Below are 56,320 nucleotides of genomic sequence, written 5' to 3'. Positions count from 1 at the left end.
TCGGCCGGGTCGGTCCGGTGGTGTTTCTCGCCCCAGTGGTCGAACCAGCCGTCCCAGAACTCGGTGCACCACAACGGACCGTGCGGCTGGATCTTCCGCAGCTTGGTGAAGTTGGCGTCCGGATCCTCGCCGCCGTCGAAGTTCACCGTGTTGAAGGTGCCCGGCAGGCTTCCTCCGCGCAGCATGTAATCGGAAGAACCGTTGCAGCAGAACAGCAAACTGTCGATGCCGCCGTGTTCGAGCATCGAGCGGATGTGGGCGAGGTGGGTCTGGTCGTCGCCGTAGCTGCCGTACTCGTTCTCCACCTGCACGGCGATGATCGGACCGCCCCGCGTGGCCTGCAGCCCGGCGATCCTGGGCAGCAGGGCGTCGAAGAATTCCTTGACATGGCGTTCGTAGACCGGATCCGCGCAGCGCAGTTCGATCTCCGGTTCGGCGAGCAGCCACGGTGGCAGCCCGCCGAAGTCCCATTCGGCGCAGATGTACGGGCCGGGGCGCAACACCACCTTCAGGCCGAGCCGGCCCGCGGTCTCGATGAACCGGGCGAGATCGGCCTGGCCGCTGAAGTCGAACTTCCCCTTGCGTGGTTCGTGCATGTTCCACGCGACATAGGTCTCGACCGTGTTGAGCCCCATCAGCCGCAGCCGGTTGAGCCGGTCCTCCCACTGCTCGGGGCGGATCCGGAAATAGTGGATCGCCCCGGAGATCACCTGGAACGGCTTGCCGTCCAGCAGGAAGCGGTCTCCCTCGATGGTCAGCCCCGCGGCGGAGCGCGCCGAGGCGAGCACCGTCCGCGGAGCGGCATCCGTTGCCATGCTCGCGGCAGCGGTACCGCCGGTGCCCGCCACCGCTCCGACCGCTGCGGCCCAGCCGAGGAACCCGCGACGCCCGATCGCACCCATTGCTCGCTCCTTTGCGAAGTCACGCAGGATCAATCAACTTCGCACAAGTTAGAACATGGCAGGCGTGCTGACAAGCCCCCGGCCGGACCGGAATCAGCCGAGGTCAGGCGTATCGCGCAGGTCGATCGTGGTGCCTGCCTCGTGCAGTTCGAGCACGATCAGCTCGTTACGTCCCGAACGCCACAGCGGAGCGGGCGCGTACAGCGTCTGCTGCGGACCAACGTTCCAGTACCGGCCGAGCAGGAACCCGTTCAGCCACACCAGCCCCTTCGTCCATCCCGGCAACCCGATGAACCCGTCCGCGGGCGAACCCACCCTGGCATGCGCGCGATGGAACGTGGGGCCGATCCCGCTCGCGGCACCGCGCCGGAACCGCACCCTGGACAGGTCGTCCAGAGCGAGCGGCCAGGCCTGCCAGTCCATCAGGATCTGATCGCCGAAGAGCACATCCCCAAAGATTCCCTTGGGATCGAGCAGTTTGTGCGTGAAGTTGAGCCGCCCGTTCGCGTCCACGAGAATGTCCAGGGTGCTGGACGGTGATCCGACCGCGGTCTCCAGCGTCTGCCCGGGCTTGTTCCGGTCCAGGACACCGAGCGGTTTCCCGTCGCAGAACACCAGCGCGCGGTCGCCGAACCCCTCGATCGCGATCGGGGTTTTCCGTTGTGGTCCCTGGATTTTCGTGCGGTAGTGCACGAGCCCGTTGGTCTGGCCGAGCCGTTCCATGGCCAGCGGGGTGGGCAGCTTGCGCATCTCGGCGAGCGAATCGAGCTGGTCGAACAGGTTCGCCGATTCGGCAACGCGCACGGCCTGCGGGGCCATCCGTTTCGGCGTCGGCGGCAGCGGCTCGTTCGGCACCGGTGCGTGTTTGGCGATCGCCGCGCGGAAGGCGTGGAACTTCGCGGTGATCTCCCCGGACTCGCTGACCGGCGCCGCGTAGTCGTAGCTGGTGACCACCGCCCGGTAGGCCTTCTCCGGATTGTCCGCATCGGCACCGGCGCCCCAGCCGAAATTGGTCGAGCCCGCGGCCATGTACAGGTTGACCGACGCGCCCTCGGCCAGGATCCGGTCGATATTGTCCGCGAACTTCCGCGGGTCCCCCTGCTCGCGCGGTTGCCCCCAGGAGTCGAACCAGCCGTCCCAGAATTCGCTGCACCACAACGGTCCGTGCGGCTGGATCTCGCGCAGTTTGGCGAACTTCGCCGCCACATCGGCGGTGCCGTCGAAGTTCACCGTGTTGAAGGTGCCCGGCAGATGACCCCCGCGCAGCATGTAGTCCTCGCTGGCGCTGTTGCAGCAGAACAGCAGGCAGTCGATGCCCGCGGCCTCGTACCGTTCCCGCAGATGTGCGAGGTATCCGGTGTCGTTGCCGTAGCTGCCGTACTCGTTCTCGATCTGCATCGCGAGCACCGGGCCGCCCCTGCTGGACTGCAGCTCGGCCAGCCGCGGCAGCAGCACCGCGAAGTATTCGTCGACATGGCGCAGAAAGCGCGGATCGGAGCAGCGCACCCGCGCTTCCGGCTCGGCGAGCAGCCAGGAGGGCAAGCCGCCGAAATCCCACTCCGAGCCGATGTAGGGACCGGGCCGCAGCACCACGTTGAGCCCGAGTTCACCCGCCGTGCGCACGAACCTGGCCACATCGGTGAACCCGGAGAACTCGAACCGCCCCTTCTCCGGTTCGTGCAGATTCCAGGGCACATAGGTCTCGACGGTGTTCAACCCCATCAGCCGCATCCGGTTCAGCCGGTCCCGCCACTGCTCCGGGTGGATCCGGAAATAGTGGATCGCGCCGGAGATCACCTGGAACGGCTTGCCGTCGAGCAGGAACCGGTCCCCGTCGACGGTCAGTCCGGAACCGCGCCGCGCCCCCGTGAGCACGGTGCGCGGGCCGAGTTCCCCGGCCGAGGCACTGCCCGCCGTTCCGGCGATCGCTCCCGTCGCCGCGGCCAAGCCGAAGAACCCTCGCCGCCCGATGGCATTCATTGCCAACTCCTTCACAAGTTCACGCAAAATCGATCAACAGCGAACAAGTTAGGGTGCGCAACGGTCCTTCGGCAAGTACCGGTTCGAGGGGCGCGTGCGCACGACCGGTGAGCGGGCGCTCGCGCGAGCGTGACCGTATTCCCGCTTGTCCAGGCAGCAGTACCGGAGCGTCGGCAACTATTCGGGAACCGGTAACCCGGCAAGTGGTCCTGCTCCACCTGGCCGCCGCATCGTGTTGAGGTATCCCACACGGAGGAGGAACCGGACATGGGCAAGCTTGCTCGGCAGGCATTCGCCTCGTTCGCCTGCCTCGCGGCCGTCTTCGGACTGGCGGCCTGCGGCTCGAGCGCGGCACAGGACAGCGGTTCCGGGCGCGACCCGGGCGAACTGGTGTTCGCCTCGATTCCCAGCGAGAACGCGACGAGCCTGCAGCAGGAGATGCACCCGCTCGTGGCGATGCTCGAACGCGAGACCGGCAAGAAGATCAAGGTGCAGAACGCGACCAACTACGCGGCCGTGATCGAGGGCCAGCGCGCGGGCAAGATCGATATCGCGGCCTACGGCCCACTGTCCTATGTGGTCGCCAAGGCGAACGGGGTGCGCATCACCCCGATCGGCGCGCAGGTACAGCGCAAGGGAGATCCGCCGCAGTACCGCTCCTATGGGCTCGTCAAGGCCGGTTCCCCGATCAAGGACCTCGCCGGGTTCAACGGGAAGAAGGTCTGCTTCGTGGACCCCAACTCCACATCCGGTTACCTGTACCCGAAAGCCGGGCTGACCGAGGCCGGGGTCGATCCGGACAAGGGCATCAGCCCGGTCATGTCCGGCGGGCACGACGCCTCGGCACTCGCGGTCGCGAATGGACAGTGCGATGCCGGGTTCGCCTACGATTCCATGGTCGACAAGCTGCTGCCGCAGCGCGGCCAACTCCCCAAGAACGCACTGCGGGTGGTGTGGAAATCGGCGATGATCCCGGGCTCGCCCATCGCGATCTCGGACAATCTGCCCGGGCAGACCAAACACCAGCTCACCCAAGCGTTCGCGGGCAAGGCGAACGCGGATTACCTGCGCACCAAGGGATTCTGTTCCGGGAACTGCGATATCCAGGGCTACTGGGGTTATGCCCCGGTCACCGACAAGGACTTCGACTCCGTCCGCAAGGTCTGCGCGATCACCAAGGATGTCCAATGTCGACAAGCGAGCTGATTCCCCTGGCGCGCAAGGCGAGCGCGGAACCGGTGATCCACCTGGACGGGCTCGGCAAGCGGTTCGGCAGCGGAACCGGTCAGGTGCGGGCGCTCCGTTCGGTCTCGGTCACGATCCGGGAGGGCGAGCGGGTCGCGCTGCTCGGTCTCTCCGGTTCCGGGAAATCCACGCTGCTTCGCCAGATCAACGGTCTGCACCTGCCGAGCGAGGGCGAGGCGACCGTGCTCGGCACCCGGTTGCACACGGGTGACCGGCGGCGGTTGCGCGAACTGCGGCGCCGCATCGGGTTCGTGTTCCAGCAGTTCGACCTCGTCGGCAGCCGGACCGCACTGGAGAACGTGTGCACCGGAGCACTCGGCGAACTGCGCGGCCCCCGGCTCGGCCTGCTCAGCTATCCGCGCCGGATCCGGGAACGCGCACTCGCCGGGCTGGCGGCCGTCGGGCTCGCCGAACACGCCTTCCAGCGCGCCGACACGCTTTCCGGCGGACAGCAGCAACGGGTCGCGGTCGCGCGGGCCCTGCTCCCCGGACCGCGCATCCTGCTCGCCGACGAACCGGTGGCCTCCCTTGATCCCGAGTCGAGCGCGCAGATCATGCGGTTGCTCGCCGAGGCGGGCAAGGGCAGGACCGTGCTGTGCAGCCTGCATCAGGTCGAGCTCGCGCTCGCGTTCGCGGACCGGATCATCGGCTTGCGCGATGGCACGGTGGTGCTCGACCGGCCGACCGCGGAGCTGGACGGTTCCTCGGTGACGGAGATCTACGCGCAGGTCGGGCCGGACCTGGCCGGGGCGCGCCGATGACCCTCGCGCTTCCCGCCGGTATCGAGCGACCACGACCCGCACGGCTCACCGCCGGGCTGGTGCTGCTCGCCCTGCTCGCCGCCGCGGTATGGGCACTGGTCGATCTCAAGATCAACTTTGCCACACTCGCGGACAGCGCGGGCAATGCGATCGCCTTCGGGAAACGCATGTTCCCGCTGGATTTCCCCGCGATTCCGGAACTGCTCGCGCTCTGCGGGCAGACGCTGGCCATCATGGTCTGCGCGACCGTGCTCTCGGTGCTGCTCAGCATTCCACTCGCCCTGCTCGCCGCACTGAACACCACACCGAACCGGGCCACCCGCGGGGCGGCGCGCGCCGTGATCGTGCTCGCCCGCGCGGCACCCGATGTGGTGCTGGCGATCGTGGCTTTCCGGGTGTTCGGGCTCGGCGGGCTCACCGGGGTGCTCGCCATGGGGCTGCATTCGGTCGGCATGGTCGGCAAGCTCTACGCGGACGCGATCGAGCACATCGACCCCGGTCCGCGGGCGGCGATCCGCGCGACCGGGGCCGGGAAATGGCAGGAGCTCACCGCCGGCGTGCTCGCCCAGGTGCTGCCCTCCTTCGTGGCCACCGCGCTGCACCGGCTGGACATCAATCTGCGGGTCTCGGTGGTACTCGGCTTCGTCGGAGTGGACGGGATCGGTTACGCGATCGCCAATGCCTTCGAACGCCTGGACTATCACCGGGGGATGGCACTGGCCCTCGTGGTGCTGTGCCTGTGCGTACTGATCGAGCTGATCTCCGGGACGATCCGGCGTGCGTTACTGGGCACCGCGCGCCGCACCGGCACACCGCGGGCGATTCCCGGCCTGGCACGGCAACCGTGGACCTTCGCGCGGGTGCGCCGCGCCGGGTACGCGGTGCTCACCCTCGCGGTCATCCTGATCTCGGTTCCCGGCGCGGGAATCTCGCTCGCCCAGCTGGGCAACGGATTCGGGAAACTGTTCGGGGTGCTCGGCGAATTCCTCCCACCGGCCACGGCGGGCATGGCGGGACAACTGCTCGGCGCGCTGCTGGTCACCGTGCAGATCGCGCTCGCGGGCACCCTGCTCGGGCTGGTGCTCGCCATCCCGATCGGCGCACTGGCCGCGCGCACCGTGGCGCCGACACCGCGCACCGCCCGGGTGTTCCGCGCGATCCTGGTGCTCGTGCGCGGCATTCCCGAACTCGTGCTCGCCATCGTGTTCGTGGTGGTGACCGGGCTCGGACCGGTGGCGGGCACCCTCGCGCTCGGCATCGGATCCGTGGGGCTGCTCGGGAAACTCGTCGCCGATTCCCTCGAGGAGCTCGACGAGGGCCCGGCACGCGCGGTGCGGGCGACCGGGGCCTCACGGTGGCAGGTGTTCTGGGCCGCGACCGTGCCATGCGCGATTCCCGCGCTGATCGCACACGTGCTCTATCAGCTCGACGTGAACATCCGCTCCGCCACCCTGCTCGGCATCGTCGGGGCGGGCGGCATCGGGTTCTATCTGCTCTCCGCAGCGCAGGTGCTGCAGTTCGGCGTGGTGACCACGATCGTGCTGGTGATGCTCGCCGTGGTGCTCGCGGTCGAGGCACTCGCCGTGTGGCTGCGCCGGGTGCTGTCCTGAACCGCGCGACAACTGTTCGGGGAATTAACCTGCCCGGCGGCGGACGGCCAAATGCGTGAGGTTGTCCGGACAAGAGCGGCGCGCACGCTGATCGTGTGGTCAGAAGCAGATACGGGCAGATCGCCGACACGCTCGCCGCGGAGCTCGGTGAACTGGAACCGGGAACCAAAGTGGCGAGCGAACATTCCATCGCCACCCGGTTCGGAGTGAGCAGGGCCGCCGCCCGGGCCGCCGTCCAGGAGCTCGAGGGAAGGCTGCTCGTGCGCCGGGTCCGCGGCGCGGGAACGTTCGTGAACCGGCGGATCGACTATGTGATCTCGCAACGGAAGGCACCCTCCTGGCACCGCACCGTGCGGGAGGCGGGTGCCCGGCCACGCTCGGTGGTGCGTGAGGTCAGCCCATGTGAGCTGCCCGCCGAACAAGCCTCCTTGTTGGAAAGAAGCGAGTTTGCCCGGGCACACCGGCTCGTCCGGCAGTACTACGTGGACGGCCTGCTCACCTCGGTGTCCAAGGAATGGATCCCCGCCGATGTGGTCGCCGACATCGATCTCGCGGTGCACGCCGAGGAATCGGTCGACACGATCCTGCGGCAGATGGGCCGGGTGTGCCCGGTGCGTGCCTGGTGCCGGGTCAGCTATTCGATACCGGATGCCGAGACCGTGCGGGCCCTGGAGACCGAACCGCACCGGCCGGTGTGGCTGGTGGAAAGCATGAGCAGGGACACCGCTTCCGGGCGGCCGGTCATGTGCAGCACGACCTGGTCGCTTCCGGAGAGCTCGCGGATCGTCGTGGAACTCGAGACGAGCCCGGAAAACCTTGAGGAAAGGGAAGAAACCCATGAATCGTGAACGGCGCTGCGCGCTGCTCGCCGCCGCGCATCCGGAGGAACTGGCCGAGGCGGCGGAGGACTGCCTCGCCGGGCACCCCGAACCGAACGTGCTCCGTTCCCCGGAGGTCGGCTGTGTCTCCGTGCAGGTGCGCGAACCCGTTGTGCGGGAACGGTTCCTGCTCGGGGACGTACTCGCCTGCCGGGCCGAGGTGGAATTCGGCGGGCACCGCGGCTGGGCACTGCGGCTCGGCGAGGACCGGGCGGCGACCCTGGCCGCGGCGATCCTGGACGCGGCTTCCCAAGGCAGCCAGGAAAACCGGGTGCGCGTGCTGTGCGACCAAATCGCGGAGCGCGTCGCCGCCGAGGAGGCAGCGGAATGGGACGTGCTCGCCCCGACCGTCGTCGAATTCGAGGAGCTGACATGACCGCGATCAGTGCCCGGCTGCACCCGGACCAGGCGCAGCTGATCTTCCGCGCCGTGCTCGACGCGCTCAGCGAGCCGGGTACGGTGCGGCAGCTGCCCGCCGTATCACCGCTGTCGCCCGCGCTGCTTCCGGTGCTCGCGCTCGCCGATCTGAGCACCCCGTTCCACTGCTGCGGGGAGCCGGAATGGACGGACACGGTGCACACCCTCACCTCGGCACCCGAGAGCGGACTCGGGGCCGCCCGGCTCGTCGCGGCACCACATGCGCTGAGCGCCACCGAGCTCGGCGAGCTCGCCGTCGGCACCCCGCTGGCCCCGGAACGCGGCGCGCTCGCCGTGCTTTCGGTGCCCGCGCTGGAAGGCGGTGCCCCGCTGCGACTCTCCGGTCCCGGCGTACCGGGATCCAGGCGGATCGCCCCGGGCGGACTGCCGGAGAACTTCCCCGCCGCACGGCGCCCGCTGACCGCGAACTTCCCCGCGGGAGCGGATCTGCTGCTGGTCACCCCGTCCGGCGCGATGGCCGGGCTCGCCCGAACGACCCGAATCGAGGAGTGCTGATGGGATATTCCGGTGTGCGCGGCGGAATGGAGGCCATCCTCGCCGCCGAGAACCTGGTCCGCACCGCGCGCGATCACGCACCAGCCGAGTGGGCCGCCACCGGTCAGATCATCGCCCGGTTCCGGCTCGCCGTGGACCGCATCATGGGTGAGGCGGGACTCTACGACGAGGCGATCGCCGCCGATGCCTTCCGGCAGGCCGAGGGCGATGTGCTGGAGGCCGCGCATCTGGTGCGGGCGCACCGTTCCCGGCTCCCCCAGCTCGCGGTCAGCGAGCCCGTGGATCCGGACGAGATGTTGTTGCTGCGCCGGGTCGTTCCGGCCAACCGCACCCCGGACGGACCGCAGCTGCTCGGCCGGACGACCGACTACACCGGACGGTTGCTCGACCGCCCGGACGGACCACCCGATGCCGAACCCGATCCGGTGCCCGCCGCGCGCACCGAACCGCAGCGGCGGCCGACCCGGTTCTACGAACTGCTGCGCAAACTCGATCTGGTGGTGGATCACCGGGGCGAGCAGGCCGAGGACCCGGAACCCTTCGACATCACCCGCGCCGCGGCCCGGCCACCCGCGCCGCGCTCCGCAGCGCTGTCCAGCATGGCCCGCGCGGAGACCGGAGCGCTCGTCGGGCTGTGGTACCGCTCGATCCTCGGCCCGGACGGCGATATCCACGAGGTCACCCTCGGCGAGGTACGGCACGGCCGGATCACCGTCGAGGTACGGCATCCGCACACTGGGAACCCGGTCGCGGTCGGCGAGGTCCGGGCCAGCGAGGCGGAGGCGATCGAGGACCTGGACGGCGCCGACGAGGACCGCACGAAATTCGACGTGGGCTACGGGCTCTGCTTCGGACACAACGAACGCAAGGCGATCGCCATGGCCAATCTGGACATCGCGTTCCGCCGCTCCGATGTGGACAGTCCACTGGAACAGCTGCTGCTGCTCACCATCGACGGACTGGACTCCGGCGGCTTCCTCGAACACCTGAAACTGCCGCACTACGTGACCTTCCGCTCGATGGTCGACCGCAAGCTCGCCGGGCGCGAGGTACGTGAATCCAGCGGCGACAACCCGAGAATCCCCGAACCGTTCGGAAAGGAATGCCGATGAGCATCGCGGAACTGCTCGAGGAACCCGAAACCGTGCCCGGGCTGCTCGACGAGACCGCCAAGCGCGAGGTGCGCAGGGCGATCCTGGCCGCGGTCTGCGTGCCCGGGTACCAGGTGCCGTTCGGCTCCCGCGAGATGCCGGTGGCCAGGGGCTGGGGTTCGGGCGGACTGCAGGTCACCCTCGGAGTGCTCGGCGCATCAGATGTGGTCAAGGTGATCGACCAGGGCGACGACGGCGGGGTGAACGCGACGAATCTGCGCCGGATGATCGCGGCGACGACCGGCTGCGCGGACACCACCGACACCCGCGAAGCGACCGTGGTGCAGACCCGGCACCGCATTCCCGAGGAGGGCCTGGAGAACGGGGATGTGCTGGTGTTCCAGGTCCCGGTACCGGAACCGTTGCGGGGAGTGCAGAAATCGGTCGCCGAATGCGCGCGGATGCACGCCGACGGGGACTACGCGGCGATGTGGGTCAGCCTTTACGAAGACGTAGTGCGCAACGGCGTCATCACCCGCTCGACGGGCTACCCGGTGCTCGTCGAAGGGCGCTACGTGCTCGCCACCAGTCCGGTACCGCGCTGGGACGTGCCGCGGCTGCACCAGTGCGCGCACCTGAACCTGTACGGGGCCGGGCGGGAGAAACGGGTCTACGCGATCCCGCCGCACACCGAGGTGGTTCCGCTGACCTTCACCGACATCCCCTTCGAGGTGGAGCACGTCGCGGGGGCGCGCTGCACCTACTGCGGCAGCTCCGAGGTGTTCCTCGTGGACGGCCGGGACGGCAGCTTCGTGTGCAGCGATTCCGACTGGTGCACCCGGGTTCTCTCCGGGGACGCCGATCTGGCCGCGCACCGCGCGCGGTCCCCGCTGCACCTGCTCCCCGATCCGGGCAACCGCGCCCGTACCACGGTCGCCGAGCCGGAAACCGAACCGCGCGAACGGCCGCCGCGCGCTTCGAGTACGGAGTGGACACTGCGGGTGGCGGACATCGGGAAGCTGTACGGGCCCGGTGACGCCGCGGCCGTCGCGGGAACCGGTCCCGAGCACGGCACCGCGATCAGTCCGGAAACCGGGGCGATCGTGGCGGCCTGGGACGTCGGTTTCGATGTGGCACCCGGCGAGGCACTGGGACTGATCGGCGAATCCGGATCCGGCAAATCGACGGTACTGCGCTGTGTCGTCGGGGACGAGGCCGCGAACAGCGGAACCGTCCATCTCTGCGATGTGGACGGTGATGTGCTCGCCATGGATCCCGCGCGGCGCAGGAAGCTGCGGGTGGACACGATGGCGGTGGTCTACCAGGATCCGGCCGCCGGACTGGATCTGCGGGTGAGCGCGGGCGGCAACATCGCCGAACGGCTCACCGCCGCGGGCTGGCGCGGCTACCACGCGATCCGCCGCCGCGCCGCCGAACTGTTGGACCGGGTCGAGGTGCCACTGTCCCGAATGGACGATCCGGTGGCCACCTTCTCCGGCGGGATGCGCCAGCGGGTGCAGATCGCCAAGGCACTGGCCACCGAGCCCCCGGTGCTGCTGCTCGACGAACCGACCACCGGCCTGGACGCCTCGGTCGCCGCCGGAGTCCTCGATCTGCTGCGCGGACTGTTCGCCGAACGGGACATCGCCGCGGTCGTGGTCAGCCACGACTTCTCGGTGATCGAGGCGCTCACCGAACGCTGCCTGGTGATGCAGCTGGGCAGGGTGGTCGAGCGCGGTCTCACCGATCAGCTCTTCCGCGATCCGCACCATCCCTACACGCAGCGGCTCGTCGCGGCCGCCCGGAGGTGAGAACATGACCGTGCTCAGCGTGCGCGGACTGCACAAGACGTTCACCCTGCACACCATCGACGGGCGCACGGTGACCTCGCTGCGCGGGGTCGATCTCGACGTCGCCGCGGGCGAACACGTGGCCATGGCCGGGCCGAGCGGGGCGGGCAAATCCAGCCTGCTGCGCTGTGTGCACCGCAGTTATCTCGCCGATTCCGGGAAGATCGTGCTGTACACCGGGGACGGCGACGTGGAACTCACCGCGCTGCCCGATCGGGCCATGGCCCGGCTGCGCGGCCGCGAACTCGGCTATGTGTCCCAGTTTCTCGCCGCGCCACCGCGGACCGGGCCACACGCGATCGTGGCCGCGGCCGCCCGGCGGCGGGGACTCGGCCGGGATGCGGCCGCCGAGGCCGCCGGGGAATCCCTGCGCGCCTTCAATCTCGACGAGGCGCTCTGGGATGTGGACGCCGCGGTGCTCTCCGGCGGGGAACGGCAACGGGTCAACCTGGCGGCGGGAACCGTGCGGCCGCCGCGACTGCTGCTGCTCGACGAGCCGGTCTCCGCGCTCGATCCGGAGAACCGGGAGATCGCGCTCGGCCGGATCGCCGCCCTCGGCGAACAGGGCGTCGCCGTGCTCGCGGTGTTCCACGACGCCGAGGCGATCCAGCGGCTCGCGACCCGGGTGGTGCGGCTCGCGGACGGGCGGATCGCGGCGAGCGGAACCGCCGCGGAGGTGCTGTCATGAACTGGCCACTGGACACCGCACCGCGCGACTACGTACTCGGGCACGCCCGCGCCGTGCTCCCCGACCGGATCCTCGAGGACGCCAGGATAGTGGTGCGCGAGGGAATCATCGCCGAGGTGCGCGCGCATCCGCCCGCGGCACCGTCCGATGTGGACGCCCGAGGTCTGCTGTGCCTTCCCGGTCTCGTGGATGTGCACAGCGATGCGCTCGAACGTGAGCGGTTGCCCCGGCCGGGTGCGGAACTGCCCTGGGATTTCGCCTTGCTCTCCCTGGAAGGGAAACTCCGGGCGGCCGCGGTGACCACGGTCTTCCACGGGGCCGGGTTCCAGCACAAGACGAGCAGGGGAACCGAACGGAACCCGGTGACCGCGGTGCGACTGTGCGAGACGGTACGGACGCGCGGGCCAGCACCCGTCGACCACCGCGTGCTCTACCGGCTGGACGTGCGCTCGGCCGAAGGGGCGGCGGTGCTCGCCGGGCAGCTGCGGGGTCCACGGCCGCTCGTTTCGCACGAGGACCACACACCGGGGCTCGGGCAGTACGCCGACCGCACCCAGATGGAGCGTTATCTGATCGGGGCGGACGGATTGTCGGCCGAGCAGGCGCGCACCCACGTGGACGAGATGATCAGCGAACGCGGCCGTCTCGGCGGAGTCCTGGAACAGAACCTCGGCTGGCTCGGCGAACTGGCGAACGCGGACCGGATCCGGTTACTCGGCCACGATCCGGCCTCGGCCACGGAGGTGCGCGCGCTGCACGGGCGCGGCGGCTCGGTCGCGGAGTTCCCCACCACGCTCGAAGCCGCGCGCACCGCGCGGGAACTCGGGCTCCCGATCGTGATGGGCGCGCCGAACGTACTGCGCGGTCATTCCCACTCGGGCAATGTCTCCGCGGGTGAACTACTGGAGCACGGCCTGGTCACCGCGCTCGCCTCGGACTATCTGCCCTCCGGGCTGCTCGCCGCGGTGGGCAAGGTGGCGTACTCCCGACAAGGCTCCTTGTCCGAAGCAGTCCGCCTTGTCACGAGCGGCCCGGCGCAGATCGCCGGGCTCACCGACCGTGGCCGGATCACCGAGGGCCAGCGCGCGGACCTGGTGCTCGCGCACCTCGGCGCGCGCTGGCCCGAGGTCCGCTCGGTGCTGAGCTCGGCGGTCCAGCACAGCCAGGACGACCGGGAAGGAGCCATGGCATGCCCGGCCTGATCGAGTGGCCGGTGCCGGAGCCGGCGATCCCCGAAGACACCCATCCCCTGCTCGCCGGGGCCGCACGGGCCGCGGCGGCCGCGTTCGGTTCCGCGCGCGCAGAGCTGGACCGTGCCGCACTCGCCGAGAAGGTCCTCGACGGGGCCGACGGAACCCCGACCACCCGGCTGGATCTGCGGGTGGACACCGCGCTCGGTGAATTCGCCGAACGCGAGCGGATCAACCTGATCAGCGAGGAACTCGGACACATCGACAACGGTTCGGCGACCACCCTGGTGACCGATCCGGTCGACGGCACCGCTAACGCCGTCGCCGGTGTCCCGCTCGCCGCGTTCGCCGGGGTGCTCGCGGTGGACGGCACCGCACGTGAGGCACTCACCTGCTGGCTGGACACCGGCCGTTGCTGGACCGCGCACGCGGGCGCCCCGGCGCGGTACCGCACGAGCGGGCGAACCGGCCTGGACGGGGCCGCGGTGAGTCTGCTGCGCCCGCATCCGGGCAAGTCCGCGGGCTGGTTCCGGGTCGCCGAACGCGCGGGCCGGATCCGGATCCTGTCCAGCACCTGCCTCGAAGCCGTGCTCGTGGCCGAGGGAGCAACCGATGCCTTCGCCGACGCGGGTTCGGACACCCACCGGATCGTGGACCTCGCCGCCGCCATGGTCACCGTGCCCGCGGCCGGTGGAACGGTGCTCGATCTGCACGGACGCCCGCTCGAGCTCGACCCCGATCTGCGCAGGCGCTGGTCCGGGATCATCGCGGCGAGCAGACCACTGGCCGAGGAACTCGCCGCGACGATCCTCGGCTGATGCTCGAGCGGTCAGTACCCCGGAAACCACCGGCCCGCACCCCGGGCCGGTGGTGACGGCGCACCGTCAGCGGCAGCTACCGCAGCAGCCGCAACCCTTTCCGGTGCAGTTCGAACAGCAACCACAGCCAGGGGGCACCGGAGTCTGTTCGTTCATGACACGCCTCCTCAGGTCGCGTGATGCGCATACGACCATAAAGTGCGCCCTATGAGCCAGAAACCGCCATTCGTGTGCCGGTGTTCTCAGTGCGTGCGACTTCCGCTGCTGCGAGGTGGAACTCCCCGGTACGCACACCTTCGCGAAACGCCACCCATTCCCGGGCCGTGTAGCGCAGTTCCGCGCCGTTCCCGCGCAGCACCGCGCCCCCGTCCACGGTGTGCTCGATCCCGACCACCCCGTTGTCCGCAGTGCCGTGCAGCACATCGGCGAGCAGCCGCGCCCAGTGCCGCTCGGGCACGGTGATGACCGCCGAATCCGCGCCGAACTTGCTGTCCCGCACCGAGACCTGCCCTCTCGCCGCGAAGGTGACCTCGACGCAGGCGTTCGCGTTCGAGGAGTGCGAGGACTTGAACCAGCCGGTGAGACGGGATGTTTCGGCGGAAACCTGGACAGTCATGCCGGTCATGATAACGCCCGGATCCGTTCCATCACGAGGTCAAAGGACTCCCGCGTGCTCAGGGTGCGGGCCACGGCCTCGGCGTAGGTCAGGCTCAGATCCCGCACCTGGGCCTCGTCGTCGATGATCCCGACCGCGGTGACGGTCTCCTGCCAGGCCAGGGTCGGCAGCCGTGCGCTGGCGAAATCGAGCAGGTGGAAGGTGGAGGCGCCGAACGCCCCGCAACCGGTCGCGGTGAACGGGATGATCCGCAGCTCGAGCACGTCCGGGTGCGTCTCGATCATCCGAGCCAGATGGGTCAGCTGCTCGCGCAGTACCCGCTTTCCCCCGGTCTGCTGCATCAGCGCCGCCTCGCTCACCACCGCGGTCAGCGAGACCGGATCGGAGCCGGTCACCCGCAGCTGGCGCTGCCTGCGCGCGGCGATCCGCTGGTCCACCTCCACCTGGCGGATCGTCGGGATCTCCGGGCTCATCAGCGCCCGCGCGTATTCCGGGGTCTGCAGCAGTCCGGGGATCAGCAGGCTCTCGTAGGTGCGAATGCCGCAGGCCCCGTATTCCAGGCCGTACAGGCGCAGCACCTGCTCGCTGAACACCCCGGAGTAGTCCGCCCACCAGCCGCGCTGCTTGGCAACCTCGCGCAGTGCGAACAGCTCCGCGCGCTCGGTCTCGTCGAGCTCGAACAGTTCGGCCAGCATGCCGAGCTTGTCCTCGGCGAGGATCTTGCGCTCGTTCTCCACCGCCGACCAGTAGTTTCTGCTGAACCCGAGCTTCGCGGTGAGACTCGGGACGCCCACGCCCAGTTCCTCGCGGCGCCTGCGCAGCCGCAGCGCGAGCTCCCAACCGGCCACCGTTGGCGAGCTCGGTGAGCTTGCCGAGGTCGTGGTCATGACAGCCCCCTCCGCTCGTTTCCGGCGGAAAGCCTACCCGAATCTTGACAAGTTACCTCCATCGGTTACGGTAACTTACAGCATGCAGGCCCCTCAGGAGGTTCCGATGAGTTCCGGTTCGCCGCTGCGCTTCGCGGCGGGGGCACTGCTGGTCATCCTGCTGCTCGCAGCGGGAAGCCTGCTCGTGACAATGGCTTCCTGAAACCGGGCGGACCGAATTCCGAGCGTGACCAGAACCGTTCGTGCATACCGGTAATAGCAACCGGCACGGTTCCGCGGCAACGCGCGAGTTGGTAGACAGAAAACACCGAAATGTGAACGGGAACACAATGGAAACCGTTCCTTACCTTCCGGTGAACAACCTACCAAATGCGCGGCCGAAGAGCAGCACGAGAGGCAACCATGACTCGGTCAACGGGGCCAGGCAGGACAGCGGAGACCAGCAGAGAATCCTTGTTCAGCAAGGACAACAGGGGCATTCAGGTTCGAATCTTCCTCGTCACCTGGATCGCGTACGCCGCCTATTACTTCACCCGCCAGGCATTCTCGGCGGCTAAGGTCGGAATTCTCGCCGACCCTTCGGTAAACAATATCCTCGACCAGCACATGCTCGGAAATCTGGACGCCCTCTATCTGTTCGGTTACGCGGCGGGGCAGTTCACCTGGGGGCATTTCGCCGACCGTTACGGGCCACGTGTCGTCGTGCTCGGCGGAATGCTGCTCTCCGTGGTGGCCACCGTGTTCCTCGGCCTGACCACGGCGGTGTTCTTCTTCATCCCGCTCATGCTGGTGCAGGGCCTCGCCCAGGCGACCGGATGGGCGCCACTGTGCAAGAACGTGAGCGCCTTCTTTCCCGCGCGGGTGCGTGGCCGGCTGCTCGGCGTCTGGAGCACCAACTACGCCTTCGGCGGGCTCGCCGCGGCACCGCTGGCCGGGTGGATCGCCTACAGCATCGCGCACAGCTGGCGGGCCGCGTTCTTCGCCGGAGCCGCGGTGCTCGCGCTCGCCACGGTGCTGGTTTTCCTGTTCCAGCGCGACTCCCCCGCCGATGCCGAACGGGAGCACGCGCCGAAACCGGAGCGGGTGGGGATCGCCGCGATTTTCCGGGCCGCGTTCGCCGACCGGATGGTGCTCACCATCGGATTCTGCTACTTCTTCGTCAAACCGGCGCGGTACGCGATCCTGTTGTGGGGACCGGTTCTGGTCGCCGAGAGCGTACCCGGGGTGAGTGCGGTCACCGCGGTCTTCGTGCCGGTCGCGTTCGGGATCGCCGGGGTGCTCGCGCCCATCCTGATCGGTTATGCCTCGGACAAACTCTTCGGCGCGCGCCGGGTTCCGCCGTGTGTGTTCGCGCTCGGCGGCCTCGTCGTGATCCTCGCGCTCACCAGCGGAATCACCGCGACCGGCTCGATTCCGCTCATCACAGGGGCGCTGGCGCTCATCGGGCTCACCGCCTACGGGGCGGACGCGATGCTCTCCTCGGTGGCGGCGGTGGACTTCGGCACCAGCGAGCACGCCGCGGGTGCCACCGGTTTCGTGAACGGTTGCGGCTCGGTCGGCGCGATCCTCGGCGGCCTGCTTCCCGGTTACCTGTCCACGAACGGGCTCTTCTACGTCTTCGCCGCCGCGGCACTGCTCGCCGCGCTGTTGCTTGCTCCCCAGTGGAACCGCCGGCCGGCGGCCGCGTGAACGAAAGGTGGAATACCCATGCACAGCAACGATGTCGATGTGCTCATCGTCGGCGGCGGGGTCGCCGGGCTGGCCCACGCACTCGCCGCGGCCAAGGCGGGTAACCGGGTCGCCGTGCTCGAACGCGATCAGCGCGCGGTCGGCGCCTCGGTGCGCAACTTCGGCCTGATCTGGCCGATCGGTCTGGCCACGGGCACCGAGACCTTCTTCTACGAGCGGGCCCTGCGCAGCGCCGAACTGTGGCGGGAAGTCGTGCGGGACACCGGAATGTGGCACTCGGACCGGGGCAGCCTGCACCTGGCCCGCCGTCCCGAGGAGCTCGCCGTGCTCGAGGAATTCCGTGACCGCACCCCGGCCGCGGTCGCGAACGGGGTGCGGCTGATCGGCGCGCGGGAGACCTTGCGGCGCAGCGATTGGGTGCGCGGGGACGGCTTGCTCGGCGCCTTGGAGAGCCCGACCGAGCTGAACATCGATCCACGGGTGGCCATCCCCGCGCTCACCGAGCTGCTGCGCGAACGCTACGCCGTGCGGATCGAGTTCGGCGCACTGGTGACCGGGATCGACCATCCCGTCGTGCACACCAGCGCCGGAGACTGGCGCGCCGAACGGATCTTCGTGTGCAGTGGCAACGAATTCCAGACGCTCTATCCGGAGATCTTCGCCGATTCCGGGCTGCGGCACTGCAAGCTGCAGATGATGCGCACCCTCGCCCAGCCGGACGGTTTCGAACTCGGCCCCGCACTGTGTGCCGGACTGACCCTGTTGCACTACCCGTGTTTCGCCGACTGCCCGAGCCTGCCCGCGCTGCGTGCCCTGCTCACCGAGCAGCATCCGTTCTGCCTGGATGGCGGGATCCACGTGCTGGTCTCCCAGGCGAGCACCGGGCAGATCGCCATCGGGGACAGCCATCACTACGAGCTGACCCAGGATCCGTTCCAGTACGCCGAGATCGACGAGGCCATCCTGGAGTATTTCGACGGATTCGCCCGGCTCCCGCGCAGGCGGATCGCCGAGCACTGGCACGGGATCTACCCCTCGCCGAGCGATGGCTCGAAGGTGCTGCTCGCACGGCCGGAACCCGGGGTGACCGTGGTGAACGGGTTCGGCGGTGCGGGCATGACGCTCTCGCTCGGCGTCGCGGAACACATCCTGGAGCACGGCACGCTGCGCGATCAAGGGTTCGCCAGGTTATAGCCGCTATTGGGATCGCGGATGTTGACCCTCCCGCGCCGTCCGGACAAGGCTGGTAACCGAGTCGATCGGAGTCACAGGTGAGCAATACGCAAAGCCCGGAACACACCGGGAATTTCATCGAAGGCCGGTGGCGCGAGCCGGAAAGCGGACGGCTGCGCCCGAATCTCGATCCCGCCGATCCCGCCCGGATCATCGGCGAGTTCGCCGAGTCCGGGGCGGCGGACGCGGAACTCGCCGTGGACGCCGCACGCCGGGCCTTCCCCGCCTGGCGGGCGATGGGTTCGGTGCGCCGCGGCGAGATCCTGTCCGCGGCGGCCCGGTTGCTGACCGAGCGGGCCGAGACGATCAGCGCCGCGATCACCGCGGAGAACGGCAAACGACTCGACGAGGCACGCGGCGAGGTGCGCAGGGCCGCGGCCATTCTCGAGTTCACCGCCGGGGAGGGCCGCAGGCTCGGCGGCCAGACCCTGCCGAGCGAGGAGCCGAACACCATGGCGTTCACCTGGCGGCGCCCGATCGGGGCGGTCGGGCTGATCACACCGTGGAACTTCCCGCTCGCCATTCCACTGTGGAAACTGGCCCCCGCACTGCTCTCCGGTTGCACGGCGGTGCTCAAGCCCTCCCCGCTGACCCCGCTGACCGCGGCACTGCTGGTCGAGGTGTTCGCCGAGGCCGGGGTTCCCGAGGGCGCGGTCAACCTGGTGCAGGGCGACCGGCCGGTGGGCGAGGCACTGGTCGCCGATCCGCGCATCGCCGGGATCTCGTTCACCGGTTCGCTTCCGGTCGGTGTGGCCATCCAGCAGGCCTGTGCCTCCCGGCTGGTGCGCACCCAGCTCGAGCTCGGCGGGAAGAACGCCGTGCTGGTGCTCGCCGATGCCGATCTGGACGCGGCGACCAGGGCGATCGTGCACGGCGCCTTCGGCCAGTCCGGGCAGCGGTGCAGCGCGACGAGCCGGGTGATCGTGGACCGCGCGGTGCGCGAGGAACTGCTCGAACGCCTGCTGCCCGCGGTCGCCGGGATGCGGATCGGGCCGGGAACGGACCCGGGGAGCGATATCGGCCCGGTGATCGACGAATCCGCGCAGCGGCGCCTGCTCGACGCGGTGGAACGGGCCAAGGCGGAAGGCGCCACGGTCGCGGTCGGCGGGAAACCGGTGGAGCTGCCCGGTTATTACGTCGCACCGACCGTGCTCACCGATCTCGCTCCGGACGCCGAGATCGCCACCGAGGAGATCTTCGGGCCGGTACTGTCCGTTGTGGACTGTTCGGGTTACGAGGAGGCTATGCGAATCTCGAACTCGGTGCGCTACGGCATGTCCGGCACCGTGTTCACCCGGGACTACGGCCTCGCCATGCGCGCGCTCGACGAGTTCGAGGCGGGCATGCTGCACGTGAACCGCCCCGGGGTCGGCGCGCAGGCACACCACCCGCACATGGGCGCGAAACTCTCCCAGTACGGGGCACCGGAGTGCGCGCAACAGGTCTGGGACTTCTACACCGAGTGGAGGTCGGCGTGCGTCAGCTTCTAGGCGGCAAGGTGCGCACCGCCGCAGCGGCGATCGCCGAATTCGCCCGGCACGGCGCGACGATCGGGATGGGCGGGCAGAACATCAACCGCTGCCCGATGGCCCTGACCCACGAACTGATCCGGCAGGGAATCGGCGGGCTGACCGTACTCGGCTGCAATCTCTCCCTGCCGCTCGACCAGCTCGCCGCGGCGGGCCTGGTCACGCGCACCGAGCAGGGCAGCGGAAATCTGGAGCGCTACGGGGTGCTGTTCGCCTGGCGCAGGGCGGTGGAGCGCGGCGAGATCACGGTGCGCGACTACAGCCATCTCGCGATGGCCAGCCGGTTCCTCGCCGCCACGCTCGGGTTGCCGTTCCTTCCGGTGCGCAGCCTGCTCGGCACGGATCTGGGCCGGGATCTGCAACGCAGCGGGGACGCCTCGGCGACGACGGATCCGTGGACCGGGCAACCGGTGCTGCTGGTGCGCGCCTGCTCTCCCGATCTCGCCCTGGTGCACGCCAGCCTCGCGGACGCGGACGGGAACGTGGTCATCGAGGGGGTTTCCAGTCACGAGGTCGACATGGTGACCGCGTCGAAAGCCGCGATCGTGTCCGCGGAGAAGGTCCTGCCCTCCGGGGCCTTCGCCGAACACCCGGAGCGGGTGACCATCTCCGGGGCCCATGTGGACGCGGTCGTCGAGCAGCCCTTCGGCGCCTACCCGACCTCGGTGTACCGGCACTACGACTTCGACGAACCGGCCATCGAGCGGTACCAGTCGCTGGCCCGCTCCGGGACCGGGCTCACCGAACATCTGCGTGATTCCGTGACCGCGCACCCGGATTTCACCGCCGAGCTGGCCGGTCTGCGAACGCGGTGCGCCGAACTCGAGGCCTCGATGCTGGAGCTGACATGACCACGATCCAGACCCCGGTCACCCCGCGCGAACTGCTCGTGTTCGAGGGCGCCCGGCAGATCGGCGCGGACGAGCGGATCATCGCCGGAACCGGGCTACCACTGCTCGCCGCGCTACTCGCCCAGCGCACCACCGCACCGGGGCTGAAACTGATCATCGAGAGCGGAGTCGTCTTCCCCGAGGTGGTGCCCACCCCGATCTCGGTGGTGGACCCGCGGATCATGCACTCGCCGAGCAGGCTGGGCTCACTGCTCGAAGTGCTCGGCGGATTCGTCCAGCGCGGGCTGGTCACCACCGGATTCCTCGGCGGCGCCCAGATCGACGCGCGGGCGAACCTGAACTCGAGCTGGATACGCCGGGGCGCGGAGTGGGTGCGGTTGCCGGGCAGCGGCGGGGCCAACGATATCGGCTCGCACTGCGCGAAGGTCGTCGTGCTCACCACACACGAGAAGCGCCGGTTCCCCCAGCACTGCGATTACGTGACCACACCGGGATTCCTCGACGGTCCGGGGGCGCGCGAACGCGCCGGGCTGGGTCCGCTCTCGGTCCGGGTGATCACCGATCTGTGCGTGTTCTCCGGCGACGAGTCCACCGGGGAACTCGAGCTCACCGCGCTCATGCCCGGCGTGGAAATCGAGGATGTACTGGAGAACACCGGATTCCGCCCGAGGATCGCCGCGCAGCCACGCGTGGTGACCGCACCGGGGGAACCCGAACTCCTTCTGCTGCGCGAGGAACTCGATCCGCGGGCCAAGTACTTCCCCGAACGCAGGACCCCCTGAACGGTACCGAGAAAAGGAGAACGGCATGCCCGAGAACCCCTTCGCCTGGCGCACCGGGATCGCGTGGAAGAACAAGGACCGCATCGTCATCCGTGGTTACGACGTGAACGAACTGACCGGGAATCTGGACTTCGGCCAGATGCTGTTCCTGGTGCTGCGCGGGGAGCTGCCGGACAAGGCGCAGGGCGAGATCACCAATGCGCTCATGGTGAACCTCGCCGAGCACGCCATGTCGCCGTCCTCGGCGACGGTCCGGTTCGCCACCTCCGGGGGCGCCGAACTCAACAGCGCCGTCGCCGCCGGTGTCTCCGCGATCGGGCGGCTGCACGGCACATCCGATCGCCCCGCGCAGCTGTTCCGGGACGTGGCCGCGCGCGCCGAACGCGAATCCGGCACCCCGGACGAGGCGGCAAGGGCCACCGTGGCCGAGATGCGTTCGGCCGGGGAACGCATGCCCGGGTTCCACCACCCGCAGCACATCCAGGATCCGCGCACCGTCCGGCTGCTCGAACTCTCCGACAAACTCGGCATTTCCGGGCGCTACGTACGGATCGCACGCGCCATGCAGGACGCGACCGAGGCCGTCTTCGGGCGCACCGTGTTCCTCAACGGGCCCGGCGCGATGGGCTGCATCGGCCTGGACGCGGGCTACGAACCGCTCGAGCTGAAGGCGATGTTCATCGTGTGCCGTTCGCTTTCCCTTTCCGCGCACGCGATCGAGGAATCCACCAGGGAGAAGGGCTGGCGTGCCTCCTCGAACGCGGACATGGTGCAGCCGCTCTCCCTGGAGATGCAGGGCCCGCACAACTACGACGGACCGGGCGATCGCGTTCTGCCGGATCAGCGGTAGCACTCTGCCAGGATGGGCGCATGGAGCTGAACACCCACCGGTTGTCCATCTTCCTCCGGGTACTCGAACACGGCGGATTCTCCGCGGCAGCCGAGAAGCTGTACATGAGCCAGCCCTCGGTGTCCAACCAGGTGCGTGCGCTGGAGACCACGCTGCGCACCCAGCTGGTCGACCGCTCGGGGGCGCGGATCCGCCCGACCGAGGAGGGCAGGGTGCTCGCCGACTACGCGCGCCGCATCCTGCTGCTGATGGACGAGGCGGTCACCGCGGTCGAGCGGGTGCGCGGACTGCAGCAGGGCAGCCTCGCCATCGGTGGCACCACCACCATCGGCACCTATCTGCTCCCCGGCCTGGTCGCGCGATTCCATGCCGTGGCCCCGGACATCGCCTGCGATATCCGGGTCGGGAACGAACATCAGGTGGTGAAGTGGTTGCTGGACGGGGAGATCGGGCTCGGGGTGTTCGCCGGTGAACCCGCGGCCGAGCAGCTGAGCACCCGGCGCATCGGAACCGACGAGATGGTGCTCATCGGTGCGCCAGGGGACACGCAATCGCTTGCCGAGCAACGATTCCTGTTGCGCGAACGAGGATCCTCCACCCGGGAGCGGCAGGAGGCGGCGATGCGCGCGCTGGGCATCGATCCCGCTTCGGCCTCCGAGCTGTGGGGTTCGGAAACCCTGAAACGCGGAGTGCGCGCCGGGCTCGGGGTCGCCGTGGTTTCCGCGCATACGGTCGCCGACGAACTGCGTGAAGGGACACTGTGCACGATCCCGGCCGACCCACCGCTTCCCGCGCGCCCGGTGACCATGGCCCGCCGCACCGACCGGCTGCTCTCCCCCGCCGAGCGCGCCTTCACCGAACTGCTCGGTGACATCGGAACCGAATCGGGAGAACACGAATGAACGGTCATCGGCGCGCGGTCCGCATCGTCTGCCTGGACCGCGCGGACCGCGTGCTGCTGCTGTGCTGGGACCGCCCGGATCGGGGCCATTACTGGGAACCGCCCGGCGGCGGCATCGAGGACGGTGAGACCCCGATCGAGGCCGCGCGGCGGGAACTGCGCGAGGAGACCGGGATCCCGGGGGACCACCTCACCGGGCGCTTTGTCGACGTGGAACGGGATTTCCGGTGGTTCGGTGCCCCGAAGCGGCGGGTCGAGCGGTTCTTCCTCGCCGAGGTACCGCACGCTCCGGCGGCGCGACCGGCCGCGCTGACCGAGGCGGAGACCGCAGCGCTGCGCGGGCACGGCTGGTTCACCGTGCCGGAGTGCGCGCGCCTTCCCGAGCGGGTGGAGCCGGAGAACCTGACCGCGATCCTCGGCGAGCTCAGCAGTCGGCGCGCACCCTCGGGGTGATCGCGGCGTCCCCGTGCTCGCCGTGCAGGAACCAGTCGGTCAGCTGCGTACTGAGCTCGGCGAGCCGGTCCGCGGCGTAGTGGGTGCTCTGCCAGATCGCGTAGTAGGTCACGAAAATCGGCTCACCGGCGTCCACCAGGCGGCGCATGGTCACCCCGTACTGCGGGGTGCCGAGGGTCAGCCCGACACCGTGCCCCGACCAGGCGAGGGCATGGGACATCGAGGCCGAACTGGTCTCGGCGACCACCCGCGGGGCGTCCCCGAGTTTGGCGAGCGCCCGATCGCAGGCCAGCCGGATGGCGTTTCCCGGCTCCCGCATGATGACCTCGCATCCGGCGAGATCGGTGATGTCGATGGTCTCCGAACCGGCGAGCGGATGATCGGGGCGCAGATAGGCCGTGACCCCGATCCGCCCGATCGGCGCGGCGACCAGATCCACCGGCGGGTCGAGCGCGCAGATGCCGAAATCCGCGTCCTGTCGCCGGATCCGGTCGTAGACCTCGTCGTCCGCACACGTGAACGCGTCCTTGATCGGCCCGGAGGTCTGGGCGAGAAACGGCGCCACGATGAGCCGCACCGTGGATTCCGGGCAGATGACCCGAAATTCCATTTCCGTTCCCGTCGTATAGGAATGAATCAATCGCTGCCCGAGTTGCGCGCGCTCCACGAGATCCCGGGCGATGGGCTGAATGAGTTTTCCGGCGGCACTGATCCGCAGGCCCTCGCTGCTCCGCTCGAACAAACGTGTACCGAATTCACGTTCCAGCGAGGCGATCGCCCTGGACAGTGCGGGCTGGGTCATGTGCAGCCGGCGCGCGGCGCCATTGATCGAGCTCGATTCACAGACGGCAAGAAAATACCGCAGAGACCGCAGCTCCAAATTTCTACCTCCATATATGCATGGCGCGCATAACGACGCGACCTAAACGGCATTACACGATATAGCGGTGCACAATGCTGCATGATTGCGCATCGACCGATCGACGTAACACCGGGTCCCCGAAAAATCTCGGACAACGGTTCCGGAGGCTGATGTCTAAACAATGCGAAAAAGGGCCGGGCGGTGCGGTGCACCACCCGGCCCGGGGAAAAGCCGTGATCAGGCGAGCTTGGTCAGGGCGGACAGGTTCGCCCAGTGCAGGTCCTCGATCACGTTGCGGGTCCGCGAATCACCCGAGTACTTGTAGGAGCCCGATTCGAAGAGCACATAGGCCCGTCCGCCGTAGGCCGCGATGCCCTCGCTCATGCTGGGCCCGCGGAAGCAGTGCAGCTTGGCCTTGTCCAGATCGGTGGTTCCCCGGCGCACGACGTAGATGTTGCCGCGCTTCGTGCGCCCGTACGAGGTGCTGTAGATGAAGTGCTTCCCGGTGACCAGGACACCCTGGGTCTTGGTCGGGGTCTCCCACGGTTTCTTGATCGTGGTCAGCGAACCGTTGCTGTTGATCGTGTAGGAGTACATCTTGCCCCGGCCCTTGGAGGTGAACTTCCCCGCGTAGAGCTTGCTGCCGTCGGTCGACAGGTAGGAGGCGCCGTAGACCTTTCGGGCCTTGCCCGTCTGCTTGACGTACGGGACGCCCTTCTCCTTGATCTTCTTCTTCAGCGTGGAGAGCTTGTACTTGCGGACGGTGTGCCATTTCCCGGACGCCCCGCCCGAGACGAAGGCCCAGCCCTTGGCGACCGCGATCCCGCCGACGTGCGATTCCGCGATCGCGACCGTACCGACCACCTTATTGCGCTGCGCGGGATCCAGCGCCACGATGTGCGCCTTCTGCCCCTTCTTGCCGTAGGAGGTGACCAGGAGCAGATCCTTGTTGCCGTCCCAGTTGTTCCACGCCGCGACACCTTGGGGCGTACCGCGCTTGAGTTCCCCGCGCGGGACCGCGGGCCCGATCTTGAAGGTGGAGTCGTAGCGGTTCGATGCGGCCTTCCCGTCGTAGAACGGGCCCGTGCCACCGGTGGACTTCGTCTCGCATTTGATGGCCTTCGGTGCGGCCTGCGCGGTCGCGCTGAACCCGCTACCGAGCAGCAAGGCGCTCCCCACCGTCACCACGGCGGCCTTACGGAGCAAAGTGTTCATTGTTCTCCCGTGCTCGTCCTGAGACTTTCCACAATCGGACGTTTAGCCTATATGGGCGGTTCCCCCGATTTTCCGGCCGCCACGGGATAACGGTGCGAAACGGGAACGCTTCGTCAGGTGAGCCCGCTCAGCCGGAGTAGATCTCGCCCAGTTCGGCGAACACATCCTGATTGAGCCGGAAGGCGAGCTCCGCCTCGGCCACGATCGCCCGCTGCTCGGCGACGGGGACCGGGGCGGTGTCGATCGCCTCCCGGTACCTGTCGCGGAGCAGTTTCACCGTCCTGGCGCAGGAGAACTGATAGAAGGTGCTCGCCATCCGCCCGGTGTAGCCGTAGTTGTGCGACAGCGCCCTGCGGACCAGCTGCCCTCCGGAGAGATCGCCCAGATAGCGAACGTAGTGGTGCGCGAGGAAGCCGCCCGGCCAGTGCCGCACCGTCCGGTCCAGATGCGCGCAGTACCGCTCGGTGGCGGGCCGGATCGCGGCACCGGTTCGTTCCCGCCAGCCCTCGCCGAACAGCACGGTGAGGTCGTGCCGCAGGCGCGCGGCCCTCGGCAGCTCCGGGAACAGCATGCGCCCGGCGATCGGGTTCCCGATCCAGTGGATCGCATGCCGTTCGAGAGTGCGGTAGATGGCGAAGTACTGGGCGGTGAGCGCGGCATAACCGGCCATCGGAAGCGAACCCGCGAGCAGTGCGCGCAGCAGTGGGTTCGCTCCCACATTCCGGTGCGCCTGCTTGGTGCCAGTCCGCAATCGGTCCGCCAAACCCGTTCTCGTCTCCATCCCACTCCCATCACCCCGACAGCCAGCAGAATTAAGGTAAGGCTACCCTTAACGACTTGGAGTGACAAGAGAAACCGGATCCGTCACGGTGCTCAGGGAGCGAGGACGAGCTTCCCGGTCGCCCGGTCCTCGGCCATGTACCGGTGCGCGGCCACGACCTCGTCCAGGCCGAAGACCCGATCCAGGTTCGGCCGGTAGGTACCCGCCTCGACCTGGTCGATCACCCGTTGCAAGATGGCCGTTCCCGCCCGCCCCTTGACATCGTCACTGTGGAAGGCCGTCAGCTTCGTCCCGGAGGGCACCATCGCGACCGGTTCGAACTCCGGAATCACCCAGCTGCCGCTGAGCATGCCGGACACGCAGACCGTTCCGCCGCCACGGACCAGGTGCAGCGAGTCCACCGTGGTGGGGGCACCGACCAGGTCGAGGACGTAGTCCGGCCCCTCCGGCCAGATCGCCCGGACCGCGTCCGCCAGCGGTTCGGCATCGGTGAGCACGTGGTCCGCGCCGCCCGCGGTCAGCGCCGCCGCTTTGGCCGCCTGCCGGGTGGTCGCCGCCGTCTCGATCCCGTAACCGGAGGCGATCGAGAGGGCGGCCATCCCGACCGAGGAGGTTCCGCCACGGATCAGCAGCCGCCCCCCGGTTTCCGGACCGGCACCGAGCGCGTCCAGCGAGCCCTGTGCCGTCAGGTACGTCTCCGGCAGCGCACCGAGCACCGTCCAGTCCAGCTCCGTGCGGACCGGCATCAACAGGTCGTTCGGCAGCAGCGCGTACTGGGCATAGCCGCCGTCGAACTCCCGGCCCATCTCCCCCATCACCGCGGCCACGGTCGTCCCCTCGGGGACCCCGGAGTCGGTCGATGCCACGACCACACCGACACATTCGATACCGAGCACCCGCGGGAATCCGACGTTCGGGGAGTGTCCCTGCCTGGTCATCAGCTCCGATCGGTTCAGCCCGGCCGCCTTGACCTCGACCAGGCTCCACCCCTCGCGGACCTCCGGCACCGGCAGCTCCCGGACCTCGAGCACGTCCGGTCCGCCCGCCCTGGTGCAGACCGCCGCGCGCATCGACGCATTCGCCATGTTCCACCTCCGCGCGGAGGCTAACGGCGGGCACCGACAGAATCGGGCTCAGTGCTCGAAGAGCTGGTCGAGGCGCTCGGTGAGGATGGCCCGCGCTTCGGCCGCGGTGTAGAGGTTCTGCAACAGATGCGCGGAGAGCCCGTCGGTGAGCGCGAGCAACTCCTCCGCGGTGCGCAGTGCGTCGACCCGCGCGCGAACCCGTCCGTCCCGCTGCGCCTGCCGCAGCTGGGCGGCGAGGTATTCGCACAGCCGCCGGGTTCCCTCGAGCAGATAACCGGCCAGTTCGGGATGCTCGGCACTGCGGCCGAGCCAGGTGATCAGCGCCTGCACGTAGACCCTGCTGCGCTGCCGCAGCGGTAACCGCTCGGTGAGGATGATCTGGACGACCTCGCGCGGATCGCGGGGTTCGGGCAGCGCCGAGACCTCGGCGGTGATCCGGGCGCCGACCTCCTCGCCGACCCACTGCAGCGCGAACAGCAGCAGTTCGTCCTTGCTGGCGAAGTAGTGCTGCACCCGGCCGACCGAGACACCCGCCTCCGCGGCGATATTGCGCACGGTCACCGCCGCGAAGCCGTCGCGTTCCGCGATACGCCAGAGCGCCTCGGCGAGCTGGCTGCGTCGTTCTCCGTGATCGACCTGTTTCGGCACGAGGGCAATCGTAGCAGTACGAGGTATTGCATCACCCTCTCGCATCCTTTACAGTACGACGTATTGGAAAAGGAGGTGGCTCTGTGCCGACCGCGTACAACGGCGAGATCGGACTCGCCTACGAAGTGGATCCCACAGCGGGAGAACCGATTCTGTTGCTGTGTGGTGGTTTCGTGCAGATGATCCACTGGCCGGAGGAACTGCTCGGCGGACTGCGCGAGCGGGGTTTTCAGCTCGCCCGGTTCGACAACCGGGACAACGGCCGGTCCACGCACTGCGCCGAGGGGCCGGCCTATTCGCTGCGGGACATGGCCGAGGACGCCGTCGCGGTGCTCGATGCGCTCGGCTGGTTCTCGGCGCACATTCTGGGTATCTCGCTCGGCGGCATGATCGGGCAGGTGCTCGCCGTGCACCACCCCGAGCGGGTGCGCAGCCTGTGCTCGGTCTCCTCCGCGCCCGGTGCCGGGCTGCGCATCAGCCGCCCCAAATTGGGCAAGATGTTCCGGATCCTCGCCATGTCCGCGAAGAAACCCAAGACGACGGAGGGCCGGATCGAGCACAGCATCGCGCTCTACCGGCTGCTGACCACGCCTCGGTATCCGGTCGACGAGCAGCGGCTGCGCGCACTGTTCGCCGAGGGGGAGCCCGAGGATCCCGCGGGTGGCATGCGCAACCTCGCGGCGATGAAAGCGAGCGGGGACCGGCGCGCGGAGCTGGCCGGAATCACCGCGCCCACCCTCGTCGTGCACGGCGACAAGGATCCGATGCAGTCCCCCAAAGCGGGGCGCGCCACCGCGGAAGCCATTCCCGGCGCACGGCTGCGCTTGTTCCCCGATGTGGGGCACGCCTTCCCCGCGCAGCTGTGGCCGCAGGTGCTGGACGAGCTCGACGACCTCCTCGGCCGCGCACCACACGGTTCGGCGGAACCGACGACGGGCGCATGAAACCGGCGGCTTTGGTGACCGGTGGCGCCCGCGGCATCGGCGCCGCGGTGGCCCGCCGCTTCGCCGCGCTGGCCACCTTCGGCCGCCTGGACATCGTGGTTCTCAACGCCGGAATCGGTGGGCCCGGCCCGATTTCGGACGGGACTTCGACCTAGAACGCTACCGGCGCACGCTCGCGGTCTTTATCGACGGCGCCGTGTTCGGTATCCGGGCGGCACTGGCCGCGCTTGCCGCAAACGGTGGCGGCACCATCGTGGTCACCGCCGGGATCGCACCTGCTCCGTTCGATCCCGTCTATGCGGCAGCCAAGCACGCCGTCATCGGCCTCGTGCGTTCGGTGGCAGCCGCCGTGCACTCGATCGCGACCGGCGGGGAGACCGGACAGGCACCGGAACCGGTGTCCTTCCCCGTTCCCGAAGCCGGTCAACCGCCGAATTCCAGTATCGTCCGGCCATCGGAAACCGGTGCCGAACCCCGCAGCACCAGGCCACGGTCGGCGGCCAGCATGGTCAGTTCCCCGACGGTGCGTTCCCTTCCGCCGAAGCACATCAGCATGAACAGGTCCATCGCGGTGTCGACCCCTTGTCCCAGAACGGGTTCGATCACCACCACGGTGCCGCCCGGTCCGGCGGCCCTGCGGCAGCCGTCCAGGATGGCGCGGGCGTTGTCATCGTCCCAGTCGTGCAGGATGTCGGAGAGCAGATACGCGTCGGCGCCCGCGGGCAGCGGATCGAAGAAGCTACCGGAAACCGCACCGGCACGGTCCCCGAACCCCGCCGCGGCGAACCTCCGCTCGGCGGCCGCGGCGGTCGGCGGCAGTTCCAGGACCTGCCCGCGAACCCCGGGATGGGCGCGCAGGATCGCCGCGAGCACGGTGCCCTCACCCCCGCCGACATCGAGGATCCGCGCAAACCTGCTCCAGTCGAAGCGTTCCGCGATCTGCGGCGCCTGCACCCGGAAGCGCCAGTTCATCTGCGCGTCGAAGGAACGCCGCAATTCCGGGTTCGCGTCGAGGTCCGCCCAGAATCCGCGCCCGTATCGCCGCGTGTAGGCCGGTTCGCCGGTACCGATCGTGCCGAGCAGGTCCACGAAGGCGAGCTCCGCGCGGCCGCCCGCCTGGTGGATGTCGAGCAGTGGCTTGATTCCATCCGGGGCCTCGGCATCCAGCTGCGCGCCGAGTTCGGTCGGCCGGTATCGCCCGGATTCCGGATCGCGTTCGAAGACGCCGACCGTGACCAGATGATCGAGCAGGCAGCGCAGCGCGGGCTCCGCGGTCCCGGTCGCGGCGGCGAGTTCCGCGGCCACCGAACCCGTGTTTCCCGCTCGCTCCACCAGATGCAGCGTCGCGGCCACCCGGATGGCCATCGGGGTGGCCAGATCGGCCAGGTCCCGGATACCCGGTTTCGAGGAGTCCACCGATCCAGCCTAGGACGGCATGTCCACCGAATTCGCGGCTCAGTTTCCCGTCACGGCCCGGTTGTGATCCAGCGCCGCGGTGATCCAGAACCCGGTGTCCTCCGCCGAGCCGAACCGGGAGAGGTCCACCTCGATCCAGCCCTTGGCCATCTCCTTGCCGCGCATCATCGCCGGGTCGGCGCCTTCGTCCTCGATCAGTTCCTCGGCCCGTTCGGCAGCACAACGCAGCAGGACCCGGTCACCGTTGAGGGCGGCGACCATTTTCTCGTGCACCATAAAGGAAAGACCACCGAACATTCGCTGCTCGCGCACGACCTCCCCGGAGAGCGCCTCGCGAATCCGGTCGGCGACGTCTTCGTCATAGGCCATGCCGTCCCCTTTCCCGCCGAGGCATCGTCCGCGAATTGTAGGGCCGGGGTGCGTTTTTCCGCAGGCCAACCGGTCGCGAATGCCGCCCGGAATGGATGCCGAGGCCATCGAGGACCGTGCACGACCGGCCGGAACGAACCGATGGCCGTGTCCCGAGGATCGTCCATCGGGGTTCCTTCCGGGTAGACTGGGTGAAGCGGAGGAAGCTCCGCTTCACCGCTCACCACACCGGAGGTTCCTCCCCTTTTGAGTTCCGATGACTCGGCTTCCGCAGGGAACAAGCCGCGCCGTGCGCCGCGGACCGATGCGCGGCGCAACCGGGACAAGCTCATCCGGGCGGCGACGGCGGCCTTCGCCGCCGCCGAGGGCACGGTTCCGTTCGAGGCCATCGCCCGGGACGCCGGTGTCGGCATCGGCACGCTGTACCGGCACTTCCCCACCCGCGAGGCACTGGTGGAGGCCGTGTACTCCGCCGAACTGGACGAGGTGACCGACAGCGTCCCGGATCTGCTGCGGCGATTCCCACCGGAAACGGCGCTACGCGCGTGGATGGAACGCTATGCCGCCTTCGTCGCCACCAAACGCGGCATGGCCGAAACCCTGCGCGCCGGCTGGGAATCCGGGACGATCGCCACCCCGGCCACCCGGGAACGCATCACCGCCGCCATCGCCACGATCCTGGAAAGCGGCGCCGAATCGGGGACACTGCGCGCGGATACCGAGCCCGGGGACGTCACCATGCTGCTGCTGGGCACGCTGCTGGCCACGACCGGAAACGAGACCCCCGGACAGACCGGGCGGCTGCTCGATCTCGTCATCGACGCCCTGCGCCCGGAGTGACCCCGGAAGCTCCCGCCCTTTTCAACCTATAGCGCATCAGGGGGCTTGCGGCAAGACCCCGGGCATCCCCCAGACTTCCCCGCATGACCAGCCGATCGATATCTGCCGAAGCCGGGCCCTTCTACCACGGCACGAAGGCCGATTTGCACCAAGGCGACTTGCTGGACCCCGGTTACCGGTCCAATTACGGTGAGCGGAGGACGGCCAATTTCGTCTATTTCACCGGAACCCTGGAAGCGGCCACCTGGGGAGCGGAACTCGCCAGGGGCGAGGGGCCCGGCCGGATCTACCGCGTGGAACCGATCGGCTCCTTCGAGGACGATCCGAACCTGACGGACACGAAGTTCCCGGGCAATCCGACCCGGTCCTACCGCAGCCGGGAACCGCTGCGCGTGCTCGAGGAGATCCTGGACTGGGCGCCGCACTCCCCCGAGGTGCTGCAGGCGACGCGCGCGCACCTCGCGGAGCTCGACCGGCTCGGCGTGGAGGCGATCAACGACTGAACCGCGGCCGAGCTCAGGCCCGGCGATCCGCGCCGATGGCGACGCCGACGATCGAACACGGCTCGGTGCGAACTGGCCGCGGTCGCGGCCGAACCGCTGGCCCGGACGCTCGGCGTGACCAAGGGCAGCTTCTATGCCCACTACCGCAACCGCGACGAGCTGATCGCCGCGGCGCTCACCGAATGGGCGCGCGGCCACGGCGAAGCGGGCCTCGCCGAATTCGCCGCGATCACCGACCCCGCACAGCGGTTGCGCGAACTGCTCACCGCCGTCGTGCACTCCGTCCAGCCGCTGACCCTCTTCGGTACACCTGAGCCTGCTCGGTGACCGCAACGATCCCGGGCCAGGGTCGCCTACGCGGCTATCCTCGGACTGTCGCAGCTGACCCAGACCGATCAGGTCACGCCGCCATCCGCCGCACTGGCCGACGAGGCGATCGCGGCTTTCCTCCGTCCCGAGGACACCGCCCGCGAAACCGTCTTGACGGGCACGGAGAACACCCGGCACCATGACCATGCGGCGTCGGTGACGCGTTCAGCTCCCGGCCGTTTCCGGACACATCGTCCCAGCCCTCGAATTCCCGCACCGGACCGAATTCCGGTCGGCCGAACGCGCCCATGAGCGCACGAGAATGGAGAAAACCCATGAGCATCAACAGAATCACCGACGGCGCCGAACGCGCGATCATCGAGAACCTGCTCGATCGCAACCGCGAGGCCCTGATCGAGACCGCCCGCGGACTCTCCGAAGCCGAGGCACGCCAACGGCTCGTGCCGTCCCTGACGACACCGATCTCCGTACTCAAACACGCGGCGGCCGCCGAACGGATCTGGTTCCAGCGATTCTGGGCGGGGCTCGGGGAATCCGAATGCGACGGCTACTCGAGGCGCGATGAAGGCACTTTCGCGGTCACCGACAGCGAGACCCTGGCCGGGGTGATCGCCGAATTCGAACGGGCAAGCGCCCGCTCGCGGGAGATCGCCGCCCGGTTCGAGCTCGACGACACCGTGGACATTCCCGCGGAGGGAACCATCAGCATGCGCTTTACCCTGCTCGGCATGAGCGAGGAATTCGCCCGGCACGCGGGGCACGGCGACATCCTGCGTGAGCAGATCGAAGCCGCTCGCGACAGCTGAACCAGCGCTCCCCGGCCGTGACCGGCTAGGGGCAGTCCCCGCCGTAGTTCCGGTAGCCGGGATGCACGCCCGGGGTGAGTCCGAGGTGATCGGCGATGCGCGTGAGCAGACCGTGCAGCTGGGCGCGTTCCGCCTCGGTCAGGGGCGCGGTGACATCCCGCTCGTGTGCGGCGGCGACCGCCCGGACCTCGTCCAGCAGACCGGCACCCGCCTCGGTGAGGTGCAAGGCGTTGTGCCGCCGGTCCTCCGGATTGCGGCGACGCTCGATCGCGCCGCGCTGTTCCAGATCGTCGAGCAGCGCGACGAGACGGGTCGCCGCGGTGTCCAGTTTCGCCGCGAGCGCCTGCTGACTCAGCCCCGGTTCACGATCGATCGCGAACAGCAGCCCACTGTGCGCCGGGGTCAGCTCGATACCGCCGATGCGCTCGCCATAGCGCTGCGCGGCCCGCGCCCCGATCTGCGTGAGCAGGAACGCATTGCCATGCCTGCGCGGTATCCGCGCCTTCTCGTTCGCCCGCACGGCGAAATAGTATCACTTGACAAACCATTACACGCGATAAACGATTATCTCGTGGAACTAACCGCGGCAGGCCCGGTGCACAGCCCGGCACGGACCCTCTTCGCCGAACTCGCGGCCGGATACTCGGACGCGGGGCGACTCGAACGGGCCTGCTACCGGATCGCCGCGGTGCTCGTCCTGCTCGGACTGCTGCACCTGCTCGTGCAAGCGGTACTCGGCGGACCGTGGGCCGGACCGGTCTCCTGGCGCAAACCCGCGGAGTTCGGCCTCGCCTTCGGCGTGACCCTGTTCGCCGTCACCGCGGCGAGCACCCGGATCGCCGCGTCCGCACGTTCGCGTGCGCCATCACTCGGCCTGTTCGCGATCGCCTGCACCGTCGAGGTCCTCGCGATCACCGTCCAGGCATGGCGCGGCGTCCCCTCACACTTCAACACCACGACCCCGATCGACAGCGTGTTCGCCATGGCCGCGGCCTTCGGCGGCGGCGTGATCGTGCTCAGCATCCTCACGCTGACCATCGCCGCCATCCGCAAACCGCTGCCCGCCGAGACCCGCGCCACCAGGATCGCCGTGCTGTGCGGGTTCTTCAGCCTCGTCCTCGCACTGCTGATCGGCGCCGCGATGATCGCGATCGGCGAACGGACGATGTTCACCGTCTCCCTCGAGGCCGCCTACTGGGCCGCGACCGTTCTCGTTCCCGCGCACGCCGTCGCCATGCAGGGCATCCTCGTCCTCCCCGCACTCGCCTGGCTGACCACGCACACCGGGTGGAGCGCGCCGCGGCGCACCCGGATCATCATGCTCGGCAGCACCGGTTATCTACTGTGCACGGCCGTGGTCGTCATCGAGGCCGCCTTCGGCATCGAACCGACCCGCTTCGGCACCGCGCCGATCGCCGCGACCGCCCTCGCCCTGCTCGGACTGCTCACCCTCGTCGGCACCGGAATCGTCACGATCAAGGCCGTGTGCACGAGACAACGGCACACCTGAACCGAACGGCGCGCACCGACAGCAGCGCACATACCCAACGCGGTCGGGCAGGCGTTCGGAACTCCGTCACGGGAACGGGCTGATCGCCTCGATCGCGCGTTTGGCCTCGGCAAGCGAGGCACCAGTCGCCTCGCGGTACACCTTGATCGCTTTGATCTTCTTACCGGCCTCGGCCAGGCGGCGAGCCTCGGCGGGAACATCCGGCGCCGCATGCGCTTCCAGCTCCCCGGGTCGGACCCCCAGCTGCTCGGCGAGGTAGGCGACCTGCGCCTCCAAACGGACAATGCGAGCCTCTTGCCGCGCGTCACGCATCATGCGACGACATTAGACCAACCCCGAACCGCTCCCGGTGCCCGCCGAACCCTCAGCCGTCCGCCGCGAGCTCGGCGATCAGGGCATCGATCGCGCGATCGGCGAGTCCGGCCGTCGCCCGGCTGATCAACATTCCGGTCGACGACGGCATCCGCGGCCAGGTCGCCCAGCGGCAGGGCGGGCGCAGTGCACGGGTTTCGTTCAGTGGCAGCGGCGGCGCTGATAACCGGCCCGGATCCACTTCGGCAGGCTGACCCCGGCGAGGAACCAGAGCAGGACGCCGAGCAGGAGACCGGGCACGATTCCCCCGTCCTCCCCGAACAGGACCTGACCGTAGACGACGAGCAGCACCGTCGCGGTGAACCCGCCGAGGATGACGGCGGCCCGCCAGGCAACGAGCCATCGCGAACGCATCCGGAGCTTCCGCCAGCCCGGTGCGCGATTCTTACCGCGGTTCATCCGCCGAATCTCACGGAGCTCACCCGAGTCGATCCCGAACAGGGCCCGGCACCGCAAGAACCGGTGGTCCGCGAACAACCCCTGCACCTCGTGCACCGACCACCGTCCGGTGACGCGGAGGATCACCCGCCCTCCCTCGTCCCGCAGCAGGATCCCCGACCAGCGCGGATTGGGGCCCTTGGGATTGATCCGCTCCACGTCGTAGGTGAGCACCTCTGCGATCGAGGCGAGCGGTACCTCGGCATGCTCACCGCCCCAGGCGTCCACGATGAACGTGGCGTCCTCGATGCGTACCCGCAGTGGGCGGGCCTTCAGATCGGTCGTGACCTTTTCCGGGACGACCTCGGTGCCCCGCACGGTTCCCGATTCCTCCCCATACCGCGACGCAGGCGCCGATCGTGGAGCCGGCCAGGGGAATCGAACCCCTAACCTCCTGTTTACAAGACAGGTGCTCTGCCGATTGAGCTAGGCCGGCGTGGCCACCGTGACCGGCGGCCAGGCTCATCGTAGCCGGTGGGTGTGGTCCTGGTGTGGTGCGGTGGACGTGCGGTACGCCCGCCGTGCACGATTACGGGGAGACCAGGGGCGACAGTGATTGTGAGGTATGTGGTGCCGCCAACGGACCGGGGGAAGCCGGAGCGTGATCCGCTCGCCGAGCACGCGGTGACGGATGAGCATCGCGCGGCGGCCGCCCGGGAACGGGAACGTTCGCAGTCGCGGACGAAGTTCTTCACGCCGGTATCGGACGATCCGGCGTCGAACACACCGGCCTCGCGCTATCCGGCTTCGAACACCGCGCCGTCGAACACTGCGGCGGCCAACGCCCCGGCATCGAACACTCCGGTACCGGAACCGCCGGGCTCGCAGGCCTCGACGGAGCGGGTGACACCGCCCGGTCGGCAGCAGTCCCGGCCGAAACCGGAGCGGCCGAAGCAGGAGCGCCCGCACCGCAGGGTTCCGGGCCTGCGCAGGGCGCGCCAGGGCACCGATTCGGGGCTGCGCCCGGCGACCCCGATCGCGGACAACGCGACCTACGGTCCGGAGCTTCCCGGTGAGTCACAGGTGCAGCTGGTGCTGGATCTGGCGCTGCGCATCGGCGAGGTGAAAATGGCCTGCGGCGCGGGCGCGGCGGACACGACCGAGGCGATCTACTCGGTGACGGAGGCCTACGGCCTGCCGCACTGCGAGGTGGACGTGATCTTCTCGTCGATCACGGTCTCGGTGCACCGCGGTTCGGATGTGAACCCGATCACGGCGGTACGCCTGGTGCGCGCGCGGGGCAGTGATTACACCCGCCTGGAGGCGACGGATCAGCTGCTGCAGCGGATCATCAACGGCAACGGGAAGTTCCGGCCGTACGAGGCGTCCACGGAACTGGAACGGATCACCAAGGCACGACATCCGTATCCGCGCTGGGTGGCCACCCTCGCCTGGGCGGGCATGGCGGCCTCGATCGCGATCCTGATCAACGGAACCCCGATGGTGGCGGTGGTGACCGCGGTGATCTCCGCGGTGATCGACCGGCTGGGGCGATTCCTGAACAGGCGGGCGCTGCCGAGCTTCTTCCAGCAACTGGTGGGCGGCCTGCTCGCCACGTTCATCGCGCTCGTGGTGGTGCACTTCGGCCCGACGCTGTTCGGCGACAACGACTCCTCGCTGGTCATCGGTGCCGCGATCACCGTGCTGTTGTCCGGGCTCTCGGTGGTGCAGACCGTGCAGGACGCGGTGACCGGCTACTACGTGACGGCGGCCGGACGGACGATCGAGATCGCGCTGATCTCGGCCGGGCTGATCGCGGGCGTGGTGATCGCGGTCAAGATCGCCACGGTCGTCGGTATCACCCAGGGGGAGATGGACCCGCCGAAGACGACCTCGGTGCAGCAGGTCCCGTTGCTGATGCTCGCGGGCGCTGCCGCCGCGGCGTTCTACGCGCTGGCCAGCTATGCGCGGACCCGCACGCTGCTGGTCTCGGCGGCCGCGGGGGCGCTCGGCGGCGCGGCCTACGGTGCACTGCTGGCCACCGCGTCGAGCCCGATCATCGCCTCGGCGGCCGCGGCGGTGGTGATCGGCTTCGCTGGCGGGCTGCTCACCAGGCGGCTGCGGATCCCCCCGGTGATCGTGGCGGTCGCCGGTCTCACCCCGCTGCTCCCCGGTTTCTCCACCTACCGGGCGCTGTACGGGCTGGTGAACAGCAGCAAGAACCCGCAGCACATCCTGGAGGGCGGGGTGAACCTCGTGGTCGCGGTCACGATCGCGCTCGCGCTGGGTGCCGGGGTGGTGCTCGGCCAGTTCCTGGCGCACCCGGTGCGCAGGCGGCTCGGACGCTGGCAGCGGCAGTTCCTCAGTCCCCATTCGGCTGCCCGGCTCAGGCGGCCGAAGTGAGCTGACCGTCACTTGTCGTAACTACACACCACGATGGTGAATGGTTAATGTTGGGGGAAAGCCCAAGGAGGAACCTCACTGTGGCCGCCGCACCTGGGAAAGCCGAATTCATCGTCGTCGCCAACCGCCTTCCCGTGGACCTGGAACGGTTACCGGACGGTTCGCAGCGGTGGAAGCACAGCCCGGGCGGACTGGTGAGCGCGCTGGCTCCGTTCCTGCGCAATCAGCACGGCGCCTGGGTCGGCTGGCCAGGGGTTTCGGATGTCGAGGTGGACCCGTTCACCGAGGACGGGCTGCTGCTCTATCCGGTCACGCTCAGCGCCGACGAGTACCGCGACTACTACGAGGGCTTCTCCAACGCCACCCTCTGGCCGCTCTATCACGATGTCGTGGTGCGCCCGGTGTTCGACCGGAGCTGGTGGGACGCCTATGTCCGGGTGAACAGACGGTTCGCCGAACACGTCGCCGAGATCGCGAGCACCGGCGCGACGGTGTGGGTGCAGGACTATCAGCTGCAGCTGGTCCCGCAACTGCTCCGCGAACTGCGCCCGGACCTGCGGATCGGCTTCTTCCTGCACATCCCGTTTCCCCCGGTCGAGCTGTTCATGCAGCTGCCCTGGCGTACCGAGATCGTGCGCGGGCTGCTCGGCGCCGATCTGGTCGGGTTCCATCTGCCCGGCGGGGCGCGCAATTTCCTGTGGCTGGCCCGCCAGCTGGTCGGTCTCGAGCCGACGCGGACCGCGGTCGGGGTGCGCAACCGGCCGGGCGCGGTGCAGATGGGCGACCGCACGGTACGGGTCGGCGCGTTCCCGATCTCCATCGACGCGGGTGGCCTCGACGCGCTCGCCAAGACCGAGCGGGTGCGCAAGCGGGCCGCCCAGCTCCGCGACGACCTGGGCAAACCGAAGAAGGTGCTGCTCGGGGTCGACCGGCTGGACTACACCAAGGGCATCGACGTACGGCTGCACGCACTGCACGAGATGATCGACGAGGGCACCGTCGATCCGGCCGATGTGGTGATGGTGCAGCTGGCCACGCCCTCACGCGAACGCGTGGAGCACTACGTCCGGATGCGCGCGGACATCGAGCAGCAGGTCGGCCGGATGAACGGGGAGTTCGCCAGGGTCGGGCACCCCGTGGTGCACTACCTGCACCAGTCGGTGGACCGCGAGGAACTGGCCGCCTTCTTCTCCGCGGCCGACGTCATGGTGGTCACCCCGATGCGGGACGGGATGAACCTGGTGTGCAAGGAGTACGTCGCCTGCCGCCACGATCTCGGCGGCGCGCTGGTGCTCTCCGAGTTCACCGGCGCGGCCGCCGAACTGACCAGTGCCTTCCTGGTGAACCCGCACGATCTGGACGGGGTGAAGAACGCCCTGCGCACCGCGCTCGAACTGGACCCGACGGATGGGCGGCGGCGGATGCGCGCGCTGCGCAGGCAGGTGCTCACCCATGACGTGGACCGCTGGGCGCGCTCGTTCCTCACCGCGCTCGGCGGGGACGGTTAACCGGTCCTGCGCAGCGGCGAACGAGCCACCAGCGCCTTCGCGAACGGGGTGCGCAGCATCAGCTCCACGGCGATCACCGAGAGCAGCAGCGTGCTCAGGAACATGACCGCACCACCGAGGATGCGGTTTCCGAAGAAGTTCGCCCACTGTTCGTGCAGCGGGGCCCACTGCAGGTTGACCATGAAGGGATGCACCGCGTAGACGCCGAAGGCGCGGATCGAGCCCCAGTCCACGATCCGGGCGAGCAGGGTGCCCGGTTTGCGGCGGGCCGCCCACCAGATGCAGAAGGCGTAGAGGCCGAGGATCGAACCGAGCGCCCAGGGCAGCACATCCGGATGTACCGGGTTCGCCGCGAGGTCCGGGGTAACCCCCTCGTTCACCCGGAGGAAGAACGCGGTCAGCGATCCGGCGAGGCCGACCACGAACGCGGCACCGAACAGCCAGTAGTGCGCGGTGAGGAATTCCCGGATCCGCTCGGCGTGCACCGCGAACAACGCGCCCAGGATGCAGAACAGCGCGTAGCTCGGCAGGATCGAGGCCTGCATGGCCCACAGCTGCGTACCGATCACCCCGGGGGGCGCGGGCACATAGCTGAACAGCAGCATGACGCCGACCTGCACGACGGCGGCGGCGAGCAGCAGCTTGCCGTGGTGCCCCGCCGTCCGCCGCACCAGCCAGCGCAGCACCGGGAACAGCAGGTACATCTGCATGGAGACGAGCAGGAAGTACAGGTGGAACCAGCCGGTGCCCTGGAGCAGGTTGCAAATGGTCGTCCACAGGCCACCCCACACCGATTCCGGGGTCTCGATGGTGGTGAACGTCAGCACCGTGTAGATCAGCGTCCACACCACGTACGGCAGCACGATCGCGCCGAACCGGCGCCGGTAGAAGGTGCTCGCCTTGGTGTCCTTGCGGTAGTAGCCGTGGAAGAGCACGAACGCGGTGATGAACACGAAGGAGTACCGCGTGAAGTGCATCAGCAGCGAGACCGCGCCCATATCGGGGGCATCCGGCGGATTCATCGCCCCGTAGGAGTGCACGAAGACCACGCAGGTGAAGGTCAGCACGCGCAGCAGGTCGATGTTGTACATCCGGGCGCGCGGGCGCGCGCTCGATGCGGCCTGCGCCGTCTCGGGCGTGGACATGTCCTCCCCTGTGATTCCTGGGTGAGCGGAGAGCGTCCCATGACAAGGACGAAACGGACTCGGACAAGGTACTCCTTTCCCGGGAGTACCCCGGCGCGCGGGTACATGGCGGCCGGTGCGGCCGGGGACTCCGGCTGCCCTACGCTGGGGCGCACCAACCCCGAAATCATCCCCTACCCCGAGACGCAGACCCCGAAGATCAATGACTGCTGAGACACTGCCTGCCGAATTGCGCAGCGCGATCATGACCATCGCGCGGACCCCGCGCCTGCTGATCGCCTGCGATTACGACGGCACACTCGCGCCGATCGTGGAAAATCCCGAACACGCGCGGCCCTCATCCGAATCCGTCGGCGCGCTGCGTGCGCTCGCCGACCTGCACGAGACGACGACCGCGGTGATCTCCGGGCGGGCGCTGCGCGATCTGGCCACACTCTCCCGGCTACCGAGCGAGGTGCACCTCGTCGGCTCGCACGGCTCGGAGTTCGACGTCGGTTTCGTGCACGCACTCGACGACGACGCCCGCGAACTGCACGCGCGCCTGCACCGCTCGCTCACCGAGCTCACCGCCGGATACGCGGGCGTGCAGCTGGAGACCAAGCCCGCGAGCGTCGCGGTGCACGTGCGGCGGGCGAGCGAACAGGTCGCCGAGCAGGTGCTCACCGCGGTCCGCTCCGACCAGGCCACCTGGGAGGGTGTCCAGGTCACCGAGGGCAAGGCGGTGATCGAGCTCGCCGTGGTGCAGACCGACAAGGGCCGCGCGCTCGACGTGCTGCGCCGCAGGATCGGCGCGACGGCCGCGATCTTCATCGGCGACGACGTCACCGATGAGAAGGCCTTCGCCCGCCTTTCCGGGCCGGACCTCGGGATCAAGGTCGGCGAGGGCGACAGCCGCGCCGAGTACCGGCTCCCGGACACCGCGGCCGTGTCCACCACCCTCGCGTTCATCCTCGAGGAACGGCAGAACTGGCTGTTCGGCGGGCGCGCGCCCGCGATCGAGCGGCTGACCATGCTCGCCAACGAGCGCTCGGTCGCGCTGCTCACCCCGGACGCGCGGGTCTGCTGGATGTGCCACCCGGACCCGGACTCCCCCGCGGTGTTCGCCGACCTGCTCGGCGGATCCTCGGCAGGGCACTTCACGGTGCGCCCGGAACACGAGGGCCTTCCGCTGGGCCAGCGCTACCTGCCGGGCACCATGACCACCGAGACCCGCTGGTCCCGGCTGCTCGTCACGGACTACCTCGACCACAACACCGGCCAGCACCGCACCGACCTGGTCCGGGTGGTCAGCGGATCCACCAGGGCGATCGTCGAGTTCGTCCCCCGGCCGGAGTTCGGCGGGGTACCGGTGCGGCTCGAGCAGCACCCCGAAGGGCTGGCCGTGCTCGGCACCTCCGATCCGATCGTGCTGCGCGCGCCCGGGGTGCGGTTCGAGATCACCTCGGACGGGGCACACGAATCGGCCCGCGCGGTCATCGAACCGCGGGAGAACCGGCCGATCGTGTTCGAGCTGCGCTGCGGAACCACCGAGCTCGGCGAGCACGAGCTGCCCGAGGCCGAGCGGCGGGCCCGGTCGAACGCCTACGACAGCGAATGGCTCGCCGGACTGAACCTGCCCTCGGTGGAGACCGACCTCGCCGCCCGTTCCGCGCTGACCCTGCGCGGACTGTGCGTCGCCGACACCGGCGGCATCATGGCCGCGGCGACGAGTTCGCTTCCCGAGGACATCGGCGGAGTGCGCAACTGGGACTACCGCTACTGCTGGATCCGGGACGGCTCGATGACCGCGAGCGCGCTGGTCTCCCTCGGTTCGACCGAAGAGGCCGAACGGTTCCTTTCCTGGCTGCACGGGGTCCTGGCCACGGTGCCCGGACCGGAACGGCTGCACCCGCTGTACGCGCTCAACGGGAGCACCCTTGGCGCCGAGGCGGTCATCGACACGCTTCCCGGGTACGCCGGTTCCCGCCCGGTCCGGGTCGGCAACCTCGCCAACCAGCAGGTGCAGCTCGACGTGTTCGGTCCGGTGGTGGAACTGGTCGCCGCGCTCTCCGAGGCGCGCGGCAAGCTCACCGACGACGACTGGCAGATGGTGCACGCCATGACCGAGGCCGTCGCGACCCGCTGGGACGAGCCCGATCACGGCATCTGGGAGGAGCGGGCGCGCCCACGGCACCACGTCTACTCCAAGGTGATGTGCTGGGTGACCATCGACCGGGCGCTCAAGCTCGCCGAGCGTTACGACCGCGAGGTGGACCCGTCCTGGGTGGATCTGCGCGCCGAGATCGCCCTCGATGTCATCGAGAACGGCTGGAACGCGGAGAAGGAAGCCTTCACCACCGCCTATGACGGTGTCGACCTGGACGCGGCGACCCTGTTCGTCGGGCTCACCGGGCTGATCGACCCGAAGGACGAGCGGTTCGCCTCCACCGTGACCGCCACCGAGGCCGAGCTGCGTTCCGGCTCCACGGTCTACCGGTACCGCCGCGATGACGGACTGCCCGGCGACGAGGGCGGATTCCACCTGTGCGCCGCATGGATGGTGGAGTCCTACCTGCTCACCGGCAGGCGCACCGAGGCCGAGGAACTGTTCGAGCAGATCGTGGACTGCGCCGGGCCGACCGGTCTGCTCCCCGAGGAGTACGACCCGATCGCGGAGCGCTCCCTGGGGAACCACCCGCAGGCGTACTCGCACATCGGGCTGATCCGCTGCACCCAGCTGCTGGACGCCGCGCGCGACTGAGCCATGGCCCGGTGGGTGAGGTTTCCTGCTCACCCACCGGGTTCAGCTGCGTTCAGCGAGCGCGTCGAGATCGACCGGGACCGTGGCGATGCCATCGATGCGGATCGCCGAATCGCCGGTGTACTCACTCACGAGCTCGTATCCTCTTGGACCAAGCCGGTACGCGGACAGGCCGTCTTCCCCGATGGCTCCACGATCGACCAGCACATCCACCTCGCCGAACGCGGACCAGTCGCGCGGCAGGTGTTCGTCGAGGCGGCCGAAGGGCAGCATCTCCGTCATCACGCATCACTTCCGCTTCGCCGCCGCCTTGGCGCTGACCCGCCGCACCACGTCCATCACCTCGCCCATCGAGGAGACCGGCAGCGCCTTGATGCCCGCCGGGATCTCCCCGCAGTCCGGTGGCACGAGTGCCTTCGTGAAACCGAGCCGGACGGCCTCGGCGAGCCGCCGGGAGATGTCCGGGACCCGGCGCACCTCACCGACGAGGCCGACCTCGCCGAGCGCGACGAGATCGGCGGGCAGCTCGATATCCTTTGCCGCGCTGGCGATCGCGAGTGCCACGGCCAGGTCCGCCGCCGGTTCGCGCACCTTCATCCCGCCGACCGTCGCGGTGTACACATCCGAGCTCCCGAGCTGCACACCGCACCGTTTCTCGGTCACCGCGAGCACCATGGCCACCCGCGCGGAATCCAGGCCGCTGCACGCGCGCCGCGGATTAGCCAGCGTGCTCGGCGCGACGAGCGCCTGCACCTCGGCGAGCATCGGCCGCTTTCCTTCCACCACAACGGTCACCGCGGTACCGGGGGCCGCCTCCGTGTGCCGGGAGACGAACAGCCCGGAGGGGTCCGCGACCCCGTCGATGCCCCCGGCGACCAGTTCGAAACATCCCACCTCGTCGGCCGCGCCGAACCGGTTCTTCACCCCGCGCAGCAGCCGCAGCGTGGAATGCCGGTCCCCCTCGAACTGCAGGACCGCGTCCACCAGGTGCTCCAGCACTCGCGGCCCGGCGATCGAGCCCTCCTTGGTGACGTGGCCGACGAGCACTACGGGCAGCCCGCGTTCCTTGGCTAGCGCGACGAGGGCCGCGGTCACCGCGCGCACCTGGGTCACCCCGCCGGGCACCCCGTCCACCTCGGCGGAGGCCACGGTCTGCACCGAGTCGAGGATCAACAGCGAGGGCGCGACCGTGTCCACGTGCCCGAGCACCGCGGAGAGTTCGCTCTCGGCGGCCAGATACATCCGGTCGTGCAGCGCCCCGGTGCGTTCGGCGCGCAGCCGGACCTGGCCCGCCGATTCCTCCCCGGTCACGTAGAGGGCGGTGCCGTTGCCCCGCGCCCACTGATGCACCACTTCGAGCAGCAGGGTGGACTTGCCGACCCCCGGCTCCCCGGCGAGCAGCACGACCGCCCCGGGCACGATCCCGCCGCCGAGCACCCGGTCGAGTTCCTCGATCCCGGTCTTGGTCACCGCGGTCTCGCTCGCGGCGATCGCGGTGATCGACCGTGCGGGTGAGCTCGGGGCGCCCGCGGCGATCTTGGTGACCGGGGCGGCGACACCGCGCTCCTCGATCGTGCCCCAAGCCTGACATTCCGGGCATCGGCCGACCCATTTCGGGACTTCCATGCCGCACTCGGCGCACCGGTATGCCGCGCGCGCTACCTTGCCGTTCTTCGCCACACCGGGACCGTATCGCCCGGTACCGACAGTTCCCCGGTCACATCCGCGCCGGGAACCGGTCTCGGCTCAGTTCAGCCGTTCGCCTGGTTGTCGTACGGCGCGCCGATCGGCACCTGCACCGTCCCGCTGCCCGCCTTCGCGAACTGGAACCGCACCGGGACCGTAACCCCGGGCCGCAGCGCGGGCTTGTTCAGACCGGTCAGGTCAATGCTGACCTTGCCCGGCTGCGCGGGCGCGTTCGCCGCACTCGGGGCATTGCTCGCGCTCGGCGCGTTCGAGGCGCTCGATGCCGGGGCCTTCTGATCGTCCGGGTCAACACCGGAGCGCAGCGCGGTCCGTGCGGGCAGCTCCTTGCTGCCGTCGATCCGCGAGCCGCTGAACAGCGGGCTCGAGACGTTCACCAGCTTGTCGTCCTGGCCCGCGTTGTTCACGATGGTCAGCACCAGCCTGGCGTCGGAGCCCTGCTTGTACGCGGCCTGGTTGCCGCCGCTGGGGTAGGCCAGCTGCGCGTCCCGGATCGCCACCTTGCCGATCTCGTCCATCGCCCCGTTCACCGCGGCGGCTTGGGTGTCGGTCTGGGTGATCTGACCCGAACCACAACCACCGAGCACGAGTCCGATGCCGACCGCGGCGACGGCCACCGTCATCCGCGCCTTGCCCACCGAGCGCATACGCACTGAGACCCCACTCATTCCTGGCAGCAGCCTTCCTGATCCGTCGCTCTGGCCCCGGTCACCCGGAACCACCGACGCCGCAAGGGTAACCGGCTCGTTCCGGCGTGCGCGCACGGGCACCTCCCGGGCCCGCTCCACGGTGTCCACAGTGGACCTCGATCCACCGGCGAGGCCCCTGTCAAGCACACGAATCCGCGATTTGTCAACCCCTTGACCTGCAAGGACGAAGCCGGACCCAGTTCCGGTCGCCTGAGAAGCGTGTTAATATGGAAGCAGCGAAAGGGGCAGAGGACACATGGTTTTCAAGGTCGGAGAGACTGTCGTCTACCCGCATCACGGTGCCGCGCTCATCGAAGCAATTGAGACTAGGGTCATCAAGGGCGAAGAGAAGCAGTACCTGGTGCTCAAGGTCGCCCAAGGAGATCTCACCGTACGCGTTCCAGCGGACAATGCCGAGGTGGTCGGCGTCCGGGACGTCGTTGGGCAGGACGGCCTCAACCACGTTTTCGAGGTGCTTCGGGCACCGCATTCCGAGGAACCGACGAACTGGTCACGGCGGTTCAAGGGCAACGGGGAAAAGCTCGCCTCCGGAGATGTCAACAAGATCGCCGAGGTCGTCCGCGACCTGTGGCGGCGCGAGCAGAACCGCGGCCTTTCCGCTGGTGAGAAGCGCATGCTCGCGAAGGCGCGGCAGATCCTCGTCGGAGAGCTCGCGCTCGCCGAGGGCACGGACGAGGGCAAGGCCGAGGTCCTGCTCGACGAGGTGCTCGCGACAGCGGTGTGAGCACCGTAGCGCTGGTCCCGGCGGCCGGCCGGGGGGAAAGACTCGGCGCCGGGATGCCCAAGGCGCTGGTGCCCGTCGCCCGGGTACCGATGCTGTCCAGGGCGGTGCGCGGGTTACTCGCTTCGGGTCAGATCGACCGGGTCGTCGTCGCTGCTCCACCGGACCATCTGCGCGCGATGACCGAGCTCGTCGGCAGCTCCCGGGTCCAGGTACTCCGGGGTGGCGCGGACCGTACCGATTCGGTCCGGCTCGCCCTGGAAGCGGCCGGTGACGCGGAACGGGTGCTCGTGCACGACGCCGCCCGCGCGTTCACTCCCGCCTCGGTCATCACCGCGGTCGTGGACCGGTTGCGCGCCGGAGCCCGCGCCGTCATTCCCGTCCTCCCGGTCACCGATACGGTGAAACGGGTCGAACAGGATGGCCGGGTCAGCGCGACCGTGGACCGATCGGACCTGCGCGCGGTGCAGACCCCACAGGGTTTCGCCGCCGAGGTGTTGCGTGCGGCCTACGAGCACGACGGCGGGGCGCTCACCGACGATGCGGGCCTGGTGGAACGCATGGGGGTCACCGTGCACACCGTTGCGGGCCATCCACACGCCCTGAAGATCACCACCCCGTTCGACCTCGCGATCGCGGAGTCCGTGCTCGCCACCAGGAAAGCGCCCGATGCCTGAGGAACTGTTGCCGCGCACCGGAATCGGTACCGATGTGCACCGCGTCGAGCAGGGCAGGGAGTGCTGGATAGCCGGGCTGTACTGGCCGGGCGAGGACGGCTGCGCGGGCCATTCGGACGGAGACGTCGCCGCGCACGCGATCGTGGACGCGGTGCTGTCCGCGGCCGGGCTCGGCGATATCGGCGGTCTGTTCGGCACCGACGACCCGCGCAGGCACGGTGCGCGCGGCGTGGAATTTCTCACCGAGGCGGCCGAATACGTTCGCGCGCAAGGATTTCGGATCGGCAACGCCACGGTGCAGGTGATCGGCAACCACCCGCGGGTCGGCACCCGGCGCGCGGAGGCACAGGAGGCGCTCGGCAGCGCGCTCGGCGCCCCGGTCTCAGTGAGTGGGACGACGACCGACGGTCTCGGACTCACCGGACGGGGTGAGGGCATCGCGGCCGTCGCTTCCGCGATCGTGCTGGGATAGCATCACGCCCATGGCGATTCTCAACGAGGCCGTGCGCGCGATCATCGACGGCAGGAATTATGCGACGGTGGCGACCGTGAATCCGGATGGAAGCCCGCAGACCTCGGTCGTCTGGTGCGAACGCGATGGCGATGATCTGCTTTTCTCCACCACGAGGGGCCGCCGGAAAACCCGCAATATGGAACGCGACCCGCGGGTCAGCGTTTCCATTTTCGACCGCGAGGACCCGTACAAGTACGCGGAATTGCGCGGGACAGTGCGCATCACAGAGGAGAACGGCCGCGCGCTCATCGACAAGCTCTCGAATGCCTACCACGGCAAGGATTTCCGCGCCGAGCCGGAAGGGACGGTGCGCGTCGTCGTCCGGCTCACCCCGGAAAAGGTCACCGGTTACGCGGCATGACGGAAACGAGCGCGGCACCGCCGCGAATGGGCCGGATCGCGGTCGCGAGTTTCATCGGCACCGCGATCGAGTTCTACGACTTCTATCTGTACGCGACCGCCTCCGCGCTGGTGATCAACAAACAATTCTTCCCGAATCTCGGCGCGACGGTCGGCCAGCTCGCCGCGTTCTCCACATTCGCGGTCGCGTTCATCGCCCGCCCACTCGGCTCGCTTTTCTTCGGCCATTTCGGGGACCGCATCGGGCGGAAATCCATGCTGATCGCCTCGCTGCTGACGATGGGGATCTCCACTGTCGCGATCGGGCTGATCCCCGGCTACGCCACGATCGGCATCGCCGCGCCGATCCTGCTCGTGGTGCTCCGCTTCGCCCAGGGCATCGGCCTCGGCGGGGAATGGGGCGGCGCGGCACTGCTCGCCGCCGAGCACGCCCCGAAGGGCAAACGCGGCTGGTACGGCATGTACCCGCAGCTCGGGCCCTCCATCGGGTTCTTCTTCGCCAGCGGCGGATTCCTGCTGCTGTCCGCGACCATGGACGAGTCCACCTTCAACGCCTGGGGCTGGCGGGTTCCGTTCCTCGCCTCCGCCCTGCTGGTGCTGGTCGGCCTGTTCGTGCGGCTGCGGATCGCCGAGACCCCGGAGTTCTCGAAGGTGCTGGACTCCGGGGACCGTGCGCGGATGCCGCTGGTGGAGATGGCGCGCAGGGCACCGTGGCGGCTGCTCGGCGGTTCCGGGGCGATCGTGGTCTGCTACGTGCTCTTCTACACCGCGACCACCTTCTGCATCTCCTACGGCACCAGCGAACTGCACCTTTCCAAGCAGACGATGCTGACCTGCGCGATCATCGCGGTCTGGGCGATGGCGCTGGCCACGATCGGTTCGAGTATCGCCAGCGACCGGTTCTCCCGCCGTTCGGTGCTGATCGTCGGCTGCGGTTACGCCGTGGTCGTCGGGCTGGTCATGTTCCCGCTGATCGACACCGGCAACCCGGTGCTCATCTGCGTGGCGCTGGCGCTCGCGCTGGCCGGGATGGGCTGGACCTACGGGCCGCTCGGCGCCTACCTGCCCGAGCTGTTCGCGGTGCGCTACCGGTACTCGGCCTCCTCCTTCGCCTACAACCTGGGCGGGGTGCTCGGCGGCGCGCTCGCCCCGAACCTGGCGACCCTGTTGTTCGCGGCATACGGCGGGTTCTCCGTCGGCCTCTACGTCGCCGGTGCCGCGGTGCTCTCCCTCGTCTGCGTGATCGCGCTGCCACCGGTCGGCAAGGCGGCGAAGGAGCGGGCTCACGCAAAAGCGCGTCTGTGAGCTCTCGTCCGTCGCGAGCGGGAGTCAGCGTGGCGCTGCCCAACGGGGCACCCGCGCCCGAGATCGGCAAGGCGGAGGATTGAGCCGCAGCGGGTTTCTGCGGTGATTGCGCGCCTTCGCCGCGAGGCGCCGCGCTGGCCCCGCGCAGCAGGACATGGAGCTCTCAGGCGTGCTCTATCATCGAAGTCGTGATCGAAGCTGCGCTCATCGACTTCTCCGGCACCCTTTTCCGACTCGATTACACCGAGGACTCGCTGACGGCCATGCTCGGTGAGCACGCCGCGGCCATGGACACCGACCGCAAGGTGGAACTGCTCCGTAAGCTCACCGCACCGGTCGGTGAACCCAAGGAACTCACCGAGTCCGAGCTCGACGACTGGCGCCGCCGCGACCTGGACCCGGCCGCGCACCGCAGGGCCAATGTGGCCATCCTGGAGTGGTCCGGGCTCACCCCGGACGAGGCCGTGCACCTGTACGAGGGCATGCTGCAGGACGCGAACTGGCACCCCTACCCGGACACCGCCGAGGCGCTGGCGCTGCTGCACGAGCACGGCATCCCGGTCGCCGTGGTCAGCAACATCGCCTGGGACATCCGTTCCTGCTTCGAGCTCGCAGGAGTGGACCGGTTCATCGATGCCTATGTGCTCTCCTTCGAGCACGGCGTGGAGAAGCCGGACGAGGAGATCTTCCGCATCGCCACCGGCAAGCTCGGCGTTGCCCCGGAGAACGCGCTGATGATCGGCGATTCGGAGGCGGCGGACGGCGGCGCAAGGACACTCGGTGCCCGGTTCGCGAAGGTGGAACCGCTGCCGACCGCGCAACGCCCGGACGCCCTGTTACGCATCGTGCGCGAAGAACTGGGCAGGTAACGGGGCGGGCACCCCTAGCCCGTACCATCGTGGCGTGACGCTGCACATATACGACACCGGAGCAAGGGCACTGCGGGAATTCGTCCCCGCGCGCGAGGACCGGACGTCGATCTATGTCTGTGGGCCGACCCCGCAGGGCGCACCGCACATCGGCCACGTACGCGGCGCGCTGAACTACGACGTACTGCGCCGCTGGCTGGCCCGCGACGGCGCGGATGTGCTGCTCGTCCGCAATGTCACCGATATCGACGACAAGATCCTCAACCGCGCGGCGGAGGCCGGGCGACCCTGGTGGGAGTGGGCGGCCACGCACGAGCGCGCCTTCGAGGAGTCCTATGCCGCGCTCGGCTGCCTCCCCGCCTCGCTCGCCCCGCGCGCGACCGGGCACATCACGCAGATGGTCGAGCTGATGCAGCGGCTCATCGACGCGGGCTGCGCCTATCCCTCCGGTGGCGACGTGTACTTCTCCGTCGAGGCCTTCCCGGAGTACGGCACGCTTTCCGGGCAGCGACTCGAGGAGATGCAGCAGGGCGAGAGCGCGGCGGCAGGCAAGTCGGACCCGCGCGATTTCACCCTGTGGAAAGCGAGCAAACCGGGTGAGCCGTCCTGGCCGACCCCGTGGGGACCGGGCAGGCCCGGCTGGCATCTCGAATGCTCGGCCATGGCGACGGTCTACCTCGGCGAGACCTTCGACATCCACGGCGGCGGGGTCGACCTGATCTTCCCGCATCATGAGAACGAGCTGGCCCAGTCCCGCGCGGCCGGGGACGGTTTCGCCCGGTACTGGATGCACAACGCCTGGGTGACCCTCTCCGGCGAGAAGATGTCGAAATCGCTCGGGAACGTGGTCTCGATCCCGGCGATGCTCGAGCGCACCCGCCCGCAGGAACTGCGCTACTACCTGATCTCCGCGCACTACCGTTCCACCATCGAGTACTCCCCCGAGGCGCTGGAGGACGCGGTCTCCGGGTACCGCAGGCTGGAGTCCTTCCTGCGCCGGGCGGCCGGCCGGATCGGCTCGGTGGCCCTCGGCGAGCTTCCCGGCGAGTTCATCGCGGCCATGGACGACGATCTGGGCACCCCGAAGGCGATCGGGGTCGCGCACTCGGTGACCCGCGAAGGCAATGCCGCACTCGAATCCGGCGACGACGCGGGAGCACGCACGGCCGCCGGATCGGTGCGCGCCATGCTCGATGTGCTCGGCCTCGACCCCTTCGACGAACAGTGGGCCGAGCGCGGGGCGGAGCAGGCGGCCCATTCCGCACTCGGCACTCTCGTCGAGGGCCTGCTCGAACGGCGCGCGAAAGCCCGCTCCGAACGGGATTTCGCCACCGCCGACCTGGTGCGCGACCAGCTCACCGACGCGGGCATCGCCGTGGAGGACACCCCCGACGGTCCACAGTGGACATTTAAGGACTGAATACATGCCAGGCAATTCACCGCGCAAGGCGACGCGTAAACCCGGTACCAAGAAGGGCGCGGTCGTCGGCAGCGGCGGTCAGCGACGCAAGGGGCTCGAAGGCAAAGGGCCGACTCCCAAGGCGAAGGACCGCGTCGGGCATCCGGCAGCCCGCAAGGCGAAAGCGGCCGCGAACGCCGCCGAGGCCGACCGTAAGCGGCGCAAGTCCGCCGAATCCGCACCGGAACTCGTGGCCGGGCGCAACCCGGTCGTGGAGTGCCTGCGCGCGCAGACCCCGGCGAGCGCGCTGTACGTCGCCCAGGGTGTGGACATCGACGACCGGGTCAACGAATCCGTGCGGATCGCGGGCGACCACGGCATTTCCGTGCTCGAGGTGAGCCGCGCCGAGCTGGACCGGCTCACCGGCGGCGCACTGCACCAGGGCCTCGCGCTCCAGGTCCCGCCGTACGACTACGCGCATCCCGACGATCTGCTGCAGGCCGCGGTCGATTCCGGGGAACCGCCGCTGCTCGTCGCGCTGGACGGGGTCACCGATCCACGCAACCTGGGCGCCGTGGTGCGCTCCGCGGCCGCGTTCGGTGCGCACGGGGTGCTGCTGCCGCAGCGGCGCTCGGCGTCCATGACGGCGGTGGCCTGGCGCACCAGCGCGGGCGCGGCCGCGCGGATCCGGATCGCCAAGGCCACCAACCTGACCCGCCAGCTCAAGGAGTGGGCCAAGGAAGGCCTGATGATCGCCGGGCTGGACGCGGACGGGGACACCGATATCGACGGGCTGCACCTGGCCGCCGATCCGCTGGTCGTGGTGGTCGGTTCCGAGGGGCGCGGGCTTTCCCGGCTGGTCCGGGAAACCTGTGACACCCGGGTCTCGATCCCCATGGCCGCCGGAGTCGAATCGCTCAACGCCTCGGTCGCGGGGGCCGTGCTGCTCGCCGAAGTGGCCAGGCTGCGCCGCATGGCGGGACGTGTGTAGTTCCACACCCGCAGCACTGCGGACCGGGTTAGAGTCTACGGGGCCATAAGCACCACAGGGAGCCTCGTACCGATGTATTTCTCCAGTCCGCTCTTCCTGTGGTATTTCCTGCCCGCGGTGCTGATCGCGGTGCTCGTGCTACCGCGCAGCTGGCGCAACGGCATCATCGCGATCGCGAGCCTGTTCTTCTACACCAGCGGGGCGGGCTCAACCGTGCTGCTGCTACTGGCCTGCATGGTGGTGAACTACTTCGCGGGCAGGCTGCTCGAACCGCGCAACGAGCCGTTCGGCAGAGACAACCGGCACGTGCTGCTCGCCGCCACGATCACGGTGAACATCGGCGTGCTGGCGATCTGGAAGTACGCCGGATTCGCCACGCAGCAGTTCGCCAATCTCGCCAAGCTGTTCGGCGGGGACTTCCCGATCGCGCACATCGCGCTGCCGATCGGGATCTCCTTCTACACCTTCCACCACATCTCCTACATCGTCGACATCTACCGTGGCGAGCGCAGGGCCCTGCGCAATCCGGTCTCCTTCGCCATGTACATCGCGATGTTCCCGCAGCTGATCGCCGGGCCGATCGTGCGCTACCGGGAGATCGCCGACCAGTTGCCGCAGCGGCGTACCCACCGCCTCGACGACATCGCGGCCGGATTCCCCCGGTTCGCCTTCGGTCTGTGCAAGAAGGTCATCGTCGCCGACTCCATCGGCCCCTTCGTGGACAAGTGCTTCGACACCCCGCCGGGCAACATGACCTTCGCGATCGCCTGGCTCGGCGCGATCGGTTACACCATCCAGCTCTACTTCGACTTCTCCGGTTACTCCGATATGGCCATCGGACTCGGCCGGATGCTCGGCCTGCGGCTGCCGGAGAACTTCGCGCGGCCCTACTCCTCCACCACGATCACCGAATTCTGGCGCCGCTGGCACATGTCGCTTTCCCGCTGGTTCCGCGATTACGTCTACATCCCGCTCGGCGGCAACCGGCACGGCAAAGCCCGCACCTACCGCAACCTCGCCATCGTCTTCGTGCTCACCGGGTTCTGGCACGGCGCCAACTGGACCTTCCTGGTGTGGGGCCTGTTCCACGGACTGCTGCTCATCATCGAGCGCATCGGCGGCTGGCAGGAAGTGCGCGGGGCCAACCCGGTGCCCTACCTCCTGCGCCGAGTGCTGACCCTGCTGCTGGTCGTCATCGGCTGGGTCATCTTCAAATCCCACGACATCGGTTCCGCGTTCGTCATGATCGGGCACCTGTTCGCGCCCGATACCGAAGGGCTCACCGGAATCGTCGGCGCCGCCCTCACCAACCAGCGGCTCACCATCGGCATCCTCGCGCTAGCCGTCTTCTTCCTGCCCAAACAGCCGATCACCGGGATATTCCTGGAATCCGGGCGCAGCGTGGTCGCGAACACCGCGCGCGTCGGCATCATGACCGCGGGGCTCGCCTACTCGTTCATCCTGATCGCCTCGGGAACCTTCAGCCCGTTCCTCTACTACCAGTTCTGAGGCGGCGCAACGGAAAGCCTTCACCGATGACCGGGCGCTCCCCTACACCGACCGAACCGTCCGGACCGAACACGATCTCGCAGGCGCATTGCTTACCCGCGATTTCCTGCAAAAAGCAATAGATGAGACTCCGGACAAATTCAAAGAACGCGTGCAGCAGTATGTCGCAGAGGCGGACGAACGGTATCGAGGATTCACCGTCGAGGACTCGGGCGAGCGCATGGCGAAGATCGCGCAGGTCGAGGTTTCGGAACGCGGATGGTGGTCGTTTCGGGTCCCGGACTCGGGGCCGATCACCCAGGATCTCGCCAACTACTGAAGCGCAACGCCGACCCGCCGATACTCACCGCCCTCGCCCGGGACCGGACCTCCATCCTCGTACACGGGCGACGTGCTCGGCGTACCACCGCCGACCTGCGATAGCCAACGCTTCACGAGACCACGACTCTTCGATGGTGAACGACCAGTCCCTCGGCATACGCCAGTTCCCTTTGCCGCTCAATCTGCCGTGCTCGATCGTGACCCGCGATGCGCCCCTTGGCCAGGTGAACACGAAGTGGGCGAACATGTAGCGCAAGATCTCGGTACCATCCGAGGAACGCATCACCTCAGGGCCATCACTTGGCATCCGAGCCAAGCGCCACTCATCCGGTCGTGACATCACTCGTCCACGATCGTGATCGTTCCCGTGTAGTTGCAGCGAGCGCATCCCTTACCGGAACAGTCACCGCACGTGTGCGTGCTTGTTCGAGCCATCTCCGAGACCCCTTCCACACCGAATGGAATTCGCCCGGTGCCGGGGTCGGGGTTCACCGACACCGGGCGAAACTCGCGCGGGGAGCGCGTAACACGAGGCTGCTGGAACGACTGGCGCAGGTGAACGGACGACGGGGCCCTACTCCGATACCGGCATGCTGCGTTCTGGGCCAATTCGGCCTGGCAGAACCACCGGACCGGGGACGTACACTGCCCGAGTGGACCTGCTTCCGTTCGATGACTATGTGGCTCAATTGAACCGCAAGCGCAATAGCGCGGCTGCTCTCTTCCATGACGATCAAGGACGGGTACTGCTGGTTACGACGACGTACAAGGCGCATCTCGACTTGCCCGGTGGAGCCGTTGAAGCGGACGAGCCACCATGGCGAACGGTGACCCGCGAGGTACACGAGGAACTTGGCCTGACCCGGGCTTTCGCCACACCGATGGTGATCGACTACACCCCTGACGACGGACGACTCCCCGAGGGATTGGCGTGGATTTTCGACGCCGGAACGATCAGCTCCGGCGAGGTTGACGCGTTACAACTCACGAGTCCGGAAATCCAGGCAGTCGGGCTCTATGAATGCGATGAGATCGCCGAACACACCAAGCCTGAACTGGCCGGACGAATCAAGGTCGCCTTGGAGGTGCTCACTCACGGCGGACTTGCCTTGTGCGAACAGGGAAAGCGAGTGCGATGAGTCGGCTCGGGGACAATGTCGCGCGAGTACGTAAGGCACGTGACCTCACCCAGGAACAACTGGCCGAGGCCGCTCGCATCGATCCTGGCACCGTTGCCCGCATTGAACAGGGCCGCCGCCAAGCCGCGCGCCCGGCAACCCTGGCGAAACTTGCATCCGCTCTCGGAGTCGCCCCTGACGTGCTGACAGGCGTTTCCGAGCACGCCACAGACGATGGTGACGAGCAGATAGTCCGCCTGCGAGAGGCAATCACCACCACCGCTGACATCCCTGGTCTGGTCGAATCCACCGCCCCGGAAGGGCTGCCCGAACTCGCTGAACTCGCCGACACCACGCATGGCGCGTGGCGTGCCTACATTGCCGGGGACCATGGACTGCTGCTCCAGGCGCTGCCCTCGCTGCTATCGGACGCGCGCCGCGCGGTGCACGCTCACGTCGGCGACCAGCATGCGGAGGCTCAGCGACTCCTCTCGACGACATACCGGCTCGCGGCGGGAACGGCCGGCCGC

General features: G+C 68.7%; 59 protein-coding genes, 1 tRNA gene and 1 pseudogene (1 of these 61 cut by a window edge). 42 read left to right on the top strand and 19 right to left on the bottom strand.

The window, feature by feature from the left end:
* Positions 1–902: the 5' end (the start) of a glycoside hydrolase family 35 protein gene (locus tag AD72_RS06095; RefSeq protein WP_031465412.1), read on the bottom strand. 997 nt of this gene lie to the left of the window's left edge; the window shows 902 of its 1,899 coding nt (coding positions 1–902); the start codon lies at positions 900–902; the stop codon falls past the left edge of the window.
* A gap of 93 nt (positions 903–995) precedes the next feature.
* Positions 996–2,882, bottom strand: coding sequence for a glycoside hydrolase family 35 protein (locus AD72_RS06090; protein WP_031465411.1), 1,887 nt, complete (start codon positions 2,880–2,882; stop codon positions 996–998).
* Between the two features lie 267 nt (positions 2,883–3,149).
* Between AD72_RS06090 and AD72_RS06085 the strand changes: the two genes are divergently transcribed.
* The 11 genes from AD72_RS06085 (at position 3,150) to AD72_RS06035 (ending at position 13,946) form a co-directional block, all read left to right on the top strand.
* The gene (locus AD72_RS06085) at positions 3,150–4,088 is read left to right on the top strand and encodes a phosphate/phosphite/phosphonate ABC transporter substrate-binding protein (RefSeq protein WP_031465410.1); all 939 of its coding nucleotides are present in this window, start codon (positions 3,150–3,152) and stop codon (positions 4,086–4,088) included.
* Positions 4,070–4,888 (top strand): phosphonate ABC transporter ATP-binding protein, encoded by an 819-nt coding sequence (locus AD72_RS06080; RefSeq protein ID WP_051898035.1) that lies wholly within the window; start codon positions 4,070–4,072, stop codon positions 4,886–4,888. Before AD72_RS06085 ends, AD72_RS06080 begins: the two co-directional genes overlap by 19 nt.
* Complete coding sequence (gene phnE, locus AD72_RS06075; protein WP_031465408.1) at positions 4,885–6,498, top strand: phosphonate ABC transporter, permease protein PhnE; 1,614 nt, start codon at positions 4,885–4,887, stop codon at positions 6,496–6,498. Before AD72_RS06080 ends, phnE begins: the two co-directional genes overlap by 4 nt.
* Before the next feature lie 95 nt (positions 6,499–6,593).
* Positions 6,594–7,346 carry a GntR family transcriptional regulator gene (locus tag AD72_RS06070; RefSeq protein WP_037344977.1) on the top strand — a complete coding sequence of 251 codons (753 nt, stop codon included), beginning with the start codon at positions 6,594–6,596 and terminating at the stop codon, positions 7,344–7,346.
* Positions 7,336–7,752: a phosphonate C-P lyase system protein PhnG gene (locus AD72_RS06065; protein ID WP_031465406.1), complete on the top strand. Its 417-nt coding sequence runs from the start codon at positions 7,336–7,338 to the stop codon at positions 7,750–7,752. Before AD72_RS06070 ends, AD72_RS06065 begins: the two co-directional genes overlap by 11 nt.
* Positions 7,749–8,309: a phosphonate C-P lyase system protein PhnH gene (gene phnH / locus AD72_RS06060; protein ID WP_037344975.1), complete on the top strand. Its 561-nt coding sequence runs from the start codon at positions 7,749–7,751 to the stop codon at positions 8,307–8,309. Before AD72_RS06065 ends, phnH begins: the two co-directional genes overlap by 4 nt.
* The gene (locus AD72_RS06055) at positions 8,309–9,421 is read left to right on the top strand and encodes a carbon-phosphorus lyase complex subunit PhnI (protein WP_031465404.1); all 1,113 of its coding nucleotides are present in this window, start codon (positions 8,309–8,311) and stop codon (positions 9,419–9,421) included. Before phnH ends, AD72_RS06055 begins: the two co-directional genes overlap by 1 nt.
* Complete coding sequence (locus tag AD72_RS06050) at positions 9,418–11,211, top strand: alpha-D-ribose 1-methylphosphonate 5-phosphate C-P-lyase PhnJ (protein WP_037344973.1); 1,794 nt, start codon at positions 9,418–9,420, stop codon at positions 11,209–11,211. The genes AD72_RS06055 and AD72_RS06050 overlap by 4 nt, the downstream gene beginning before the upstream one ends.
* A 4-nt stretch (positions 11,212–11,215) precedes the next feature.
* A complete protein-coding gene (locus AD72_RS06045) occupies positions 11,216–11,938 on the top strand; it encodes an ATP-binding cassette domain-containing protein (protein WP_031465402.1) in 723 nt (240 codons plus the stop codon).
* Entirely contained in the window at positions 11,935–13,140 is a 1,206-nt protein-coding gene (locus tag AD72_RS06040) for an alpha-D-ribose 1-methylphosphonate 5-triphosphate diphosphatase (RefSeq protein ID WP_051898032.1), read from the top strand. The genes AD72_RS06045 and AD72_RS06040 overlap by 4 nt, the downstream gene beginning before the upstream one ends.
* A complete protein-coding gene (locus tag AD72_RS06035) occupies positions 13,128–13,946 on the top strand; it encodes an inositol monophosphatase family protein (protein ID WP_031465400.1) in 819 nt (272 codons plus the stop codon). The genes AD72_RS06040 and AD72_RS06035 overlap by 13 nt, the downstream gene beginning before the upstream one ends.
* Before the next feature lie 205 nt (positions 13,947–14,151).
* Here AD72_RS06035 and AD72_RS06030 read toward each other — a convergent pair whose 3' ends face one another.
* Positions 14,152–14,562, bottom strand: coding sequence for a DUF397 domain-containing protein (locus tag AD72_RS06030; protein WP_197284886.1), 411 nt, complete (start codon positions 14,560–14,562; stop codon positions 14,152–14,154).
* 5 nt (positions 14,563–14,567) lie between these two features.
* Positions 14,568–15,449 (bottom strand): Scr1 family TA system antitoxin-like transcriptional regulator, encoded by an 882-nt coding sequence (locus tag AD72_RS06025; RefSeq protein WP_031465398.1) that lies wholly within the window; start codon positions 15,447–15,449, stop codon positions 14,568–14,570.
* Positions 15,450–15,851: 402 nt separating this feature from the next.
* Here AD72_RS06025 and AD72_RS06020 point away from each other — a divergent pair, with 402 nt between their 5' ends.
* The 8 genes from AD72_RS06020 (at position 15,852) to AD72_RS05985 (ending at position 23,737) form a co-directional block, all read left to right on the top strand.
* A complete protein-coding gene (locus tag AD72_RS06020; protein ID WP_231644742.1) occupies positions 15,852–17,138 on the top strand; it encodes an MFS transporter in 1,287 nt (428 codons plus the stop codon).
* A gap of 18 nt (positions 17,139–17,156) precedes the next feature.
* Positions 17,157–18,332: a TIGR03364 family FAD-dependent oxidoreductase gene (locus tag AD72_RS06015; protein WP_031465396.1), complete on the top strand. Its 1,176-nt coding sequence runs from the start codon at positions 17,157–17,159 to the stop codon at positions 18,330–18,332.
* 77 nt (positions 18,333–18,409) lie between these two features.
* Positions 18,410–19,861: an aldehyde dehydrogenase family protein gene (locus tag AD72_RS06010; protein ID WP_031465395.1), complete on the top strand. Its 1,452-nt coding sequence runs from the start codon at positions 18,410–18,412 to the stop codon at positions 19,859–19,861.
* On the top strand, positions 19,846–20,751 hold the full coding sequence (locus tag AD72_RS06005; protein WP_231644741.1) for a CoA transferase subunit A: 906 nt from the start codon (positions 19,846–19,848) through the stop codon (positions 20,749–20,751). The genes AD72_RS06010 and AD72_RS06005 overlap by 16 nt, the downstream gene beginning before the upstream one ends.
* Complete coding sequence (locus tag AD72_RS06000; RefSeq protein ID WP_031465393.1) at positions 20,748–21,533, top strand: CoA-transferase subunit beta; 786 nt, start codon at positions 20,748–20,750, stop codon at positions 21,531–21,533. The genes AD72_RS06005 and AD72_RS06000 overlap by 4 nt, the downstream gene beginning before the upstream one ends.
* 25 nt (positions 21,534–21,558) lie before the next feature.
* Positions 21,559–22,383, top strand: a complete 825-nt coding sequence (locus AD72_RS05995; protein ID WP_031465392.1) for a citrate/2-methylcitrate synthase — start codon at positions 21,559–21,561, stop codon at positions 22,381–22,383.
* Positions 22,384–22,403: 20 nt separating this feature from the next.
* Positions 22,404–23,285: a LysR family transcriptional regulator gene (locus AD72_RS05990; protein WP_031465391.1), complete on the top strand. Its 882-nt coding sequence runs from the start codon at positions 22,404–22,406 to the stop codon at positions 23,283–23,285.
* Complete coding sequence (locus AD72_RS05985) at positions 23,282–23,737, top strand: NUDIX domain-containing protein (protein ID WP_031465390.1); 456 nt, start codon at positions 23,282–23,284, stop codon at positions 23,735–23,737. Before AD72_RS05990 ends, AD72_RS05985 begins: the two co-directional genes overlap by 4 nt.
* Here the strand turns inward: AD72_RS05985 and AD72_RS05980 are convergent.
* The 5 genes from AD72_RS05980 to AD72_RS05960 form a co-directional block, all read right to left on the bottom strand.
* On the bottom strand, positions 23,709–24,617 hold the full coding sequence (locus tag AD72_RS05980; RefSeq protein ID WP_082468780.1) for a LysR family transcriptional regulator: 909 nt from the start codon (positions 24,615–24,617) through the stop codon (positions 23,709–23,711). The genes AD72_RS05985 and AD72_RS05980 overlap by 29 nt on opposite strands.
* A 219-nt stretch (positions 24,618–24,836) precedes the next feature.
* A complete protein-coding gene (locus AD72_RS05975) occupies positions 24,837–25,814 on the bottom strand; it encodes a hypothetical protein (protein ID WP_031465388.1) in 978 nt (325 codons plus the stop codon).
* A gap of 127 nt (positions 25,815–25,941) precedes the next feature.
* Positions 25,942–26,595, bottom strand: coding sequence for a biliverdin-producing heme oxygenase (locus AD72_RS05970; RefSeq protein ID WP_031465387.1), 654 nt, complete (start codon positions 26,593–26,595; stop codon positions 25,942–25,944).
* Between the two features lie 92 nt (positions 26,596–26,687).
* Positions 26,688–27,680 (bottom strand): zinc-binding dehydrogenase, encoded by a 993-nt coding sequence (locus tag AD72_RS05965; protein WP_037344969.1) that lies wholly within the window; start codon positions 27,678–27,680, stop codon positions 26,688–26,690.
* Positions 27,681–27,728: 48 nt separating this feature from the next.
* Positions 27,729–28,328: a TetR/AcrR family transcriptional regulator gene (locus AD72_RS05960; RefSeq protein ID WP_031465385.1), complete on the bottom strand. Its 600-nt coding sequence runs from the start codon at positions 28,326–28,328 to the stop codon at positions 27,729–27,731.
* Between the two features lie 83 nt (positions 28,329–28,411).
* On the opposite strand from AD72_RS05960, the gene AD72_RS05955 reads away from it, so the two are divergent.
* The 3 genes and pseudogenes from AD72_RS05955 to AD72_RS37505 form a co-directional block, all read left to right on the top strand.
* Positions 28,412–29,272: an alpha/beta fold hydrolase gene (locus AD72_RS05955; RefSeq protein WP_051898027.1), complete on the top strand. Its 861-nt coding sequence runs from the start codon at positions 28,412–28,414 to the stop codon at positions 29,270–29,272.
* On the top strand, positions 29,269–29,427 hold the full coding sequence (locus AD72_RS37510; protein WP_231644740.1) for a hypothetical protein: 159 nt from the start codon (positions 29,269–29,271) through the stop codon (positions 29,425–29,427). Before AD72_RS05955 ends, AD72_RS37510 begins: the two co-directional genes overlap by 4 nt.
* A gap of 41 nt (positions 29,428–29,468) precedes the next feature.
* Positions 29,469–29,564, top strand: a pseudogene (locus tag AD72_RS37505) (SDR family NAD(P)-dependent oxidoreductase); the annotation flags it as partial.
* Positions 29,565–29,695: 131 nt separating this feature from the next.
* On the opposite strand, the gene AD72_RS05950 reads toward AD72_RS37505, so the two are convergent.
* Both AD72_RS05950 and AD72_RS05945 read right to left on the bottom strand, forming a co-directional pair.
* Positions 29,696–30,688 carry a methyltransferase gene (locus tag AD72_RS05950; protein ID WP_031465383.1) on the bottom strand — a complete coding sequence of 331 codons (993 nt, stop codon included), beginning with the start codon at positions 30,686–30,688 and terminating at the stop codon, positions 29,696–29,698.
* 39 nt (positions 30,689–30,727) lie between these two features.
* Positions 30,728–31,057 (bottom strand): TfoX/Sxy family protein, encoded by a 330-nt coding sequence (locus AD72_RS05945; RefSeq protein ID WP_031465382.1) that lies wholly within the window; start codon positions 31,055–31,057, stop codon positions 30,728–30,730.
* Between the two features lie 246 nt (positions 31,058–31,303).
* On the opposite strand from AD72_RS05945, the gene AD72_RS05940 reads away from it, so the two are divergent.
* The 4 genes from AD72_RS05940 to AD72_RS05925 all read left to right on the top strand — a co-directional run bounded on the left by AD72_RS05940 (position 31,304) and on the right by AD72_RS05925 (position 33,536).
* A complete protein-coding gene (locus AD72_RS05940; protein ID WP_031465381.1) occupies positions 31,304–31,897 on the top strand; it encodes a TetR/AcrR family transcriptional regulator in 594 nt (197 codons plus the stop codon).
* An 83-nt stretch (positions 31,898–31,980) separates the two neighbouring features.
* Positions 31,981–32,400, top strand: coding sequence for an NAD(+)--rifampin ADP-ribosyltransferase (gene arr, locus AD72_RS05935; RefSeq protein WP_031465380.1), 420 nt, complete (start codon positions 31,981–31,983; stop codon positions 32,398–32,400).
* Between the two features lie 72 nt (positions 32,401–32,472).
* On the top strand, positions 32,473–32,727 hold the full coding sequence (locus AD72_RS37100; protein WP_255357143.1) for a TetR/AcrR family transcriptional regulator: 255 nt from the start codon (positions 32,473–32,475) through the stop codon (positions 32,725–32,727).
* A 317-nt stretch (positions 32,728–33,044) separates the two neighbouring features.
* On the top strand, positions 33,045–33,536 hold the full coding sequence (locus tag AD72_RS05925; protein WP_031465379.1) for a DinB family protein: 492 nt from the start codon (positions 33,045–33,047) through the stop codon (positions 33,534–33,536).
* Positions 33,537–33,561: 25 nt separating this feature from the next.
* Here the strand turns inward: AD72_RS05925 and AD72_RS05920 are convergent, their stop codons facing one another.
* Entirely contained in the window at positions 33,562–34,056 is a 495-nt protein-coding gene (locus tag AD72_RS05920; protein ID WP_051898024.1) for a MarR family winged helix-turn-helix transcriptional regulator, read from the bottom strand.
* A gap of 51 nt (positions 34,057–34,107) precedes the next feature.
* On the opposite strand from AD72_RS05920, the gene AD72_RS05915 reads away from it, so the two are divergent.
* Positions 34,108–35,046 (top strand): hypothetical protein, encoded by a 939-nt coding sequence (locus AD72_RS05915; RefSeq protein ID WP_156365060.1) that lies wholly within the window; start codon positions 34,108–34,110, stop codon positions 35,044–35,046.
* Positions 35,047–35,112: 66 nt separating this feature from the next.
* On the opposite strand, the gene AD72_RS05910 is transcribed toward AD72_RS05915, so the two are convergent.
* The 3 genes from AD72_RS05910 to AD72_RS05900 all read right to left on the bottom strand — a co-directional run bounded on the left by AD72_RS05910 (position 35,113) and on the right by AD72_RS05900 (position 36,292).
* Positions 35,113–35,361, bottom strand: coding sequence for a ribosomal protein L7/L12 (locus AD72_RS05910; RefSeq protein ID WP_051898021.1), 249 nt, complete (start codon positions 35,359–35,361; stop codon positions 35,113–35,115).
* A 198-nt stretch (positions 35,362–35,559) separates the two neighbouring features.
* Complete coding sequence (locus AD72_RS05905) at positions 35,560–36,174, bottom strand: hypothetical protein (RefSeq protein ID WP_031465375.1); 615 nt, start codon at positions 36,172–36,174, stop codon at positions 35,560–35,562.
* Between the two features lie 42 nt (positions 36,175–36,216).
* Positions 36,217–36,292: transfer RNA gene (locus AD72_RS05900), tRNA-Thr, on the bottom strand.
* A gap of 131 nt (positions 36,293–36,423) precedes the next feature.
* Between AD72_RS05900 and AD72_RS05895 the strand changes: the two genes are divergently transcribed.
* Both AD72_RS05895 and AD72_RS05890 read left to right on the top strand, forming a co-directional pair.
* Positions 36,424–38,199, top strand: coding sequence for a threonine/serine exporter family protein (locus AD72_RS05895; protein ID WP_037345021.1), 1,776 nt, complete (start codon positions 36,424–36,426; stop codon positions 38,197–38,199).
* Positions 38,200–38,246: 47 nt separating this feature from the next.
* Positions 38,247–39,707: an alpha,alpha-trehalose-phosphate synthase (UDP-forming) gene (locus AD72_RS05890; protein ID WP_051898019.1), complete on the top strand. Its 1,461-nt coding sequence runs from the start codon at positions 38,247–38,249 to the stop codon at positions 39,705–39,707.
* Here AD72_RS05890 and AD72_RS05885 read toward each other — a convergent pair.
* Entirely contained in the window at positions 39,704–40,852 is a 1,149-nt protein-coding gene (locus AD72_RS05885) for an acyltransferase (protein WP_055731191.1), read from the bottom strand. The two genes, AD72_RS05890 and AD72_RS05885, sit on opposite strands and share 4 nt — an antisense overlap.
* A 202-nt stretch (positions 40,853–41,054) precedes the next feature.
* On the opposite strand from AD72_RS05885, the gene otsB reads away from it, so the two are divergent.
* Positions 41,055–43,592, top strand: a complete 2,538-nt coding sequence (gene otsB / locus AD72_RS05880; protein WP_031465371.1) for a trehalose-phosphatase — start codon at positions 41,055–41,057, stop codon at positions 43,590–43,592.
* Positions 43,593–43,634: 42 nt separating this feature from the next.
* Here otsB and AD72_RS05875 read toward each other — a convergent pair whose 3' ends face one another.
* The 3 genes from AD72_RS05875 to AD72_RS05865 all read right to left on the bottom strand — a co-directional run bounded on the left by AD72_RS05875 (position 43,635) and on the right by AD72_RS05865 (position 45,964).
* Entirely contained in the window at positions 43,635–43,865 is a 231-nt protein-coding gene (locus AD72_RS05875) for a hypothetical protein (protein ID WP_197284884.1), read from the bottom strand.
* A gap of 15 nt (positions 43,866–43,880) precedes the next feature.
* On the bottom strand, positions 43,881–45,272 hold the full coding sequence (radA, locus tag AD72_RS05870) for a DNA repair protein RadA (protein WP_255357141.1): 1,392 nt from the start codon (positions 45,270–45,272) through the stop codon (positions 43,881–43,883).
* Between the two features lie 71 nt (positions 45,273–45,343).
* Positions 45,344–45,964, bottom strand: coding sequence for a copper chaperone PCu(A)C domain-containing protein (locus tag AD72_RS05865; RefSeq protein ID WP_197284883.1), 621 nt, complete (start codon positions 45,962–45,964; stop codon positions 45,344–45,346).
* A gap of 277 nt (positions 45,965–46,241) precedes the next feature.
* On the opposite strand from AD72_RS05865, the gene AD72_RS05860 reads away from it, so the two are divergent.
* The 12 genes from AD72_RS05860 to AD72_RS36360 all read left to right on the top strand — a co-directional run.
* A complete protein-coding gene (locus AD72_RS05860) occupies positions 46,242–46,730 on the top strand; it encodes a CarD family transcriptional regulator (RefSeq protein ID WP_020496211.1) in 489 nt (162 codons plus the stop codon).
* Positions 46,727–47,404, top strand: a complete 678-nt coding sequence (gene ispD / locus AD72_RS05855) for a 2-C-methyl-D-erythritol 4-phosphate cytidylyltransferase (RefSeq protein WP_031465367.1) — start codon at positions 46,727–46,729, stop codon at positions 47,402–47,404. Before AD72_RS05860 ends, ispD begins: the two co-directional genes overlap by 4 nt.
* Positions 47,397–47,876 (top strand): 2-C-methyl-D-erythritol 2,4-cyclodiphosphate synthase, encoded by a 480-nt coding sequence (gene ispF, locus AD72_RS05850; RefSeq protein ID WP_031465366.1) that lies wholly within the window; start codon positions 47,397–47,399, stop codon positions 47,874–47,876. Before ispD ends, ispF begins: the two co-directional genes overlap by 8 nt.
* A gap of 10 nt (positions 47,877–47,886) precedes the next feature.
* Entirely contained in the window at positions 47,887–48,279 is a 393-nt protein-coding gene (locus AD72_RS05845; protein ID WP_031465365.1) for a PPOX class F420-dependent oxidoreductase, read from the top strand.
* Positions 48,276–49,583 (top strand): MFS transporter, encoded by a 1,308-nt coding sequence (locus tag AD72_RS05840; RefSeq protein ID WP_231644739.1) that lies wholly within the window; start codon positions 48,276–48,278, stop codon positions 49,581–49,583. Before AD72_RS05845 ends, AD72_RS05840 begins: the two co-directional genes overlap by 4 nt.
* A 188-nt stretch (positions 49,584–49,771) precedes the next feature.
* Positions 49,772–50,452: an HAD family hydrolase gene (locus tag AD72_RS05835; RefSeq protein ID WP_031465363.1), complete on the top strand. Its 681-nt coding sequence runs from the start codon at positions 49,772–49,774 to the stop codon at positions 50,450–50,452.
* A gap of 34 nt (positions 50,453–50,486) precedes the next feature.
* Positions 50,487–51,872: a cysteine--tRNA ligase gene (cysS, locus tag AD72_RS05830; RefSeq protein WP_031465362.1), complete on the top strand. Its 1,386-nt coding sequence runs from the start codon at positions 50,487–50,489 to the stop codon at positions 51,870–51,872.
* Between the two features lie 4 nt (positions 51,873–51,876).
* Positions 51,877–52,842 (top strand): 23S rRNA (guanosine(2251)-2'-O)-methyltransferase RlmB, encoded by a 966-nt coding sequence (gene rlmB / locus AD72_RS05825; RefSeq protein ID WP_031465361.1) that lies wholly within the window; start codon positions 51,877–51,879, stop codon positions 52,840–52,842.
* Positions 52,843–52,914: 72 nt separating this feature from the next.
* Positions 52,915–54,351, top strand: coding sequence for an MBOAT family O-acyltransferase (locus tag AD72_RS05820; protein ID WP_031465360.1), 1,437 nt, complete (start codon positions 52,915–52,917; stop codon positions 54,349–54,351).
* A 151-nt stretch (positions 54,352–54,502) separates the two neighbouring features.
* On the top strand, positions 54,503–54,670 hold the full coding sequence (locus tag AD72_RS36365) for a hypothetical protein (RefSeq protein WP_156365058.1): 168 nt from the start codon (positions 54,503–54,505) through the stop codon (positions 54,668–54,670).
* 655 nt (positions 54,671–55,325) lie between these two features.
* Positions 55,326–55,811, top strand: coding sequence for an NUDIX domain-containing protein (locus tag AD72_RS05815; RefSeq protein WP_031465359.1), 486 nt, complete (start codon positions 55,326–55,328; stop codon positions 55,809–55,811).
* Positions 55,808–56,320 (top strand): helix-turn-helix domain-containing protein (locus AD72_RS36360; protein WP_031465539.1); only part of this gene is annotated, 513 nt, incomplete at its 3' end. The genes AD72_RS05815 and AD72_RS36360, both read left to right, overlap by 4 nt.

This window comes from Sciscionella sediminilitoris (assembly GCF_000737195.2).
In the GTDB taxonomy this organism is placed as follows: Bacteria; Actinomycetota; Actinomycetes; order Mycobacteriales; family Pseudonocardiaceae; genus Sciscionella; species Sciscionella sediminilitoris.
Note: the sequence above shows the minus strand (reverse complement) of the source record. Positions and strands in the feature narration are given on the sequence as shown.

Bases quoted from the DNA above. Each gene is read 5' to 3' on its own strand.
- AD72_RS06030 (WP_197284886.1), bottom strand. From the start codon at position 14,562: ATGACTGTCCAGGTTTCCGCCGAAACATCCCGTCTCACCGGCTGGTTC.
- arr (WP_031465380.1), top strand. From the start codon at position 31,981: ATGACCAGCCGATCGATATCTGCCGAAGCCGGGCCCTTCTACCACGGC.
- AD72_RS37510 (WP_231644740.1), top strand. From the start codon at position 29,269: ATGAAACCGGCGGCTTTGGTGACCGGTGGCGCCCGCGGCATCGGCGCC.
- AD72_RS05875 (WP_197284884.1), bottom strand. From the start codon at position 43,865: ATGCTGCCCTTCGGCCGCCTCGACGAACACCTGCCGCGCGACTGGTCC.
- phnH (WP_037344975.1), top strand. From the start codon at position 7,749: ATGACCGCGATCAGTGCCCGGCTGCACCCGGACCAGGCGCAGCTGATC.
- AD72_RS05820 (WP_031465360.1), top strand. From the start codon at position 52,915: ATGTATTTCTCCAGTCCGCTCTTCCTGTGGTATTTCCTGCCCGCGGTG.
- AD72_RS05945 (WP_031465382.1), bottom strand. From the start codon at position 31,057: ATGGCCTATGACGAAGACGTCGCCGACCGGATTCGCGAGGCGCTCTCC.
- AD72_RS06085 (WP_031465410.1), top strand. From the start codon at position 3,150: ATGGGCAAGCTTGCTCGGCAGGCATTCGCCTCGTTCGCCTGCCTCGCG.
- AD72_RS06015 (WP_031465396.1), top strand. From the start codon at position 17,157: ATGCACAGCAACGATGTCGATGTGCTCATCGTCGGCGGCGGGGTCGCC.
- AD72_RS05965 (WP_037344969.1), bottom strand. From the start codon at position 27,680: ATGGCGAATGCGTCGATGCGCGCGGCGGTCTGCACCAGGGCGGGCGGA.
- AD72_RS06065 (WP_031465406.1), top strand. From the start codon at position 7,336: ATGAATCGTGAACGGCGCTGCGCGCTGCTCGCCGCCGCGCATCCGGAG.
- AD72_RS05885 (WP_055731191.1), bottom strand. From the start codon at position 40,852: ATGTCCACGCCCGAGACGGCGCAGGCCGCATCGAGCGCGCGCCCGCGC.
- AD72_RS05995 (WP_031465392.1), top strand. From the start codon at position 21,559: ATGCCCGAGAACCCCTTCGCCTGGCGCACCGGGATCGCGTGGAAGAAC.
- AD72_RS06000 (WP_031465393.1), top strand. From the start codon at position 20,748: ATGACCACGATCCAGACCCCGGTCACCCCGCGCGAACTGCTCGTGTTC.
- rlmB (WP_031465361.1), top strand. From the start codon at position 51,877: ATGCCAGGCAATTCACCGCGCAAGGCGACGCGTAAACCCGGTACCAAG.
- AD72_RS06080 (WP_051898035.1), top strand. From the start codon at position 4,070: ATGTCGACAAGCGAGCTGATTCCCCTGGCGCGCAAGGCGAGCGCGGAA.
- otsB (WP_031465371.1), top strand. From the start codon at position 41,055: ATGACTGCTGAGACACTGCCTGCCGAATTGCGCAGCGCGATCATGACC.
- AD72_RS05970 (WP_031465387.1), bottom strand. From the start codon at position 26,595: ATGGAGACGAGAACGGGTTTGGCGGACCGATTGCGGACTGGCACCAAG.
- AD72_RS05990 (WP_031465391.1), top strand. From the start codon at position 22,404: ATGGAGCTGAACACCCACCGGTTGTCCATCTTCCTCCGGGTACTCGAA.
- AD72_RS05840 (WP_231644739.1), top strand. From the start codon at position 48,276: ATGACGGAAACGAGCGCGGCACCGCCGCGAATGGGCCGGATCGCGGTC.
- AD72_RS05860 (WP_020496211.1), top strand. From the start codon at position 46,242: ATGGTTTTCAAGGTCGGAGAGACTGTCGTCTACCCGCATCACGGTGCC.
- AD72_RS05925 (WP_031465379.1), top strand. From the start codon at position 33,045: ATGAGCATCAACAGAATCACCGACGGCGCCGAACGCGCGATCATCGAG.
- AD72_RS05865 (WP_197284883.1), bottom strand. From the start codon at position 45,964: ATGAGTGGGGTCTCAGTGCGTATGCGCTCGGTGGGCAAGGCGCGGATG.
- ispF (WP_031465366.1), top strand. From the start codon at position 47,397: ATGCCTGAGGAACTGTTGCCGCGCACCGGAATCGGTACCGATGTGCAC.
- AD72_RS05975 (WP_031465388.1), bottom strand. From the start codon at position 25,814: ATGAACACTTTGCTCCGTAAGGCCGCCGTGGTGACGGTGGGGAGCGCC.
- AD72_RS06050 (WP_037344973.1), top strand. From the start codon at position 9,418: ATGAGCATCGCGGAACTGCTCGAGGAACCCGAAACCGTGCCCGGGCTG.
- AD72_RS06025 (WP_031465398.1), bottom strand. From the start codon at position 15,449: ATGACCACGACCTCGGCAAGCTCACCGAGCTCGCCAACGGTGGCCGGT.
- AD72_RS06090 (WP_031465411.1), bottom strand. From the start codon at position 2,882: ATGAATGCCATCGGGCGGCGAGGGTTCTTCGGCTTGGCCGCGGCGACG.
- AD72_RS05845 (WP_031465365.1), top strand. From the start codon at position 47,887: ATGGCGATTCTCAACGAGGCCGTGCGCGCGATCATCGACGGCAGGAAT.
- AD72_RS06040 (WP_051898032.1), top strand. From the start codon at position 11,935: ATGAACTGGCCACTGGACACCGCACCGCGCGACTACGTACTCGGGCAC.
- AD72_RS05890 (WP_051898019.1), top strand. From the start codon at position 38,247: ATGTTGGGGGAAAGCCCAAGGAGGAACCTCACTGTGGCCGCCGCACCT.
- AD72_RS05985 (WP_031465390.1), top strand. From the start codon at position 23,282: ATGAACGGTCATCGGCGCGCGGTCCGCATCGTCTGCCTGGACCGCGCG.
- AD72_RS06020 (WP_231644742.1), top strand. From the start codon at position 15,852: ATGACTCGGTCAACGGGGCCAGGCAGGACAGCGGAGACCAGCAGAGAA.
- AD72_RS06035 (WP_031465400.1), top strand. From the start codon at position 13,128: ATGCCCGGCCTGATCGAGTGGCCGGTGCCGGAGCCGGCGATCCCCGAA.
- AD72_RS06055 (WP_031465404.1), top strand. From the start codon at position 8,309: ATGGGATATTCCGGTGTGCGCGGCGGAATGGAGGCCATCCTCGCCGCC.
- AD72_RS06045 (WP_031465402.1), top strand. From the start codon at position 11,216: ATGACCGTGCTCAGCGTGCGCGGACTGCACAAGACGTTCACCCTGCAC.
- AD72_RS05910 (WP_051898021.1), bottom strand. From the start codon at position 35,361: ATGATGCGTGACGCGCGGCAAGAGGCTCGCATTGTCCGTTTGGAGGCG.
- phnE (WP_031465408.1), top strand. From the start codon at position 4,885: ATGACCCTCGCGCTTCCCGCCGGTATCGAGCGACCACGACCCGCACGG.